Raw genomic sequence first — 55115 nt, 5'->3', positions numbered from 1 at the left:
TGGCACCAACGTCATCCAGGGCCTTGCCGTCTCGCTGGAGGCGACGGCGCTGCCGGCGCTGGTCATCATCGCCGGTATCCTGGTGAGCTATACGCTCGCCGGCCTGTTCGGCATCGCCATCGCCGTCACCACGATGCTGGCGCTCGCCGGCATGGTCGTGGCGCTCGACGCCTTCGGCCCGGTCACCGACAACGCCGGCGGCATCGCCGAGATGGCGGATCTGCCGGCAGAAGTGCGCCAGACGACGGATGCGCTCGACGCCGTCGGCAACACCACCAAGGCGGTGACCAAGGGCTACGCCATCGGCTCGGCCGGCCTCGGCGCGCTGGTGCTGTTCGCGGCCTATACGGAGGACCTGAAGTTCTTCGCCGCCAATGCGGAGCCGGGCTCCTTCTTCGAGGGCGTGACAGTCGATTTCGCGCTGTCCAACCCCTATGTGGTCGTCGGCCTCCTGTTCGGCGGGCTGTTGCCCTTCCTGTTCGGCGGCCTGTCGATGACCGCCGTCGGCCGCGCCGCCGGCTCCATCGTCGAGGAGGTGCGCCGCCAGTTCCGCGAGAAGCCGGGCATCATGCAGGGCAAGGAGAAGCCGGACTACAGCCGCGCGGTCGACCTTCTGACCAAGGCGGCGATCAAGGAGATGATCGTCCCCTCGCTCCTGCCGGTGCTCTCGCCGCTCGTCGTCTTCGCCGTGATCTACCTGATCGGCGGCAAGAACGAGGCGTTCGCCTCCGTCGGCGCCATGCTTCTGGGCGTCATCGCAACGGGCCTCTTCGTCGCCATCTCCATGACCGCCGGCGGCGGCGCCTGGGACAACGCCAAAAAGTCCTTCGAGGACGGCTTCGTCGACAAGGACGGCGTGAAGCACGAGAAGGGCTCGGAGGCGCACAAGGCCTCCGTCACCGGCGACACGGTGGGCGATCCCTACAAGGACACCGCCGGACCGGCGGTGAACCCGATGATCAAGATCACCAACATCATCGCGCTTCTGCTTCTGGCCGTGCTGGCGCACTGAAGTAGGGCGGAAAACGATAAGAGGCCGGCGGGGAGGGATCCTCGCCGGCCTTTTTCTTGTCTGAAAGGAGAACGCGGACGCGTGGCGTCACCGCTGAACATTTCCCCTCCACGCGCGCGTCATCCCGGAAAGCCGAAGGCTTGTCCGGACCCATTTCGGAATGTGGACGAGTCACGGAATGGATCCCGGCTCTGCGGGAGCGTGTGCTCCCTTGGCCGGGATGACGCGCGTGGAAGGAGATAGGCGTGGACGACAGAGGGGGGCGCGAAGGGGCGCCTCCCTTCTCCGAACCTCCTACTGCGCCCCCAGAGGGTTGGAGGGCGGGCCGCCGCGGGCGACGCCCGCGATCATCTGGGTGAGGAAGTTCTGGTCCTTGCCGCCGGTCGGCGTGGTGCGCGAGACGAAGTCGAACAGCTTGCCGTCCTGCATGCCGTAGTGCGCGACCTGCGTGACGCGCTGATCGTCGCCGAAATAGACGGCCAGCACCTGCTGGTCGACAAGTTTCGGCCTCATGAAGGCGGCGCCGCGCACGCGCTTCTGCGAGATGTAGTAAAAGACCTCGTTGTCGAAGGTCGCCGTCGTCGACGGTGTGCCGAGCGCCAAGAGCACCTGCTCGCGGCTGGAGCCCACCGGCACCAGCTCCAGCGCCTGCTCGTCGATGACGTAGCCCTGGGTGAACGTCTCGCGTGCATTCAGCGTCGAGGCGGCGTTGCATCCCGAAAGCACCAGCGCGCTGCCGCCGAGGGCGGCGGCGAGGACGTACCGACAGGCATGGTTGGTCTTGATTTTCCGCACCTGCAACGACATCTCCCTTGAACGATTGCACCGGATCGGCCCGGTCGTCACCTTGCACGCGACGGCAAAACCGGTAAACCAGCTTGCGCGCCGATGCAACCGGACCTCGCGGCGGGCCCGGTGCGATATGCGATCCGAACCAGCCTGAAGGAGGGCAACCCCATGTTCCAGTGGCTTTCCGGCGCGCGCCGGCGCAGCCGCCGCCTTGTCGTGGACGCTCTCTACGGGGAAATCGTGGCAGCGGCGCGGCGGCCGCAGCTTTATTCCGACTGGCAGGCACCGGACACGCCGCTCGGCCGCTTCGAGATGATGTCCTTGCATTTTTTCCTGCTTCTGCACCGCTTGCGCGGCAAGGAGGGGGCGTTGAAGGAGATCGCGCAGGAGTTGACGGACCATTTCTTCCTCGAAGTGGATCATTCGCTGCGCGAACTGGGCATCGGCGATCTCGGCGTGCCGAAGCGGATAAAGAAGCTTGCCCGCATGTTCTACGGGCGGTTGTCGGTCTATGGCGCCGCCGTGGACGCCGGCGACGAGACCGCCCTTGCCGCCGCCCTTAGGCGGAACATTGCGCCCGACCGCGCGGTATGGATTGAGGCGGACGCCCTTGCCGCCTATACGCTGGATGCCCATGAAGCGCTTCGGGCGCTTTCGGACGAGGATCTGCGCGCCGGCAGGCTGCGCTTCGCGCCCCTGCCGCAGGAAGGGACGAACAATGGCTGACCCGCTTCGCACACAAAGCCCGGTCTCCTACCAGCTTCAGGTCAACCGGCTCCCCCAGAAGGGAACGACGGTGACGATCGAGGCCGATGCGGCGCAGCGCGCCGCTCTTGCCCATGCCCACGATCTCCTCTCGGTCCAGCGCTTTTATGCCGAGCTTAGCGTGCGGCCCTTTAAAGGCGACGGCGTGCGTGTGACGGGCCGTGTCGAGGCCGACATCACGCAGGCTTGCGTGGTGACGCTGGAGCCGCTGATCGCGCGAATCGACGAGGAGATCGCGGCACTTTTCGTGCCCGAGGGCTCGCGGCTCGCCCGCGCCGACCAGGACAGCGGCGAAATCCTCGTCGAGGCGGAAGGCGAGGATCTGCCGGAAGCCTTCACCGGCGACAGGGTCGACCTCGGCGCGCTCGCGGAGGAGTTTTTCGCCCTCGGCATCGACCCTTACCCCAGGAAAAGCACCGCCGCGCTAGACCTTCCGGCCGAGGAGGAAGGAAAGGAGGAGGGATACGGCCCCCTCCATGAAGGGCTCAAGAAGCTGCGTGAAAAGGGTTGAGTTTGCACGGAAACCTGCGGAATCGAGGTTGTGCCGCCGTGCAAAAACGCTATTTTCGCCGCACTTCGCGGAGGGCCCATCCGCTCAACAACCGAGGCATATAGCGCGTGATACGCATTTCGATTGACGCCATGGGCGGAGACCACGGCCCCGAGGTCACACTTCCAAGCCTCCTCCGGGTCGCCGAGCGCCGGCCGGATGCGCGTTTTGTGATCTTCGGCCATGAGGACGCGGTCCGCCCGGTGCTCGACGGACTGCCGCGGCTCAGGGACATCAGCGAATTCGTGCATTGCGACGTGGCCGTGCGCATGGACGACAAGCCAAGCCAGGCCTTGCGCCAGGGGCGCTGGAAATCCTCCATGTGGAAGGCCATCGAGGCGGTCAAGGCGGGCGACGCCGACGCCTGTATCTCGGCCGGCAATACCGGCGCTCTGATGGCCATGTCGAAATTCTGCCTGCGCACCATGGCCGACATCGAGCGCCCGGCCATCGCCGCCATCTGGCCGACCATCCGTGGCGAGAGCATCGTGCTCGACGTCGGCGCCACCATCGGCGCCGATGCGCAGCAACTCGTCGATTTCGCCATCCTCGGCGCGGCGATGGCCAACGCGCTGTTCGATATCGAGCGGCCGACGGTGGGGCTGCTCAATGTCGGGGTGGAAGAGATCAAGGGCCAGGAAGAGGTGAGGGAAGCCGGGCGCATGCTGCGGGAGGCGGCGCTCGACACCATGCAATACCAGGGTTTTGTCGAGGGCGACGACATCGGCAAGGGCACGGTCGACGTGGTGGTCACCGAGGGCTTTTCCGGCAATATCGCGCTGAAATCGGCCGAGGGCACGGCACGACAGATCGCCGAATATCTGCGCGAGGCCATGAGTCGCACCCTTTTGGCGCGCATCGGCTATATATTGGCACGTGGCGCCTTCGAGCGCCTGCGTGAGAAGATGGACGTGCGCAAGATCAACGGCGGGGTGTTCCTCGGGCTGAAGGGCATCGTCGTCAAAAGCCACGGTGGTGCCGACGAGGAAGGCTTTGCCGCCGCCGTGGAACTCGGCTACGAGATGGTGAAGAGCGGTGTCTTCGACAGGACACGCACCACCCTCGACCTTTTCCATGCCCGCAAGCCCGCCGGAATGGCTGGCCAAATGGCTTCCAACGCGTAGGATAGAATGATGATCAGGTCCGCCGTGCGCGGCATAGGCTCAGCGTTGCCGCGCCGCATCATGACCAACAAGGAGTTCGAGGAGTTGGTGGACACCTCGGACGAGTGGATCGTCCAGAGGACGGGCATCCGCCAGCGCCACGTCGCCTCCGACGACGAGACCACCGCCTCGCTGGGCGAGGCGGCCGCCCGTCACGCGCTGGAAAACGCCGGGCTGGAGCCAGCCGATATCGACCTCATCATCCTGGCGACCTCTACTCCCAACAACACCTTCCCCGCCACCGCGGTCGATATCCAGGCCAGACTCGGCATCCATCACGGCTACGCGTTCGACATGCAGGCGGTGTGCAGCGGCTTCGTCTATGCCATCACCACCGCCGATCTCTATATCCGCGGCGGGCTTGCCAAGCGCGCGTTGGTCATCGGCTCGGAGACCTTCTCGCGCATCCTCGACTGGAGCGACCGCACCACGTGTGTCCTGTTCGGCGACGGCGCGGGCGCGGTGGTCCTGGAAGCAGTGGAGGGCGAGGGGACCATTGCCGACCGGGGCGTTCTCGCCTCTTCGCTGCGCTCCGACGGTGCGCAGAAGGACAAGCTCTATGTCGACGGCGGCCCGTCGACCACCGGCACGGTGGGCCATCTGCGCATGCAGGGCCGCGAGGTCTTCAAGCACGCGGTCGGCATGATCACCGACGTGATCGAGGATGTTTTCGCCAAGGCCGACGTGACGGCGGACGACCTCGACTGGTTCGTGCCGCACCAGGCCAACAAGCGCATCATCGACGCCTCGGCAAGAAAACTCCACATCGCCGAGGAGAAGGTCATCATCACGGTCGACCTGCACGGCAACACCTCGGCCGCCTCCGTTCCCCTGGCGCTCGCCCACGGCGTGGCGGAAGGCAAGATCAAGCGCGGCGACCTGGTGCTTCTGGAGGCGATGGGCGGCGGCTTCACCTGGGGTGCGGTGCTTTTGCGCTGGTGAGCGCTGTTGGGCATTTGCAGGTGGGTGGAATTATCCCGTGGGCTGAACCAAACGGATGGTACCCATCTGTCAGGATCGCACCGCTACTGTCGCACAAATGCTGCAAAAAGAAATAAACGGAGCGAATGTGGGCGCATCCCGCTCTTAGCCCTAAGACTAGCCTCTCCGGTTCTTGACCTTCGCAGGCCAATTTTTGTAACGTCCGTGGCGTCGCTTTGTATTTTCAATAGTTTCGAAGGGTTGGTTGGCCGATGGGGGGAAAGACAATCACACGCGCCGACCTTGCGGAAGCGGTCTACCGAAAGGTGGGGCTGTCGCGCACCGAATCGGCTCAGATCGTCGAGATGGTCCTGCAGGAGGTCTGCGACGCGGTGGTGCGTGGGGAGACGGTGAAGCTGTCGTCCTTTGCCACCTTCCAGGTGCGCCAGAAGAATGAGCGCATCGGCCGCAACCCCAAGACCGGCGAGGAAGTGCCGATCCTGCCGCGCCGGGTGATGACCTTCAAGGCCTCCAACGTGCTCAAGAACCGCATCCTGCGCGCACACCAGGAGCGCAAGGCGCGCAAGGCGGGCTAGGGCCCATTCGATGTTGCGTCGATAGGCTCTGCCTTATGGAACCCATTTCTCTCGGGGGACGTCATGGCAGTGCGCGGGATCGGGTTTGTGGGCATGCGAAGCGTCCGGCTCGATGAGACGGTGCGGCTGTTTCGCGATGTGATTGGAGTTCCTGTCACGCGGCAAACCGGTGATCTCGTGGGATTCAGGCTCGCCGACGGAACCGTGTTGGAGCTTTACGGCCCTGGTGACACGTTTCACGCCTTCTTCAAGACCGGACCGGTTGTCGGCTTCCGTGTGGATGATTTCGATGCGACACGCCAGGCGATGATCGCAGCAGGGGTTGGCTTCATCGGTGATGTTCAACATGCCGATGGCGAAAGCTGGCAACATTTCCACTGCCCGGACGGCACGATTGCGGAAATCATCGGCCCTGGAGCGCCGCCGGCATAGCGGTAGCCTTCTGCCGTGATATGCTTGCCGTTTCCTCGGGAGGCCTTGTCAGGAGGGGCGCCAGCCTGTTGAAATGGCGGGCGTTGAGTCGCAGGAGGTGAAGAACGGATGGACAAGAGCCCCGACGCTTTCCGCACCATCAGCGAGGTGGCGGAGGAACTCGACCTTCCCCAGCATGTGCTGCGCTTCTGGGAGACGCGCTTCTCGCAGATCAAGCCGATGAAGCGCGGCGGCGGGCGCCGCTATTACCGGCCGCAGGATGTCGAGCTCATCAAGGGCATCCGCCACATGCTCTACGACCAGGGCTACACCATCAAGGGGGTGCAGAAGCTCCTGCGCGAGAACGGCAACCAGTTCGTCGTCGCCATCGGCCGCGGCGACATGGCCGCCGTCGAGGCCATCACCCAGCAGAAGCTGGCCGAGGCGAAGGAGAAGGGCGCCGACGAAGAGATGCTCGTCGGCAAGCCGAAGGCCAAGCCGAGCCGCCGCTTCTTCGGCATGGGGATGGAGGAGGACGGGCCGGTTTCGGCCGACGACGGGCGGCTTTCGCGCGACAATCGCGCGCTCCTGCAGGAGACGCTGTTCGACCTCCTGGAGTGCAAGCGCCTGCTCGACCAGGTGCGTTGAGGAAGGCGTCAGCACCGGCCGATTTTCTCCTTGCGCCTCAAGGCGGGAGACTATAGGGATTTGGCCGGCTCGGAGCGTAGCGCAGCCCGGTAGCGCACTTGACTGGGGGTCAAGGGGTCGTGGGTTCGAATCCCGCCGCTCCGACCATTTTTTCAGCCGGGGCTTTTTTTCATTCACCGCTGCGGGCGGGCATCCTGCCAAGACCCGCCTGCCGCCGCTGCTCCAGCGCCATCATCCCCCACAGCATGCCGAGCATCAGGTAGAAATGCCGCCAGTGGTCCGTGTCGATCACGCTGCCCAGCGCGATGTGGCCGATGAAGACGATGTAGGTGCACAGGAGATAGGGCTGCCATTGCCGCGCCCGGAAGAGCATGCGGAACGCGGCGGCCACTGTCCACGCGATGAGGGTGAGGTAGGCGGCGAAGCCGAGCCAGGAATAGGCAAGCAGCGCCTTCAGCCAGATATTGTGGGTGTCCTCGCCGTATATCCTGCCGAACTCGAGCGGGCCGATGCCGAGCGGGCGCTCGGTTGCAAGGAGAAAGCCGATGGCATGACGGGCGAAACGGCCGAGACGGCCGGCATCGTATTCCTGGACCAGTTGGGCGCGTTGGGCGAAGAGATCCGCCACGGCCGGTATCTGCAGCGCCACCAGGAGCCCGACGACGGCCAGCACCGTGGCGGCGATACACATGGCGGTGATCCTCAGCCTTATGAGCCCACGCCGGTTGTGGATGAAGAGGGCAAGGGTGAGCATGACGGCCGAGAACAGGAACAGGCCCCACGCGCCGCGCGAGAAGGAGAGGAAGAGGCCGAGCGCGATGACGATGAAGGGCGGGAGCGAAAGGAACGCGGCGCCGGCACGACCGGTCATCATGCGGTGAAGCAGATAAATGGCCGGCAGGGTGAGAAACGGGCCGAAGACGTTCGGGTCCTCGAAGACGCCGGCCGCCCGCCCGTAGCGCGTGAACATCTCGGCCCCCGGAAAGGCCTGGAAGTAGCCGAGGATGCCGGCGAGGGCCGTCACCGCCGCCGCCGCCACCCAGGCGCCGAAGATGACATCGAGGAGGCCCGGCTGCGCCTCGACAATCGCGGCGAAGAAGACTGCGGTGAAGGCGAGGAACAGCGAGACGGCGAGATAAAGCGGAATGTCGCCGATATCGGCGAGCTGGCTCATGGAGATGAAGCCGCCGATGTTGAACAGGATAAGAAGCACCAGGAGCGGCACCGCGTGGCGCGAGATGCGCAGCCCGAAAACGGCCCACACCGCGATCAGCCCGGCCATGTAGAGCTCGTAAGGCGCCGGCTCGCGCAGCACGAAGCCTGACAGGAAAACGCCGAGCGCGACGGCGCCGGCGCGGATGAGCGCGATCAGCCGCGCATTTGCCGCCGCACGAAGGCTGTCGCCGCCGCTGTGGACGAGTGCGTTCAATAGGCGTTTTCCGTGTCGAGAAGGCGGATCGGCGTCAGGAACAGGATCCTGAGGTCGAACAGAAGCGACCAGTTCTCGATGTAGTGGAGATCGTACTCGGTGCGTTTCCTGATCTTTTCTTCCGTGTCGAGCTCGCCGCGCCAGCCGTTGATCTGCGCCCAGCCCGTCACGCCGGGCTTCACCCGGTGGCGGGCGAAATAGCCGTCGACCACCTCGTCGAACAAACGGTTGTGCGCCTCTGCCGCCACCGCATGGGGGCGCGGGCCGACGAGCGAGAGGCTGCCGAAGAGCGCGTTGAAGAACTGCGGCAGCTCGTCGATGGAGGTCCTGCGGATGAAGCGGCCGACGCGGGTCACACGCGGGTCGCCCTTCGTCACCGCTTTCCGTGCCGTCGGGTCGCACTGGTCGGCATACATGGAGCGGAACTTGTAGACCTCGATCTCCTCGTTGTTGAAGCCGTGCCGCCTCTGCTTGAAGAGGACGGGCCCCTTGCTGTCGAGCTTGATGGCGATGGCCGTCGCCAGCATCACCGGCGAGAAAACGGCGATGCCGATGAGGCTGAAGACGATATCGAAGGCGCGCTTGGCGACCGAGTCCCAGTCGTTGATGGGGCGGTCGAAGATGTCCAGCATCGGCACCGAGCCGATGTAGGAATAGGCGCGCGGGCGGAAGTGCAGGTGATTCGAGTGCGCCGACAGCCGGATGTCGATAGGCAGCACCCACAGCTGGCGCAGCAAGGCAAGGACACGCGCCTCCGCGGTGATCGGCAGCGATACGATCATCATGTCGATGCGGGCGATGCGGGCGAACTCGATCAATTCGGCCACCGTGCCGAGCTTCGGGTAGCCGGCGACGACGGGCGGCGAGCGCGTATCGTCACGATCGTCGAAGATGCCGCAGATGCGGATGTCGTTATAGGGCTGCTGCTCGATGGCGCGGATGAGGGTCTCGGCGTTCTTGCCGCCGCCGACGATGACGGCGCGGCGCTCGATCCGCCCGTTGCGCGCCCAGCGGCGGAAGAGGTGCGCAGCCGCCAGCCGCAGAACGATGATGATGACGAGCCCGCTGACATACCACGTGCCGAGCCAGAAGCGCGAGAACTCCGAGGATATCTTCAGGAAGAACAGCGCCACGGTCAGAAGCGCGAAGGTGCCCGACCAGATGACGAAGATGCGCCCGGCCTGGGAAACCGGGCTGCGCAACGCCGACAGCTGGTAGCAGTCGGACACTTCCAGGAGCACGACGGCCACAAGAGCCACGCCGACGATGATGATCGGATACTGCACGAACAGATGCGTCGTCAGCCCCACATGGCCGGCATAGAGCTGGAGACCGGCGAGGAGAAGCACGGCGAATTCGATCAGCCGCATCACGCCGCTTACCATGACCGGGGACAAGGTGTCCCGGCGGTATTGCTGCGCGACCTGCCTCGCCACGGGGCCGAGCTTCGGCTTCTGCCGCTGGCGCGGTTCTTCCGCCTGGCCGCGCGCGCCGTTCCTGTAGCGGTGGATGGGGTCTATGCTGTTCATGGGGCATAACAACCGGTTTACAGGCCGATAACATCAAGGGCCCTAAGATTCCCTTGATGCGCTTCGCTGTTGTTGAAGGATCGGAGGATTGGCTTTTGGGGCCGGGGACTTATCCCTCAGCGTTTAAGCGTCTCGCGGTAGATCGCCTCGACCCTGGCGGTCATGACGTCGACGCCGAAGCGGGCCTTCAGTTCCTCGCGCGACGGCATCCTGCACCGGTAGGCCGCCTCGTCGGCGAGCACTGCCGTCATCTTCGCGGCGAGCGCTGGGGCGGCGGGGGCACAAAGGGCGGGTGACCCTTTGCCCAAGATCTCCGGAATGCCGCCGACGGCGGTGGCGATGAGGGGTTTGCCCGCCGCCAGCGCCTCAAGGACGATATAGGGCATGGCCTCCGCGCGCGAGGGGACCACCATGGTGCGGCCGAGCGCAAAGGCCTGGCGCACCGGCATCGCCGGGTGGAAGGCGATCCTTTTTGAAAAGCCGAGCGCGTCTGCCTGGGCGGCATACCTGTCGCGCCCCTCGCCGTCCCCCACCATCACGGCCGAAAGCGTCCGCCCGGTCTGTTCTTCCGCTGTCTTGAGCGCATCGATGAAGAGGTCCGGCCCCTTCAGGTCGCGCATCATGCCGATATAGACGAAGTCCGCTGCCTGCGGCGCGTCGACGACTGGCGCGAACTCCCCGACGCGCAAGCCGTTGTAGACGAGGCTCGTCGGCGCCCGCGGGTGGCCGATCTTTTGCTTATAGGCGCGCCGCTCGTAATCCGAGACGAACAGGATATGGTCGGTCAGCCGCTCCATCAGCGCCTCGAGCGCGAAGAAGAAGCGGCCTACCGTCGTCTCGGCGTCGTAGTGCAGGCTACCGCCATGGGGCGAATAGAGGCGGGCGACCGGGCGGCGGCTGACGCGCATCGCGGTGCCGAAAAGCCGTGCATAGGCGCCACCCTTGGCGCCGTGCCCGTGAAGGATATCCGGCCGCAAGCGCCGGACGATCCTCAGTGACCGCAAGGCCGCGGTGAGATCGCCGGGTCCGATGTGGCGCTGTATCGGCGTACGGGTGACGCCGAGTGCCAGGATATCCCGGATCCCGGCGAAGAGTTGATCCTCGAAGGCGCCGCCGGTGGTGGAATCGCAGACGATGCCGACCTCGTGGCCGGCGGCGACCTGCGCCTCGCATAAATCCCGCACATGACGGAAGATGCCGCCGACCGGCGAGCGGAAGCAGTGGACGATGCGCAGGCCGCGGGTCACCGGACGCCAGACGCCGACACTGTCAGAACAGTCGTTCGCGCACGTAGACCGTGTCGCCGGGAAGCAGCGGATCGGACGTGACGACGCTGCCGGTGAGGATCTCGCCGTTGATCTGGCGGGTGACGTCCACCAGCGCCTGGTTGGCACGCGGGGTGAAGCCGCCGGCCGCCGCGACGGCCTTCTGGATGGTCATGCCGGGCACGTAGGAATACTGCCCTGGAGCGCCCACTTCGCCCATGATGAAGATCGGCCGGTAGCGGTCGACCTCCACCGTCACATCGGGATCGCGCAGGTAGCCCTGGCGCAGCTTCTGCGCGACCTGCTGCTCGATCTGGTTGGCGGTGAAGCCGCGCGCCGGCACGGAGCCGACCAGCGGAAAGGCGATGTAACCCGCCTGATCGACGCTGTAGGTGTTGGAGAGGTTCTGCTGGTCGAAGACGGTGATGCGCAGCCGGTCGCCCGCGTCCATCACATAGGGCTGGTAGAGCGCCTCGTGAAAGGCCGGCGGGGCAGGGCGGTAGCCCGAGCAGCCCGCAACGGCAACGCTCGCTGCAAGCCCGATGAGGAATGAAATCGGATGTTTCATGGCCGGATACACACTTCTCTGCCGGAGCCCCCGATGCGCCAGAGCTTCATGACCTGACGGGTTATTGGCTTATCAGGGTTAATGCAGGGTTAAGCGTCCGGTTATGGGCGGCTTGGGGTGGCACGGGGGACCATGCGCGATTAACCCCCTGGTTACCATGTGGGTTTACCTTCACGCGGGAAGACTCCGGAGTGCGGCGCAATGACTAGCGGTGGGAAGATGGCTAACGACGTGGACGTCGACCTCGGCCATTTGTTCGCGAGCCTCAGGCACAAATGGTGGCGCATCGCCTTCTTCGCGTTTGCCATTACGGCGATCGCCTTCATGCTCGCGGCGATGGCCACGCCGCACTACCGCGCCGAGACGAGAGTGCTCATCGAGGTTGGCGAATCGATCTACACCCGCCCGCAGGCGGCCGATACCGGCGAGCGGGCGTCATTGGACGCAGCGAGCGTGGCCAGCCAGGTCGAGGTCATAGCCTCCACCCAGATCCTGACGCAGGTGGCACGGGAGCTCGATCTTGCCAGCCGCGAAGAGTTTGAGGCGGGTGGGCAGTCGCTCCTCGACCGGGTGCTTGTCGTCATCGGCCTCAAAAGGGATGCCGGCGCCATCCCGCCGGAGGAGCGGGTTCTCGATACCTTCCGTGAGAAACTCGAGGTCTACCGCGTCGAGAATTCCCGCGTCATCGTCATCCGTTTTTCCTCGGAGGATCCGGAACTGGCCGCGCGTGTGCCCAATGCCATCGCGGACGCCTATGTGGCCAGCCAGCGCGCGGCGAAGGCGGAGTCCAACGAGAACGCCACGGAATGGCTGGAGCCGGAGATCGCCGACCTGCGCGACCGCGTGAAGGAGGCGGAGGCGCGGGTTGCCGAGTTCCGCGCCCGGTCGGACCTTTTGATCGGCCAGAACAACATGGTGCTCGCCACGCAGCAACTGTCCGAACTGTCGAGCGAACTGTCGCGGGTGCGCGCCAACCGCTCGGCGGCTGAAGCCAGGGGCCAGACGGTGCGCGCCGCCATCGAACAGGGCGCGGCGCTGGAGACCGTCCCGGAGGTGCTGGCCTCCAACCTCATACAGCGGCTGCGCGAGCGGCAGGTGGAACTCAGGGCGCAGATCGCCGACTTGTCGACGTCACTCCTCGACAACCACCCGCGCATCAAGGCGCTGCAGTCCCAGCTTGCCGACCTCGACGCGCAGATCCGCATCGAGGCGCGCAAGGTGCTGGAGGGGCTGGAGCAGGAGGCTGAAATGGCACGCCTGCGCGAGCGCGAACTGACCGCCGATCTCAACACGCTGAAGGCCGAATCGGCCCGCGCCGACGAGGAACAGGTGGAACTGCGCGCGCTGGAGCGCGAGGCCGCCGCCCAGCGCCAGCTTCTGGAATCCTACCTCACGCGCTACCGCGAGGCGGCCGCCCGCGGCGACCGCAACTATCTGCCGGTGGATGCGCGCATCTTCTCGCGCGCCATCACGCCCTCCGAGCCCTACTTCCCGAAAGTTCTGCCCATCACCCTTGCAGCCTTCGCCGGTTCTCTCCTCCTGATGGGCATCGTGGTCTTGCTGCAGGAGCTCTTCAGCGGCCGCGCCTTGCGCCCGGCCACCGGCGACATCGAGCCGGTGCCCCAGGTGCGGATGCCTGTCGCGGCGGAAGACGTGGCGCCCGCGCCACCCGCGCTGGCCATCGGCAGCCTCGGCGAGGTGAACGTCGAGGCCGCCGCCGAGGCGCTGATCTCGACCGGCGTGGCGCGCGCGATCTTCGTCTCGCCCGAGGGCGATGAGGCCGCCGCGACGGCTGTTCTCGTGGCGCGCGAGGTGGCCGACGCGGGGCTGCGCGTCCTCCTCCTGGACCTGACGGCCTCCGGTGCCGTCTCAAGGCCGACGCTGGAAAGCAAGGTCTATCCCGGCATCACCAATCTGCTGGCGGCCGAGGCCCAGTTCGCCGATGTCATCCACGCCGACCTTTATTCGGCCTGCCACGTCATCCCGATCGGCACGGCAGAGCCCGACCGCGCCATGCGCGGCATCGACCGCCTTCCCATCATCATGAACTCGCTGACCACCGCCTACGACCTGGTGGTGGCCGAGTGCGGCGCCGCCGATGCCCCGGCGATCGAGCGCCTCATGGACGACGACACCCGGGTGCTGGTGAGCGTTCTCGACCCGAAGGAAGAGAGCATCGTCGCCGCGGCGTCGGAATTGGAGGAAGAGGGCTTCGGCACGCCGCTTCTGGTGACGCCGGCAGGCTACGTTTCCCCGGCCGCCCCTCCCGGCCGCGACGTGGCCTGACCGCCCGCGATCCTGCGCAGCCGCCGGGCGAGTTTTGTCGCCGCGGGGTCGTTCTTGATTGTGCGTTTCAGCCGCACGAGTGCGCGGTAGCCCACCGCAAGCAGTTTTCCCTTGAGCGTGAGGCCGGCGAAGACGTCGGCGTGGCTGGTTTCCATGCCGCACCAAAGCCGCTTGTAGGGTTCGTCGCCGACGCTGAGGTCGTAGACCGCCAAGCCCTCCGCGCAGGCGGCCTGGATGTTCTCGTAGAAGAGGAACTCGCCGGGGCTGAAACTGACGAGCTCGTCCTGGGAGAAGGTGCTGAACTCGCAGATGATGCTGTCGCTGGTGCGGCTGGAGCCGGTAACGGCGCGCAGGATCCCGCCCACCTCCAGCCCGTGAAGCACGAAGGGTGGTGCCTCTTTGCCAAGGGCCGCCCGGAAAAGGGTCCGCCAGCGCGTCCGCACCTCGGGCGCGGCGAAGACGTCGGCTATGCCCAGTTCGGCAAAGCGCGTGTGCTTCAGGGTGAAGAACCTGTCGAGCAAGGCGTCGACCTCCTCCACGCTACGCGCCTCGAGGCGGCGGTAACCTCCCGCCGCCTCGAACTTGCGGGCGTGGGCGCGGTGCTTCTTGCTCTTGCGTTTGCCGTTGGTCTGGAGCATCGCGTCGAACCCGCCGGAAAGATCGGCGGCGAGCGCGATGTTGGGGCTCGTGGTGTGGGGAAGGGTGAGCGTGGGGTTCGGCAGGCCTTCGAAGGTTTTCCTTTGCCGTTCAAGCGACAGCAGGTCGATATCGGGCCGGGCTTTGCGGATTGCAGCCACGAGCGCCGCCATTGCCGTGTCCGCGGTATCGAAAGCGGGTCCCACCGCCGGGAAGTTGCCGTTGGCGTGCGTTCCGCCGGCAAAACGCGCGACGCGGAACGGACCGTTGCGCCCGACCTCAAGGGCGAGCGCCATTGCCGGCCGCCCGTTCCGTTCGAGAAGGGCGATCAGCCCGTCTTCACCGGTGCCTTCAAGCCACGCGGCCGCCCACAAGGGGCTCTGGGTAGGCGAATGGACGGTATCCGCGCAGAAGGCGGCGTAGGCTTCGAGCGCCGCCCCATCGGCAGGCAATATGCGCGCCGAGAAGGCCGAGCGCGCGGCCGCGGCCGCGCGCTCGGCATGCGGCGTTTCCTGCTGGGAAAAGGATGCGGCGTCCACCATGACGAAGCCTGATTTTGCGTGTTTTCCCGCACCTTACCGGCAAAAGGTGAATCAATGCTCGACGGGGGAGGAGCCTCATTCGGCCGGGCGCTGCGGCTTTCCTGCCATCCATTTGACGAGAACCATGGCCGGCAGAACCCACAGAAGCCCCGTCACCAGATAATAGATCAGGTGCACCAGCGCGCCCTTGTCGGCGAGCTGCGCCACGGCGACCGCCGTGGAGACGATGGCATAGACGACGACCAGCGCCACCAGCGCTACCATGCCGACGAATTTTCTCAGGCGTGCGGGCATCGCGAAATCCTCTCGGGCGCTGCATAGCGCATACAGCGGCCGCCCGACAGGCCAATAATGCCGCAGCCGGAGCACCGGCGCGACCGCATGTCGCCGCGGGCAGGCTTGCAAGCCGGGCGGCTTTGCGGCACCTACCTTTTGGATTTCCGATTGGACAACGAGATGGCAGCCACCACGGATCTGGGCGCTCCCGCCGCGAGCGTCGCCAGCGAACGCCGTAACCGGCTCTGGGTGCGCGTGTGGCTCTATGCCGTCGTCGTGACGCTGTTCGCGCTGGTGCTGGTCGGCGGGGCGACGCGGCTGACCGAGTCCGGCCTGTCGATCACCGAATGGAAACCCATCCACGGCGTCATCCCGCCGCTCGGCGAGGCCGAGTGGGCGGAAGAGTTTGAGAAATACAGGCAGATTCCCCAGTACGAAGAGATCAACCGGGGAATGAGCCTGCACGAATTCAAGGTGATCTTCTGGTGGGAGTGGGCGCACCGGTTCCTGGCGCGCGGCGTCGGCTTCGTCTTCGCCCTGCCGCTCGCCTTCTTCTGGCTGACAGGGCGGCTGGAGAGCCACTTGAAGCCGAAGCTTCTCGGCATCCTGGCGCTCGGCGGCCTGCAGGGCGCCATCGGCTGGTGGATGGTGGCGTCCGGCCTTGTCGAGCGGACCGAGGTCAGCCAATACCGGCTTGCCACGCACCTCGTCATCGCCTGCATCATCTTTGTCGCCACCATGGCCGTGGCGCGCGGGCTGGCGCCGCACAGCGCCGGGCCGGCTCACGATGGAACGCGACGCTTTGCCGGGTGGCTGGTGGTTGCCGTGCTGGCGCAGATCTATCTTGGCGGGCTGGTTGCCGGGCTCAACGCCGGCATGACCTACAACACCTGGCCGCTGATGGACGGCGCGCTGGTGCCGGGCGGGCTGTTCGTAGAGGAGCCGGCCTGGATCAACCTGTTCGAGAACCCGAAGACCGTGCAGTTCCTCCACCGCCTCGGCGCCTACGCGCTCGTGGCGCTTGTCCTCTGGCATGCCGTTGCCGCCTGGCGCGCCGACGCCGGTTCGACGCATGCGCGGCGGGCCGTCGTCCTCGCCTTCCTCGTCCTCGCCCAGGCGGCCATCGGCATCGCCACGCTGCTCATGGTCGCGCCGCTCGGCTGGGCGCTCGCCCACCAGGGCGCGGCACTCCTCGTGCTGGGGTTTGCGGCGGCACACTGGCGCGCCGCCAAGGGCGCCTATCCGCTGCCGAGAGCCGGATGAAATTTTGGCCAGGGTCAGCCAACGCGCGTCACCCCGGAAGCCGTAGCCCGCAGGGCGGAGGCTGTCCGGGACCCATTCTGGAGCGTCGAAAGAGCGGAATGGGTCCCGGCCCTCACTTCGTTCGGCCGGGATGACGCGCGTTGGATGCCGCGGCGTGATGCGTCAGGTGGTCCTCAGCATCAGATCGAGGTTCTGCACCGCCGCCCCCGAAGCGCCCTTGCCGAGATTGTCATAGATGGCGAGGAGCAGCGCCTGGGCGCGCGCGTCGTTGGCGAAGACGTGAAGCCGCATGGTGTTGGTGCCGTTGAAGCGCTCGGGCTCGATCTCGGCGGAGCGCTCGATTGTCGCCAGGGGGGCGACCTCGACGGCGCTCTCCTCGAGGCCCACATAGTGGTCGGCTATCGCGGCATGAAGCTCCTCGCCCTTCGGCACGCGGTCGAGGTGACCGAGTTGCAGGGGCACGGCGGCGACCATGCCTTGCGCGAAATTGCCGACCGCCGGCTGCATCAGCGGGTCGCGCGAGAGCTTTGCATAGGCGCGCAGCTCCGGCAGGTGCTTGTGGTTGAGGCCGAGCGCGTAGGGCAGAAACTCCGGCGCGTCCTCGCCCTTGGCCTCGTAGTCCTCGATCATCGACCGTCCGCCGCCCGAATAGCCGGAGATGCCGTTGACCGTGACGGGGAAATCGGCGGGCAGCAGGCCGGCGGTCACGAGCGGGCGCAGGAGGGCGATCGGCCCCTGCGGCCAGCAACCGGGGTTGGCGACGCGCCTGGCGTGCATGATTGCCTTCGCCTGGCCGCGGTCCATCTCGGGAAAGCCGTAGGCCCAGCCATCGGCAACGCGGTGGGCGGTTGAGGCGTCGATCACCCGCGTCGTGTCGTTCTCGATGAGGGAGACGCTCTCGCGCGCCGCTTCGTCCGGCAGGCAGAGGATGGCGATGTCGGCGGCGTTCAGATACTCCGCGCGCGCCGCCTTGTCCTTGCGCCGCTCCACGGGCACGGAGATCAGTTCGATGTCGCTGCGCTCGGCGAGCCGCGTGCGGATCTGCAGGCCCGTGGTGCCGTGTTCGCCGTCGATGAAGATTTTTGCCGTCATGGGTTCGCGTCCGAAAAAGAGTCCGGTTTCAAATGGTTGAAGCGCCGTCCGGAATCAATCCGAAAAGTGCCGAAAAGTGCCGAGGGTCCCGCATGAAGCGCTATCGTCGCTTCTTCTCTGCCAGAAGCCCCAGATAGTGCATGGCGACCGCCGCCCCGGCAATGGCCGTGATGTCGGCATGATCGTAGGCCGGGGCCACCTCGACGATGTCGGCGCCGACGATATTGAGTGGGGCGAGCTGGCGCAGGACCGAGAGCATCCTGGCGGAGGAGGGGCCGCCGGCCACCGGCGTGCCCGTGCCTGGCGCGAAGGCCGGGTCGAGGCAGTCGATGTCGAAGGTGATGTAGGCCGGCGCATTGCCGACACGCGCAGCGATCGCCTCGGCGATTTCGGCGGCCCGCATCTCCTCCAACTCATAGCCGTGGAGGATCTGGATGCCGCAGTCCTCCGGCGCGTGCGTGCGGATGCCGACTTGGATGGAGCGGGCGGGGTCGACGATGCCCTCGCGCACGGCGCGGCCGACGAAGGAGCCATGGTCGACGCGCTTTCCGTCGTCCGGCCAGGTGTCCTGATGCGCATCGAACTGGACGAGGGCCAGCGGCGCGCCGTGCCTTGCCGCGTGGGCTTTGAGAAGCGGCCAAGTGACGGAGTGGTCACCGCCGAGCGAGACGAGGAAAGCGCCGGAGCGCAGGATCTTTCCGGCCTCCCGTTCGATTGTAGCGGGCGCCTTCTGCGGATAGCCGTAATCGAACCGGCAGTCGCCATAGTCGACGACGGCGAGCGCCTCGAACAGGTCGAGGCCGAAGGGATATTGCGGGTCGTTGTCGAGGATCGCCGAGGCGCGGCGGATCGCCTGCGGCCCGAAGCGCGCGCCAGGCCGGTTGGAAACTGCCGCATCGAAGGGCAGGCCCCACACCACCGCATCCGCGCCCTTCACGGTCTTGGTGAAGCGGCGGCGCATGAAGGAGAGGGCGCCGGCATAGGTGGGATCGCCGGCGGCGCCGAGGTTTTGGCGCGCGGTGAAGGCATGGTCAATGGATTTGGACAGCATGCGATATATCCCCTTGACAGTCGGCCCGTGGCTACGGGTGCCATGACATTTGCACAACAAAAAAGCGGGCCCGAAGGCCCGCTTTTCCGATCCGAAAAGTCCCAAGCCTTTTAGCGCTTGGAGAACTGGAACGAACGGCGGGCCTTGGCGCGGCCGTACTTCTTGCGCTCCACCACGCGGCTGTCGCGGGTGAGGAAACCGCCCTTCTTGAGGACCGCACGCAGCTCCGGCTCGTAATAGGTGAGCGCCTTGGAGATGCCGTGGCGCACCGCGCCCGCCTGGCCCGACAGGCCGCCGCCGACGACCGTCGCGACGACGTCGTACTGGCCGTTGCGGTTGGCCGCCACGATCGGCTGCTGCAGGATCATCTGCAGGACAGGACGCGCGAAATAGGCGTTGAAGTCCTTGTCGTTGACCGTGATCTTGCCGGAGCCCGGCTTCACCCAAACGCGGGCGATCGCGTTCTTGCGCTTGCCGGTGGCGTAGGCGCGGCCCTGTGCGTCGAGCTTCTGCACGTGCACGGGAGCTTCGGCCTCGGGCGCGACCGCCTGCGTCGCCTCGCCCAGCTCCTGGAGGGAATTGATTTCAGCCATGTGCCTGGACCCTTACGTTCTTCTTGCTCATCGCCGCGACATCGAGCTTTTCCGGCTGCTGGGCGACGTGAGGATGGTCGGTTCCCGCGTAGACGCGCAGGTTCTTCATCTGGCGGCGTCCGAGCGGTCCGCGCGGGATCATGCGCTCGACGGCCTTCTCGACCACGCGCTCGGGGAAACGGCCCTCGAGGATGTCGCGCGCCGTGCGCTCCTTGATGCCGCCCGGGTGGCCGGTGTGCCAGTAGTATTTCTTGTTCTGGTATTTCCTGCCGGTGAAGACCACCTTGTCGGCATTGATGATGATGACGTTGTCGCCGTCATCGACATGCGGAGTGAAGGTGGGCTTGTGCTTGCCGCGCAGGCGGTTGGCTACGATGGTGGCGAGGCGGCCGACGACAAGCCCTTCGGCGTCGATCAGTACCCACTTCTTCTCCACCTCCGCAGGCTTCTGCGAGAAGGTTTTCATGGTCGTCCTGTCTTAATCTTGAACCCTGCCGGGGCAGGGCGTTTCTTGTTGCTTGAACCGATGGCCCGACACGGGCCCTCGATAAATCACGGCAAATGCCACGATCCGCGGGCTTATAGGAGGGGGGATGAAGCAAGTCAAGCGCAATTGGGGTGGGTGTGGCGATAAAAAGTCATATAAAACAATAGGATACGAAAAAGGTAATATATTACCCCATCTTTCGGCGCGTGGGAGGCAGGGAATAGGTGCCGGTGGCGTGGGCGACGAGGGCGCGGTCGGGCCCGGCGGTGATCGCCGCTTCGAACACCATCAGCGTCTTGCCGAGCTTGAGGATGCGGCATTCCCCGTCGATGTCACCCGCCTCGGCCTTGCGCATGAAATTGATGTTGAGGTTGGTGGTGACCGCCAGCGCTTCGCGGCCGATATGCGACAGCGCGCAGACATAGCCGCCGATATCGGCGAGCGTGAAGAGCGCCGGCCCCGAGACTGTGTTCCCGGGCCTCAGGTGCCGCTCGCCGGCTGCAAGCCGCACGGTGCAGCCGCCGGGGCTGACGGCGACGGCGCTGTACTCGGTATGGTCCTCGTTGAGCTGCGGATAGACCTCCGCCAGATAGGCGTTGACCTCTTCGACGCTCATCACCGGGGCGAGGCCCGCCGGGGCACTTGCGTCCATATCGGCTCCTCCATTGCGGGCTTGACCTTTGCGTCAACGGAAGGCGACGATGGCCTTTTCCCGGCTGATCTGCAAGCCGTGCTGTGCTAGGTGGGGACAAGGTCCATCCGAGAGGAGACGAGCCATGGCTGAGGCAGTTGCGCCCTTCCGAGGCGAGACGCGGAGCCTTGTCGGCAGCGTGCGCACCGGGGGCATCCTGACGCTGACGCTCGACAACCCGCCGGCGAACGCGTTGTCCATCGCCATGATGGAGGCGCTGAAGGCCGCGCTCGACGCGGCGCGGGACGAGGCGGCGGTGCGGGTGATCGTGCTGGCGCATGAGGGCAAGGTGTTTTCGGCCGGCCATGACCTGAAAGAGATGACGGCGCATCGTAAGGACCCCGACCGGGGGAGAAGCTTCTTCGCCGAGACCATGGCGCTCTGCGCCTCCCTCATGCAGACGATCGTGCGCCATCCCAAACCGGTGATCGCCGCTGTCGACGGCGTGGCGACGGCGGCCGGTTGCCAGCTCGTCGCTTCGTGCGACCTGGCGGTGGCGACAGGGAACGCCCGCTTCGCCACGCCCGGCGTCAATATCGGCCTGTTCTGCTCGACGCCCATGGTGGCGCTGTCGCGCAACGTCCCGCGCAAGCAGGCGATGGAGATGCTTCTGACGGGCGAGATGATCGACGCCGACACCGCGCTCTCCTACGGCCTCGTCAACCGCGTGGTGGCGCCGGACGCGTTGAATCGCGGTGTGATGAACCTGGCCGAAGCCGTTGCGTCCAAATCGCCTTTGACGCTGAAGATCGGCAAGGAGGCCTTTTACCGGCAGGCGGAAATGGGCCTGGCCGAGGCCTATGAATATACGGCGCGCGTCATGGTGGAGAACATGATGGCGCGCGACGCGGAGGAGGGCATCGGCGCCTTCATCGACAAGCGCAAGCCGCAGTGGAGGGGCGAGTGATGGAACCGCGCATCTCCATCATCACCCTCGGCGTCGACGATCTCGACCGCGCGGTCCGCTTCTACGAGGATATGGGCCTGGAACGTAACGAGAAGATCACCGAGGGCGTCGCCTTCTTCCAGATGGGCGGCGTGATCCTGGCGCTGTGGCCGCGCGACGAACTGGCCGAGGACGCCGGCATCAGGGAGAGAAAGCGGGGCTTCTCCGGCGTCGCGCTTGCCTACAACACGCGCTCGGAAGCCGAGGTGGGGCTCATGCTCGAGCGGGTGGAGAAGGCCGGCGGTCGCATCGTCAAGCCGGCGCGGCGCGCCTTCTTTGGCGGGATGCAGGGCTATTTCGAGGACACCGAGGGCAATCTGTGGGAAGTTGCGCATAACCCGGACTTTCCAATCGACGAGGAAGGCCGTATTACGCTCCCCGAATGAACCACGATACCTACGACAATGCCTATATCGCCGGCATCCTGAACTCCGTGAAGTCGATCGCCATCATCGGCGCTTCGGCCAACGACGTGCGGCCGAGCTTCTTCGTCACGAAGTATCTGATCGACAAGGGATACCGGGTATACCCGGTCAATCCCGGCCAGACCGGCAAGGAGATCGCCGGCGCCATGACCTACGCTTCGCTTGCCGATCTTCCCGGCCCGGTCGACATGGTGGACATCTTCCGTGCGTCCAATGCCGTGCCGGGCATCGTCGAGGAGATCCTGGCCATGGACCCGCTGCCCAAGGTGGTGTGGATGCAGCTCACCGTGCGCGACGACGCCTCAGCAGTGCGGTTGGAGGAAAAGGGCATCAAGGTCGTCATGAACCGCTGCCCGAAGATCGAATACGGCCGATTGTCGGGCGAGATCGGCTGGAACGGGGTCAACAGCCGCGTTATTTCCTCGAAAAAGCCGGTGATGCGGCAGGGTTTTCAGAGCTTCGGCATCCGCCAGCGGTAACCGCCGATTGCCGTGGTCGGCCGGATGCCGCGCGAACTTTCGTCCGTCCACCCGAAATTGGACAAATCTTCTTTGCCCTCGCTCCTCCGGCTTAGTAAGGATGGCGCCGACGAGAACGGAGGAAACCCCATGAACGAGCGCACGCCCGGTTTCAACACGCTTGCCATCCACGCCGGCGCCCAGCCCGACCCCGCGACCGGCGCGCGCGCCACGCCGATCTATCAGACGACGTCCTATGTCTTCGACGACGTCGACCATGCGGCCTCGCTGTTCGGGCTGAAGGCCTTCGGCAATATCTATACCCGCATCATGAACCCCACTCAGGCGGTTCTGGAGGAGCGGATCGCCGCGCTCGAAGGGGGAACGGCGGCGGTGGCGACCGCCTCGGGCCATGGGGCCCAGCTTCTCGTCTTCCATACGCTGATGCAGCCGGGCGCCAATTTCATCGCCGCCAGGAAGCTCTATGGCGGTTCGATCAACCAGTTCGGCCACGCCTTCAAGAACTTCAACTGGGAGGTGCGCTGGGCCGATCCGGACGACATCGCAGCCTTCGAGAACCAGATCGACGAGAATACCCGCGCCATCTTCGTGGAAAGTCTCGCCAATCCAGGTGGCACCTTCGTCGACCTTGAGAAGATCGCCGAGGTGGCGCGCCGGCACGGGCTGCCCTTCATCGTCGACAACACCATGGCCTCGCCCTATCTCCTGCGCCCCATCGAACACGGCGCCGATGTCGTCGTGCACTCGCTGACCAAGTTCATGGGCGGCCACGGCAATTCGGTCGGCGGCGCGCTGGTCGATTGCGGCACTTTCGATTGGTCGAAGTCCGGCAACTACCCGATGCTCTCGGAGCCGAGGCCCGAATATGGCGGCATGGTGCTGCACGAGACCTTCGGCAACTTCGCCTTCGCCATTGCGGCGCGGGTGCTCGGCTTGCGCGATTTCGGCCCCGCCATTTCTCCCTTCAACGCCTTCCTCATCCTTACCGGCATCGAGACGCTGCCGCTCAGGATGCAGCGCCATTCCGACAATGCGCTTAAGGTGGCGACATGGCTCGGGGAACAGCCGCAGGTGGCCTGGGTGTCCTATCCGGGCCTGCCTGGCGACGCCAACCACGACCTCATGCGCAAATATTCGCCCAAGGGCGCCGGCGCCGTCTTCACCTTTGGGCTGAAGGGCGGCTTCGACGCCGGCGTGAAGGTGGTGGAGGGCGTCGAGCTGTTCTCGCATCTGGCCAATATCGGCGACACGAAGTCCCTCATCATCCACCCGGCCTCAACAACGCACCGGCAGCTCACCGACGAGCAGAAGGTGGCGGCGGGGGCGGGGCCGGACGTTATCCGCCTCTCGATCGGCATCGAGGACGTGGACGATATCATCGCCGACCTGGAGCAAGCGCTCGCGAAGGTGTAAGGCCCGCCGCCATGCGCTTGCAGGCGATCTTGGCGGGCCGCAGGTGCCCGCCGGTGTAAAGAATCGTAGGTGCTTTCCCCGCAATCCTCGCTTTCCACAAGGGGTGCGCCATTGCGCCGCACCCCTGCGCGACGTAAGCTCGAACCAACTCAGGAGCCCAACAGTCCGCCCGGACAGCGGAACCAACTGAAGGGATTTTCTGAGGCCGTGCTGGCCCGGTCGGGCGACGGGTTTCGATCCGGAGTTTGGGTCCGGTGCCAGGGGTCCAGCGGAGCTGTCGCAAGCGGTTCCGGAACGCAAACGGCAGACCGATGCTGCCATGAAGGCCGGTTAGTCCTTCGATGGTGCGCCTCTTGGAGGCCTTTACAGGTGGAGAAGGGGCGACCCGGCAGGGCGGACGCGAGCGCGCAAGCGCGAGCAATGCACCACCGGGAACCGTCAATCAGGGTCTGGAACGCGCCAGTCTTTCGGACGGTCGGACCGGGCACCTGAATTGGACAGGGAGGCACTGGGAGGAATCCCAGTGCTTTCCTTGCGTTTGGGGGACCCGCGCTGGCGCGCTCACCATCGGCACACCAACCGCTCCAGCCCGTGGAAATGATAGGTGTCACGATACAGCGGTGTCTCGGCCAGCGTGATCTTCGGCAGCCGCTCGAGCAACACTTTCAGCGCCGCCTGCAATTCCAGCCGGGCCAGCGGTGCGCCGATGCAGAAGTGGATGCCGGCGCCGAAGGAGACGTTCTTCTGATCCGCACGGCCAGGAAGGAAGATGCGCGGGCGGTCGAAGGCCCGAGGATCGCAGTTGGCCGCGCCCAGCATCAGGCCGACCTTTTCGCCGGGCTCCAGGAACACGCCCTCGGCGATCTCCACCCGCTCGTAGGCATAACGGGTGAACATGTGCAGCGGCGGGTCGTAGCGCAGGCATTCCTCGACCGTGGCTGCCGTCTCCTCCGGCGTGTGGAAGAAGCGGCGTGGATCGCCGCCGTCCTTACCCAGGGCGGCGAGGACGGTCGCGAGGGCGTTGCCGAGCTGGTGCACCGTTGCCTCGTGGCCGGCGTTCAGAAGCAGGATGGTCGAGGAGACGAGCTCGTCCTCCGACAGCCTGTCGCCGCTTTCATGCGCCGAGATGAGGAGGGAGAGGAGGTCGTCGCCGGGCTCGCTCCGCCGCTTCGCCGCGTAGGAGCGGATGAAATCGCCGAATTCGCGCGCCGCCTCGTTGGCGCTCTCCTCCACGGCCTGGCTCCGGCCGTGCATGTACATGGCGACCATGCGGTGCGACCAGTCGAGGAGCTGGCTTCCCATCTCCACCGGCACGCCCAGCATCTCGGCGATGATGGTGATGGGCACCGGTGTGGCGAAGGCGGGGATCAGATCCGCCTCGCCGTCCGCCGAAAAGCCGTCGATGAGGCCGTGGCACAGCGCCTCGACGCGCGGGCGCAGCCGCTCCACCTGGCGCGAGACGAAGGCGCGGTTGACGAGCGTTCTGAGCCGCGTGTGCGCCGGCGGCTTCAGCTCCAGCATGGAATGCGCCTCGACCGCCGCGAACGCCTTCAGATGCGGCTCGCCGTAGAGCGTCGTGCCCGCCGGCACCTGCCGGCCGAGCCGGCGGTTGCGCAGCGCGCCGTTCACCTCCTCGTAGCCCGCCAGGCACCACATGCCGTAATCTTCCCAGAAGAAGACGCGGGCGTTTTCGTGCAGGTGGGCGTAGGCCGCGTAGGGGTTCTGCACGAAGGCGGGCGTGTGCGGGTCGAGCCGCAGGCGACGGCTTTGCCGGTCGAGGGAGAGGGGAGGGGATTCGGCGATGCTCATGGGCTCTGTCTTAGCCCTCTTTCGCGGCGGCGCAACCGGTGCGCGGGGCTTATGGAGCACGGCAATTCAATCGTGGCCTTGCGCAGGCGGGAGCGGGCATCCTATATCGGCGTAAAGAGAACGAATCTGCCTCGCGCCCGGCGGGCCGGCGCTTCCAAGGAATAAGGTATCCCTCCATGCCCAATCCCATCGAGACCGCGATGAACCTTGTGCCGATGGTCGTCGAGCAGACGAACCGCGGCGAGCGCGCCTATGACATTTTCTCGCGCCTCCTGAAGGAACGTATCATCTTCATCACGGGGCCGATCGAGGACAGCGTGGCCGCGCTGGTGTGCGCGCAGCTCCTCTTCCTCGAGGCGGAGAACGCGAAGAAGGAGATCGCGCTCTACATCAATTCGCCAGGCGGCGTGGTGACGAGCGGCATGGCCATCTACGACACGATGCAATTCATCCAGCCGCCGGTCTCTACCTTGTGCTTCGGCCAGGCGGCCTCCATGGGCTCCCTCCTCTTGTGCGCCGGCGCCAAGGACATGCGCTTTGCAACGCCGAACGCCCGCATCATGGTGCACCAGCCGTCCGGCGGCTTCCAGGGACAGGCTTCCGATATCGAGCGCCACGCCCAGGATATCATCAAATTGAAGCGGCGGCTCAACGAGGTCTATGTCACGCACACGGGCCAGGACTACGAGACGATCGAAAAGACGCTCGACCGCGACCACTTCATGAACTCGGACGAGGCCAAGGAGTTCGGTCTCATCGACAGGGTGATCACGAATCGCGAACTGATCGAGGCCCCAAAGGTCTCGTAAGTGGGCGGGGCGGGGAACGGATGGCGAAAATTGCTGGGTGCTGCGTCATTTCCGTCACAATTTCCTGTTCCCTCGGCGCTGGCAACCGCCTACGTTAAGCCTATGTTGAAGTTCGATACCCTAGTCTTTGCTGGGGATTGTTGCCGCGCTTTCCGATTTGTGGTTCGTTCGGAAAACGACAATGGGGCGAAGTTGCGGGGGTCAGACCCTTTCTTCGCCCTCCGGCAGACGACCTCGTGAAGGGGCGCCGGTGGTACTGAAAGGACGTGAGAGATGAGCAAGATCAGCAACAGCGGCGGTGATTCCAAGAACACGCTGTACTGCTCGTTCTGCGGCAAGAGCCAGCACGAGGTGCGCAAGCTGATCGCCGGGCCGACCGTCTTCATCTGCGATGAATGCGTCGAGCTGTGCATGGACATCATCCGCGAGGAGAACAAATCCTCGATGGTGAAGTCGCGTGAGGGCGTGCCGACCCCGCAGGAGATCCTGAAGGTTCTCGACGACTACGTGATCGGCCAGAACTATGCCAAGCGCGTGCTCTCGGTGGCCGTGCACAACCATTACAAGCGGCTTGCCCATGCCGGCAAGAATCCCGACGTGGAGCTGGCGAAGTCCAACATCCTTCTGATCGGCCCCACCGGCTGCGGCAAGACGCTGCTGGCGCAGACGCTGGCGCGCATCATCGATGTGCCCTTCACCATGGCCGACGCGACGACGCTGACCGAGGCGGGCTACGTGGGCGAGGATGTGGAGAACATTATCCTCAAGCTCCTGCAGTCGGCCGACTACAACGTCGAGCGCGCCCAGCGCGGCATCGTCTATATCGACGAGATCGACAAGATTTCCCGCAAGTCCGACAACCCGTCCATCACACGCGACGTATCGGGCGAGGGCGTGCAGCAAGCGCTCTTGAAGATCATGGAAGGCACTGTCGCCTCCGTGCCGCCCCAGGGCGGGCGCAAGCACCCGCAGCAGGAGTTCCTGCAGGTCGACACATCGTCGATCCTGTTCATCTGCGGCGGCGCCTTCGCCGGGCTCGAAAAGATCATCTCCGATCGCGGCCGCAAGACCTCCATCGGCTTTGCCGCCAACGTCTCTTCGCCCGAGGATCGCCGTGCCGGCGAGCTCCTGCGCCAGGTGGAGCCGGAGGACCTGTTGAAGTTCGGCCTCATTCCGGAGTTCGTGGGCCGCGTGCCGGTGCTGGCGACGCTGGAGGACCTCGACGAGGAAGCTCTGGTGCAGATCCTCAGCGAGCCGAAGAACGCACTGGTGAAGCAGTATCAGCGGCTGTTCGAGATGGAGAACGTGGAACTCACCTTCCACGAGAACGCGCTTCTGGCGATCGCCAAACGCGCCATCGAGCGCAAGACCGGCGCGCGCGGCTTGCGCTCCATCATGGAATCGATCCTGCTCGACACAATGTTCGAGTTGCCGGCGCTGGAGGGCGTCCAGGAGGTCGTGATCTCCGACGAGGTGGTCAACGGCAATGCACGTCCCCTCTACATCTACGCCGAGCGCGAGAAGGAAAAAGGCAGCGTCAGCGCGTGAGAAAAGCGGGCCGTCGGGACGGGGTAGCAGGGCGCGGCCGGAGGGCCGATATCCCCCTTTCGCCGTCCGGGCTCGAAGGCCGGCGCAGCGCCCTTGATCTTAGTGGCGCGCGCCTCCACTTAATGGACATGTGGCGGGTTTCGTCCTCCGGGTCGGCGTTGCGTATGGCAAGCCCCACGGGCGGACGGTATCCTTCGAAAGCAAGGCCCGTGGCTGGCTCTTGAGAGCGGCCGCGGCTGACAAAGGCTGAAAGATGACAAACTCCCCCAAGACTCCCGGCACCCCCAAGACTTCCGGTGAAACGCTCTTCCCGGTGCTGCCCCTGCGCGACATCGTTGTGTTCCCGCACATGATCGTGCCGCTCTTCGTGGGGCGCGAGAAGTCGATCAAGGCGCTGGAAGAGGTGATGGGCGCCGAGAAGCAGGTTCTGCTGGCGACCCAGATGAATGCCGCCGACGACGATCCCGACCCGAGCGGCATCTATGACATCGGCACCCTTGCCAATGTCCTGCAACTCCTGAAGCTGCCCGACGGCACAGTCAAGGTGCTGGTCGAGGGCGCTGCGCGCGCGCGCATTTCCGGCTTCACGGAGCGCGAGGATTTCCACGAGGCGCGTGCGGAGTTCCTGCCAACGCCGGAGGAAGACGAGGTCGAGATCGAGGCGCTGGCCCGCTCCGTCGTCGCCGACTTCGAGAACTATGTGAAGCTCAACAAGAAGATCTCGCCCGAGGTCGTGGGCGCGGCGAGCCAGATCGAGGACTATGCCAAGCTGGCCGACACGGTCGCTTCGCACCTGGCTATCAAGATCCCCGAGAAGCAGGAGATGCTGGCCACGCTCTCCGTGCGCGAGCGGCTTGAGAAGGCCATGGGCTTCATGGAGGCCGAGATCTCGGTCCTGCAGGTGGAGAAGCGCATCCGCAGCCGTGTGAAGCGGCAGATGGAGAAGACCCAGCGCGAGTACTACCTCAACGAGCAGATGAAGGCGATCCAGAAGGAGCTCGGCGAGGGCGAGGACGGCCGCAACGAGGTGGCCGAGCTCGAGGAGCGCATCAAGAAGACGAAGCTTTCCAAGGAAGCGCGCGAGAAGGCCGATGCCGAGCTGAAGAAGCTGCAGACCATGTCGCCCATGTCTGCCGAGGCGACGGTCGTGCGCAATTATCTCGACTGGCTGCTCTCCATTCCGTGGAAGAAGAACACCAAGGTCCGCAACGACCTGAACTTCGCCGAAGAGGTGCTCGACGCCGACCATTTCGGCCTCGAGAAGGTCAAGGAGCGCATTGTCGAATATCTCGCCGTGCAGAGCCGTCAGCGGAAGCTGAAGGGCCCGATCCTGTGCCTCGTCGGTCCTCCCGGGGTCGGCAAGACCTCGCTCGGCAAGTCGATCGCGCGGGCCACGGGCCGTGAGTTCGTGCGCATGGCGCTGGGCGGCGTGCGCGACGAGGCCGAGATCCGCGGCCACCGCCGCACCTATATCGGCTCGATGCCCGGCAAGGTCATCCAGTCGATGAAGAAGGCGAAGAAGTCGAACCCGCTCTTCCTGCTCGATGAGATCGACAAGATGGGCATGGACTTCCGCGGCGATCCGTCCTCGGCCTTGCTCGAGGTGCTCGATCCCGAGCAGAACTCGACCTTCATGGATCACTACCTCGAGGTCGAGTACGACCTGTCGAGCGTCATGTTCGTGACGACGGCGAATACGCTGAACATCCCGCCGGCCCTGATGGACCGGATGGAGATCATCCGTATCGCCGGCTACACGGAGGACGAGAAGGTCGAGATCGCCAAGCGGCATCTGCTGCCCAAGGCCGTGCGCGAGCATGCGCTGAAGGAGAAGGAGTTCTCCGTCACCGACAGCGCGCTGCAGGAGATCATCCGCACCTACACGCGGGAAGCCGGTGTGCGTAACCTGGAGCGCGAGCTGATGAAGCTGGCGCGCAAGGCGGTGACCGAGATCCTGAAGTCCGGCAAAGAGACGGTCAAGGTGACGGAGAAGAACCTTGCCGACTATCTCGGCGTGCCGCGCTTCCGCTTCGGCCAGGCCGAGGGCGAGGACCAGACGGGCGTCGTCACCGGTCTCGCCTGGACCGAGGTCGGCGGCGAGCTCCTGACGATCGAAGGTGTCATGATGCCCGGCAAGGGCAAGATGACGGTGACCGGCAACCTGCGCGACGTGATGAAGGAATCGATCTCGGCAGCGGCATCCTATGTTCGCTCGAGGGCCATCGATTTCGGCATCGAGCCGCCGCTCTTCGACAAGAAGGACATCCACGTGCACGTGCCGGAAGGCGCGACGCCGAAGGACGGTCCCTCGGCCGGTGTCGCCATGGTGACGGCGATCGTCTCCGTCATGACGGGCATCCCCGTGCGCAAGGACATCGCCATGACCGGCGAGATCACCCTGCGTGGCCGGGTGCTGCCCATCGGCGGCCTGAAGGAGAAGCTGCTCGCGGCGCTTCGCGGCGGCCTGAAGAAGGTGCTGATCCCGGAAGAGAACGCCAAGGACCTGGCGGAGATCCCGGAGAACGTGAAGAGCGGCCTGGAGATCGTGCCGGTCAGCCGTGTCGGCGAAGTGCTGGAACACGCGCTGGTGCGCAAACCCGAGCCGATCGAATGGGTGGAGCCGGTCGCCGCCCAGAGCGTGGAAGTGGCCGACAAGACGGGGAACCAGACGGTCGCCCACTGAGTCGCGTAAAACGCGCGACAAGCCCCTCAAGACACGAAGGCCGGCCCGAGAGGGCCGGCTTTATGCTGAAAAGCGCGGAAAACCGGGGATTTTCCGCTTCTCCGGCTCATTTCCCGCTTGGTCGGCTCTTCACTTCTTCATAAACTGCCGACCTTGCCGGTTGAGTCGCTCTCCGGCCATTATGAAGAAGGGGTTTGTTGTTTATGAACAAGAACGAACTGGTTTCCGCCGTTGCCGATCAGGCCGGTATCTCCAAAGGTGATGCCCAGTCGGCAGTCGATGCGGTTTTCTCCGTCATCACGAGCGAGCTGAAGAAGGGCGGCGACGTTCGGCTTGTGGGTTTTGGCAATTTCGGCGTTTCGCGGCGCGAGGCCTCCACGGGCCGCAACCCGCAGACCGGCGCCCCCGTCCAGATTCCGGCCCGCAACGTGCCGAAATTCTCCGCAGGCAAGGGCCTGAAGGACGCGATCAACTGATCGCCGACGACAAGGCTGTCTCTTGTCACATGACAAAGGCCGGGCTCGCCCGGCCTTTTCTGTTTTGAGGCGGCGGCATCCCAGCGCCTCATCCGCCGCACCTCCCAAATGGGAGTTGTGGGTTCCCCTCCCTCGCTGATCAATACCCCGAGTAGGTGGTTTCCGTTCTGGAAGCCGCTGCGTGAAAAAGGGGTAGGCAACATGCAATCCAAGAAGATACTTCTGGCGGGGGTCACGAGCATCGCGGCAATGGGTTTGGCTGGCTGCGGGGGCAGCGGTTCGACGAGCGCGATCGTCGATGCGCTTTATGCGCAGGATGTCGGCACGGTGGCGAAGGCGCTGAACGACGGTGAGACGCTGACGGCGTATGATAACAAGATGTCCTCGACGCTTCAGCACGAGGATGTCCGTTCGCAGGGTACGGCTGAGGTGTCCATCAAGAAGAATGCGGACGGCGGTATTGACGTCACCATAAACGGTGAGACCGAAAGCTACTCTTCGGCAAACGTCTCGGCAGACGGCTTCGGCTTCGAGAGCGATGACGGCGACCGCAACATCTACACTTGGAGCGCAGATAGCGCGCAGGGTGCCGTGGATGGCACAGATGGCTATGCCTATCATCAAAGGTGGGGGCATTTTTGGAGGTCGCCATCCAGTGGCGACTCCATGTTTGGCTTCGCGGTCCTCGGCAGCGAAACGGCGCCGCAGGATGTGGCAGCCAGGGACGACACCGCCACCTATTCGGGCGACGCCTACATCTATGCCTACGGCACGGATGGGGACGACTTTGATCGCACTGCGATAAGAGGAGACCTCACCTTGACCGCCGATTTCGGCCAAGGCGAAATCTCTGGGGCGGTCAGCGACATGGAAGGGCGAGAGCGCGTGAACGGCGTGGACGGGTCATGGACGCCAGTGCCCGGCGCCGAGATAGACCTGCAGAGCGCAGATATCGCCGGCAACGGCTATGAGGGGACGACCGCGGTCAACGATACGTTCAAGACGGCCTTGGATGTCACGGAATTCGACGGCACGTATCGGGGCAAGTTCTTCGGACCTGACGCGGAGGAGACGGCTGGCGTCATCGTCGCCTCTGGTGTCGCGGATGGCGAGGATTTCGTCGCAAGCGGTTCGTTCGGCGCGGATAAGGATTAATTCGCGGGCCTGAGCTGACCATGCGCGGGCGGGGCAGAAACCTCGCCCGCCATTCCGCACCCTGGTTTTGGAACGGCTATGTTTCTTTCACTGCGTGGCGTGCTGGCGCTGCTGGTAGGCGCTGTTTTGCTGTGCGCTTCCGCACATGCGAAGCAGGAAGCCGGCGAACCGGAGGGGGCGGTTCTGGCGCGCCTCGTCACGGAGGGACAATATGACGTGGCGCGACGCGAATTGCGCCGGCAGGTCGCCGGCCGCCCCGATGCCGCGCTCCACATCACGCACCTGGAAGGCATCGTAAAGGCGCGGGAAGGGGATCTTGCCGGCGCCATAGCGATATTCCGCGCCATACTGGCGGCCGAGCCGAACTTCCTGCCCTCTCGCGTCGAGCTTGCGCGGACCCTCCTCCAGGCGGGAGATACCGACGCCTCCACTTACCATTTCGAGGCCATCGCGCGTGGCAGCGACGACCCGGCCCTGCAGCGCTTCGCCGCGCGCTATCTGGAAAACATCGACAGAGCACGCACGCACGGCTTCTCCTCCTATTTTTCCCTCCTGCCTTCCACCAACGTCAACAAGGGCACCGGCAACCGCACGTTCGAGGCCGGCGGGCTCGTCTTCACCATCGACGAGGATTCGCGCGAGGCGAGCGGCGTGGGCGCGGCCGCCGGCGGCGGCGCCTTCAAGACGGTCCGGCTCGGCGGCGCGATGGCACTCACTGCAAGCGGCGCCGTCGACGTCAAGAAGTACAAGGACACCACCAGCTATGACGAACTGAGCCTTACCGCCAACCTCGCACTTTCGCGCAGGATGGGCCGGGTCACCGCGGCCATCGGCCCGACATTCGAATACCGTTGGGCCGGCTGGGATCCCTATCTGGTGCGCTACGGCGCAACCGTTGGAGCGAAGGCCCCGGTCGGCCGGCGTAATACGGTCGGGCTTTCCTTCACCGCGCTCGCCCAGAACTATATCGACCGCGACTACCGCGACGGCAGCAGGTTTGCCGCAAGCCTGAGCTGGCGCCGGCTCCTTTCGCCGTCTGTCAGCGTCAGCGTCAAAGTTGGGCTCGACGCCGAACGGACACAAAGACGCCATCTGGACCACAACGACCTCGTCCTGCGTCTGCAAATGGACAAGGAATGGCGGGGCGGCCTGATGACATCGCTCTTCGGCTCATACGAAAACCACCACTATCTCGAGCCGTTTCCCGGAACCGATTATCGCCGGCAGGACGAAAAGTTCTCCATCGGCACCAGTTTTTCCCACCGCGGTTTCTCTATCGCCGGCTTTGCGCCCCAGGTCACCTATCAGTATTCTAAGCAGCGATCGAACGTCAGTTTCTACGACTATGAGAGCCACGACCTCGTGCTGAACCTGACCAGGAATTTCTGAACTGAAGCAGAGCTTTGTGCTTCGGAAGGCGCTTCGTCGGCCGGCCTTCGCGCGGGGTGCGAAGAAATATTGCTCATCTTGATCGCCTCGCGCATAATAATTTCGGGGAAGGGGCCGGCCTTGGGCCGGTTTGGGGGATGACGATAGACGAAGACAGGATCGTGGCCGCGATCGACGCCTGCTATGACGCGGTTGTCGAGCCCGACAAATGGCCCGAAGCACTTCAATGGCTGGCGGAAGCCGCGGGCGCCGATTGCGCTATGTTCTATCCCAAGGACGTGAACCAGGATGCCGCCCGCGTGCCGGCCTCGCTCGCCTACGGTGAACTTCTCGAGGATTACGTCGAGGGGCGATGGTACGAAAACCACTATAGAGCAGAGCGCGGCTGGCCCCTTATGCGTACCCGGCCCTACCTTTTGGAGCAGGACCTTTCCACTGAGGAGGAGCGAAAGAGACTGCCTCACTACAACGAGCTTTATCTTCGCTGGGGCTATCCGGGGTTCATCGCGATTCCGTTCGTTCTCGATGGGCGCGCCTGGTGCCTGCCAATGCTCCGGGGAAGGAGGAACGGATTCTTCACCCACGAGGAGGGCGCACTGCTGGCGCGGTTCGCGCCGCATTTTCGCAGGATGATGTTTTTATCCGAGCAGTTCTCCCAGAAGCATGGGCATGGAGGGCTGGAGACGCTCGACCGGATTGACCGGGCTGCCGTGCTGATCGACTGGCAGGGGCGTGTGAAGGGGCTCAATTCGAAAGCGCAGATGCTTCTGGCCAGGGTAGGGAATGCCCTGTTCCTCAATGGCGGCGGACACCTTCATGCAACGCACCCGGAGAGCGAAAACCGCCTCCAGGCGCTACACACGACGCTCCGGACCCGCAGCATTCGCGACCGGCGGCGTGACGAGACGGCCACCGTCCGTATAGAACGGCCCGATCACCGCCCGCTGCTGGTCGAGGCGGTGTCGCTCGATGGCCTTGTTTCCCCCGCATCCACACCCGCACACTCGATCCTGCTCATCACCGATCTCGAAGAACGGGAAACGCCCGCAACCGAGCATCTTCAGGCTGTCTTGAAGCTGACCCCTGCCGAAGCTGACCTGTGCGTTCTCATGTGCTCGGGAATGACGCTCGCCGAGGCGAGCGACCGCCTGCGGATCACCTCGGGAACAGCGCGCCAGCGCCTGAAGAGCATATTCCAGAAAACGGAGACGAACCGGCAGTCCGAGCTGATCTCGCTGTTGTCGCGGCTGCCGGGGGAGCGGGGGAATTGAAGGCCCAATCCTCCTACGCCAAGGCTTCGGCCTTCGCCGGCCGAAAGTCGATCTTGGCCAGATGGTGGAGGATTGGCTTCAGCCGACTGAAGGTCGCAGGATACTCCTTCGTCCAACGAGCTCCGGTGGCCTGCCACCCGAAACCCGCAGGGCAAAGGGTGGTGGGCGATGAGAGACTCGAACTCCCGACATCTTCGGTGTAAACGAAGCGCTCTACCAGCTGAGCTAATCGCCCGTGCGTGAGGCGCCGGCGGCTGGCGGGCCGAGCCTCAAGCCCGTCCGTTTAGGCGGTTCGCCGCCCGATCGCAAGAAGAAATCGCCCGCTGAGCGGTGTTTGCCCCGGCCATGCGAATTCAGCCAGCAAAGGTCCTTGAGCCTGCTTGACAGGCACCCGCGAAGCGCCTAAGTGACCGCCCAGACGCCGCGCAACGGCGACGTCGCAAGCGCGGGTGTAGCTCAGCTGGTTAGAGTGCCGGCCTGTCACGCCGGAGGTCGCGGGTTCGAGCCCCGTCACTCGCGCCATTTCTTTCAAGGGCTTGGGCTCTTTAGCATTTCTTGGTTTCAACTTTTCCCTCCAACGAGTTTCAACTTTTTGAACTCGTTCTGTTCCGACGATAACTTTTTGCGCCCTATGCGGCGCGCTTCTTCCGCCGCTCGCACCGCGGCCGGATTCACCGGCATATAGGTCTTTTGTAGTGTCTTGTTCTGGTCGATTGAGTTTCCCATTTTCGCTGCAATAGCTTCCACCGGAGCGCCACCTGCATTGGCTTCCACAGCGCCTGTGCGCCGCATGTCCATTAAGCGCCGCTTCTCGGTGGTGCCAAATACAAGCGCCCTGATTTCGCGGAAATCGGCGGAAAGGCTGTTCTTCTGATAGGGCGCCCCGATACGCGGTCTGCCGCCCTTCTCAGTCGGCACATAACCCTTGGTGCGGAAGATCGGGGCAGTGTCGAGCAGTTCGAAGTCGAGGTCGGCGACGTATGCTTCTACCAGCCTGCGCGTTCGCTTCGACAGAATGCCGAATGCGGCCTCATTGGTCTTGCCGCGCTGGATGACGAAAGCCCAATCATTGCCGAGCGACATCGCGTTGTTTGGCGTCAGCGAACGGGCATCAACCGGCGAGAAACTGGTGTCCCACGCAACGGCGATGATGCATGCCAAGCCTTTGTAGCCCTTCCGCCATGCCGCCTTGACGAGGCGCACTGCCTCGCCGTCCGTCCACGTCTCTGTGCGGCCAGCCACCGCGGTCTTGCGGATGGCCAATGATGGATCCTGCTTCGCCTGGCAAAGCCCCATCGCGGCCATCACGGTGTAGAGCGCACGCCAGGTCTTCATGGCGCGGCCAGCCTCGCCAATGCCTTTCAGCTTGACCAGGTGGGCGTACCAGCGATCGAGTTTTTCCAGCGTGACTGCCTTCGCCTGCATGTCGCCGAAAACGGGCTCAATGTATTTCCAGCCGCGGCCCCAATCTTCGCGTGTGCGGGGCGGCTTCTTGGCCCATTCGTTGGTTAGGCGGAACCGCTCGAATGCATCGCCAACCGTGTTCTTCGGGTAGACCTTCCGCAGCTGCGCGTCCAAGCCCTTCCTGGCTCGCTGCCAGCGCTCCTCCCACTCCTGCGCTATCGACCACGCCTCAGGCCCGTCAGGGCCACAGCGCACGTTCTCGAAGCCGTGCGCCCGCATTCTTGGCGTCACGAGCCAGTAGCCCCGCCCCTTCCTGACGACATAGTGCTTGAGCTTAATGCTACCCAAGAGCCGCGAGCCTCCGGTCAAACTCGTCTTCTGGCACAGGCGTTATTGTAGGAGCGTCCGCGATGCCGGCGTGTTTGTCTAGCCAAGCGTCGATTGCCTTCAGGTCAAAGTGGCCAATGACGGGGCAGGGCAGGGGAAACCCGCAGCGGTGCAGATCTTGGCGCCGCGCCTCAAACTCACTTACCGTCAAATGAAGGCGCCGCGCAGCCTTTGCTGCGGGTACCAGACGCGGCTCGACGAAAAAGCGGATTGATGCGCCGATGGGTCTGTTGTCATTGGCTGCCTGCATTTCGGTTCCCCCAAACGAAAAATCGCCCGCGGACGAATCCGCAGGCGACGTACCCATTAGGACTTTTCGCCATAAAATGTCAAGCGATATCTCATTTTTCGCTTGACTTTTCGACAAAGCTTGATCTCACGACGCGATGTCGGGGTATCTCTTCTCCCAACCCGGCGCCAACACAACCTCGTAGACCCTGAGCTCCTTACTGGGGTTCTCGCGCGCCAGTATCTCCGCTGCGGCCTGCGCCTCTTCTATATCGTCCTGCAGTGGCCCCATTTTGGTCGGAATGCCTAGTTCGCGGTCTCCCATCATCGCTACGCCAAATCCCATCGACTTCATGCGTGCGGCAGTTTCCGTGTGCGTTGCGTTAAGCATGGCTGCTCTCCCGTGTTGCGCCCTGGTAGCGAAAACGCTACTGTGAACACATTATTCCTTATATTCGCTACGTCAAGGCGAAATCGCTACGGAGTATCGTTTTGTTCCCAGCCCAATGCAGAATGGCCCGTGCGGCGCTTCAGATTGGCGTGCGCGACCTTGCGAAAGCCGCCATGGTGTCGACCAATACGATTACGCGATTTGAGCGAGGCGAGCCGCTGCGTGAGCGCACCGTCAATGATATCCGCGCCGCCTTAGAATCTGCCGGCGTCATCTTCCTGGCCGATGGCGAGACGACCACGGGAGGCCCCGGTGTGCGCCTGCGCGAATGACCGGCCACCGACCGCGAGATTGACCGCGCGCCCGGCTTGCGCCACTTTGCACTTGGGCTATGGGAAAAGGGGGCACAAATGACGCTCACCACCAATGACGCAAGAGCTGTTGCGCGAACGGGGTGAGATCGCCAAGCGTATGGGCAATGCAGTGCCCGAGGCACTTGGGCATCCAAACCTAACTCTCGAACAAGCTTCGCGCATCTACCGCTTGGTGGAGAAGAGCGCACAGGATGCGGGCCGCTTTGTGGATCTGATGGAGGAGTCAGACGTCCATGAATCGCTGATCAAAGCAGCTGAGGCCCTTCAAGATATCTGGTCAACTTTGTCGGTTGCCGCAGCCAACAAGGTCCGCATCAGGCAGGGCTTGGAGCCTATCGATTTTCCAAAAGACGATGAATGAGAAATCCGGTACCTTTCAATGCCCGCTAGCCCTTTTGGTTCAATTTGACGAAATAGGCGAAAACGCATATTTTACAAACTGTTGCGCCTAAACATTAATTGTGGGATCCTCGATTCCATGACCAACGACAACAACCAACCCCGCCTCCTATCCCGCCAAGCGGCAGCCGCTTATCTCGGCGTGAGTGTGTCGACATTTCACGGCTGGGTGAAATGCGGACGCATGCCTGCACCGGTATTTGGATCCAAGCGGTGGGACCGCGAAGCGATAGACGCCGCTCTCGACCGTGAGTCTGGAATTGCGTCCTCGGTCAAGCCGGAGACGGAATACCAGCGGCGGAAGCGGGAGCGTGCGCTGGAGGAAACTCCTCTTCAGAAGTGGCGCCGAGAGACCGGCTATGGCGCGTGAGGAGCCTCCCGCCCCACTCGACACAATCTACACCGCCGACGAGGCTGCCGAACGGCTGCGCATTACTACGCGTGCGATCATCAAGCTTGGCCGCGATATCGGGGCGTGCTCACGGTACGGACGCACCTATCTTTTCAGCGAAGCGGACATTCTCGACATCTGGCAGGCTATGCGTGCCCCGCCGATTAGCTATCACGGGCGTGCCGTTCACATTCCGGCAGATGAATCGCCGGTGAATGTCGCCAGGCGCCTAGTGGAATTGACGGCCAAGAAGGCCGCCTCTGCCTCACCGAAAGCGCGCAAGCTAATGCTTCAGCGATCGAGCCGGCCATCCGCAAAGAGGCGGCTGAAGGATGAATTCGGCGAAGATTGACGCCAGTCAACCTGGCGCGCATGGTATCTGTGGGCAAATTGGGAGGGGCAAGCATGAAATCCAAAATGATCCTGGCCGCGGCCACTATGGCCGCGCTCGTAGCAGGCTGCGCGGCAGTTCAGACTGCCATGGAGTACAACCCCACTGTGCATCAGGTTGCCATGCCTGACGACACCTATCGCGTCTTCGAGCACCCCAAGGGAGACCGCATCATGACCACGGCAAGCCTCGGGAGGGCGACGGGGCAAAGCCTAACCCGCGGCATCACGTTGGGAATTGTGGCGCCGGAGACGCCGGAACAACTTCATGAGGCAGCGGCGCGCAAGTACCTCGACGATACCGGCAGAGAGGATTGCCGCATTATTAGGGGCTACCTGCTTGGACAGCCACAGTACGAGTTTTTCTTCGAGTGCCATTAAGTGCGCGCTGCCACAGGTCCGGCTTATCAGCCCGCGCCTGTCGCGTTTTAGAGGAACCCAAGATCGGATTTCCGGTAATCCGGCTCCAGGCCGGCTATCACCGTCAGCATGCGGTCAATGGCTTCTTTCAGCTCGTACAGGGGATTGAGCCTAGCGCGGCGCGTCTAGACTTCTATTCGCTTCACGATAGTGGCGCCTAGCGCACGGAATCCTCTTAAAGGATTCAGGGACTGGCCGAACTGGATAAGCCAGGAAGATTGAGGGTCTTCCTCAATATCGCCTATCGGCCTAACAACGTTAACGTGGCCGCCGCCGCCATGGCGATTCCTGGCGTAGTCAATTGCCACCTCCAATCTGTCTGTGAAATGGACGTGCTCTAGACGCTTTCCCGGAGGCAGTCCCGAAAGACGCCCGTCTCGGTACTGTTCTGCAGATGTCAGAAGGCGCTGGCCAGGCTTGAGCCCCGGCGCGCCGCCATGAAACCACTCGACTCCCTAGAACGCTAGCCAGTCTGTCGCAACGACATGATTGCTGCCGGTGGTGGCGCGGCGGTATCTATCGACACCGATGCCCCCCGTCATGTTAACCTCAAAGGTGTGCCCGATCACATACTTGCCTGTCGTTGGAACGGCTGAGCCTCCGCGACGGCAGATATTCTTGACCTTGCCGAAGTCAGCGCTGGTCGGTAGGCAGTCGACAATCATGTGACGGAAGCCAGGGCCTGCAGCATACGGTACGCCGACGCCGAGGTTCCCTGCGTCATAAGCATGCGACACGGGATCGCACAGCACCAGGTTGCTGTCATAGTCGGCTCGCGACTGCGTGGCGTCACCGTAGATCGGTTCGTAGAGGTTCATGAACTTGCACCCACGTACCCGCATACCGTAAAGGTTGAGCATCCTGATGCCTGCATTCTTCTCTGGATCCGTAGCGCCGCTGTTCCATGTGCCCGCTGTTGCAGACGTTCTGGCAGGGCTGACCTGATAGGGATCAAGGTCGAACTCGACACCGTCAACGGTCACGTCGACGAAGTATTCCGCCACCGTGCCGGCGACGAGGCTATGTGAGATGCCATGACGGCAATCCCTTACGACACCCCCGGCGATCCTGCCGTTTCTGAATGCCCACGATCTTTGATAGGTGTCGGCGGAGAGGAAGTGCAGGAAGACACCTTGCCCAAGCCGGAAACCAGTGACATCGGGCACGACGCGGAAGTTCTCTATGTCCGAGCGCAGAGTGATGCCGTTGGTGACAAAATTCGTATCCGCTACAGCCGGGTCAATCCATCCCGTGCTGTGGAACATCAGGCCGAACCCCCAATCCGAGAATTTAGCCACGCTTGGCAGCGTGCGACGGGTCGGATTACCGAACACCTCCATACCGCCGCCCTGCGGGACAGAGGCCGTGTCGAGGTCGGAATTGTAGTAGACCATCCCCGGAGCCGTCAGCGGGTCACGGATGAGTCCGCTTCCGCTGTTGTAAGCGCCCGCGATCCACGATGCCTGCACGCTGCCGACATTGATCGCTCCACTTTCCGATGAAGCAGCAGACAAGGTCGATCCGTCGTTAGACCGCGTGAGAGGGTCAAAGATTGGATTGCTAACACAGACTATATTGAGCGCCGCGTTATCGCCTTCATCCCCCACACGGCCACCGAGATAGATGCACGTTCCATGGGTGAGCTTGAGCGTGTTGCCGGAAACGACGCCGTTGCGCATTCCCAGGCAAATGAGGCCCTCGATGTCGTAGAGGTCATTGCCGATGATCTGGATGCGCTCGCAGATCGATAGTTCATCTCCGCTATCGGTCGCGTGAATGTTGATCGCATCATCGTCCGCGTGCCAGACCTCGCAGCCCATGATGGTGGCGTCGACGGTATCCGTCCAGCGCAAGCTGTCAGATGCGATGCGCTCACAGTGCAAGAGGTGGTTGGACACGCTTTCGTTTGTACGGCTACGCGAGATTTTGCCGGCGATGTCCCACATGCCGAAGCCGGTCAGCGTGATTCGCTTGAAACCGGACAGCCTGAATATATGACCGCGCCCTGTCGACGACCCACCTGCCGGCTTATGCGACCAAGTTCCTCGGAAGTTCCCTTTGCCAGCAATGCAGAAAAGGTCGCGCTCCGAACGATCCTCATTGGTGTCGTAAGTGTCAGTCTGGAAGAAATTGTAGTTCGCACCCGCGTCCAGCCCATCATCGATGAGGATATCGCCTTGGATCTCAAGATCGTAGCTGCGGCCGGCGAGCGTGATGAAGGCGCTATCTACCACCTCGGAAGGATTGATGCAGCGGAACTTTCCGTTCGGCACAAGCATTGGAATGCCTGTCGCCTCATGCAGGGCGAACATCGCCTGAAGTGCGGCTGTGTTGTCGGTTCCGGTGAACGCGCCGACAGCCCAATTGCCGCTCGCTAAATCAGTCGCGAAAGTCCCCGAGGTGTGGTCCACCAGACAGATGTAACCAAGCCGGGAGCCGGAGCTAGCCTCCCAGACGAGGTCGCCGGCGACATAAGCGGTTGCCGTAACCCAGTCGCCCTTGACCGTCTCGCCGTCCTCAAGGCTGTCGGCTCCATCCGCAGGCGCCCCGAACCAGCGAAGGTCCATCTTGTCAAAGCCGGTTCGAAGCCAGGCGAAATTTGCATCGAACGTTGACTGAACGATTATCGCCTGCCGAGTGTCTGCCGTGATCCAGCCGGAATACTCAACCGTATTGACGCGCTTGAAGGCCCCCTCGCGGCCCTCTTCGAGCAGATAGGCAACTGTCTTCTGCGTGGTATCGAGCGCGCCGAGCGCGGTTCGCGTTGCCGGGTAAGCATCTATTGCATTAGCTGCTGCCTTAGCAGCCCAATGCAGCGCAGAGAACGTTGTAGAGCCGTCGCCACCCGCCGCTACAGGGACGGGATCATCCTCGGGGCGTATGGCCCAATCTTCGGCGTAGCCCTGCGCTGCCTCTGCCCCCGCCTGAATGGCGGCGCTAGCCTGGTCAGAAAGCAACCGAAACGTCGTGCCGGACTTGTAGCCCGCGACGATCATGCCGGTGGTCAGACCGCCAATGGCAATATCGTTGCCGCTGACCGTCTTAATGGTCAGAGCAGCCGCACCGTTGAAAGCCACCGTTACCGGCGAAGCTGTATTGTTGGCAACGATCGGCAGCGCGATGAGCGCCCCACCGTCAGCATCAGGAAGCGGGATAGACGTCGTCGCAACTATGGCGTTGGCCGTACCGGCACCCGCGTTGGCGGCAGGAATAAAGCCGTAGGGCAGATCTCCAAGCCGTGTCCACGAGCCGGAGCCACTTGCGCCCTGCTTCTGATAGACGCCGTTATTGGCCGCCGTAGCGTCACCAAGCACCCACGCCATAACGTCCGCGGCGTAGGCAAGATCGGCGTCCATAGCCGCCTTGCTAGCGAAGATGACCGCGCCAGCGGCAGCACCGGCAACGCCGTTTTCAAGGTAGGTAAGAAGTTCGCGAATATCTGGTTTGTAAGGCTTCCACGTGCCCGAAGCAGGAATGTTGTCAGTGACGAAATCGCGGAATACAGTGTTGGCGGTCTGAACCATGATGAATTTCCATAAAAAAAGCCCGCTCCAAGGCGGGCGCTAAAAACAGGATTGGTGGTTAGTGTTCGGCTATTCGTAGCCGCTGCCGTCGTCGAATGTGCTGCCGTCGTCGTGAGTGACGAGCGACGGTCTAATCGTTGCTCCCACCACATCCTCGGGCCACTCGTGAAGCCGTGTGGTGGTGCAGCCATCCGCCGTAACCGTAGTTAGGTCGACATGGCCGCCAATGCCGTAGACGAGATGGCCACCGGCACTTAAATGCCGCATCTTGTGGCGACGCATGATTTCGAAAAGATCCACCCCGCAGGCGGACAGCGGCTCTGCCGCCAGGCGGCCAGGAAACCCGCAAGCAGCCAGAGCGTCCGCAGGAGGCTCCGAGCCGGCACCGTGGATCGGCATTGTTTCGTATAATACAAACGGCTCAGCGCCAGGCACCGTGTCGGAGGTGGTAAAGTAGAAAATCAGCGGCCCGGCCGTTTCAGAAATGGCACAGACAACGCCGTCGATTTCTGCGCCGCGCAGCCGTGGAAGTCGGTCGGCCAGTTCGTCGGTAAATGCCTCTAGGGTCTCATTAACGCTGGCACAATCGGACAGCTTCAAGAGGATCGCCCCGATGTGCATGAGCGCACCGACGTTGCCACGGCCGGCGAAAGCGAGGGGCACGGTAGGCGAGCGCCAACCCTTTGTTTCCAGAATCGCAATCGTACCGTCGTCCCGTACGGTTGCGCCGTCCGTAAGAAGCTCGATACGGTCTTCGTATGCAGCCGCTATGAACGCTGTCATGCCGCCCTCCGTAGTTCCAGAATGGTGCCGCCGAACGGCGTATTAAGCGCAACCTCAAGAAGTTTGTCGGCAACCTTTTGTAGCGCGTTGGCTAGGGCTTCACTAGCCGACTTGCCTGCCTGCAAGTCCTGGATAAACCCTGACATTGCGCTCTTGCCAAGGTCGCGCATGCCTTCTGCGGATTCTCGCGCCTTGTCCTGGCTTTTGGCCAGTTGCTCGGCCTGTGAAGAAGCATCTGCGTAGGCTGTTGCAAGAGTATTAATCTGCGTTGCAAGCTCTGGCGTAATCTCAAGGCCGGCCTTCTTGGCAGCGTTCTCAAGCTCAACAACTGCAGATGCCCTCTCGACGGCGAAGCCGTAATCATCAATCAGTGGATTAATGCCAGCCTGCGCAGCCGTCATGGCTGCAAGCGCTGTGGTTCGCTCACGCATCAACTCGATGGCGCGCTGCAGTTCATCGAGGCGTCCACCGCCCCCGCCGCCACCTCTGCTGCTGCCTTTGCGGCCACCGCCTTTGCGGCCACCGCCACTGCCATCATTCGACGCCGGGATAACGGTTCGCTTTGGTGGCGATTTGCCTGGCGTTGCCTGCGCAATCGCGTTCGGATCGCCAGGAGTGCCGACGACGTAACTGCGCTGCGCCTCGGCGTTTAGGTTTGCAAGCTCTCCGCGCAGTGACGCAAGCCGCGCCTGTACAGCATTGAGTGCTGCATCCACTTCGGCAGTCGAGATTCCCAATTCAACATTGCGCTCAATTGCGTCTTGCAGCGTCTTTACCCGGCGCTCCAGCACGTCAATTTCGTTAGTCACAGCAGCGACGTCCGCGACGGCCTCCTCGCCGCCCGTTATCATCTCGTGCAGTCGAACGACGGGTAGATTTTGAAGAATGTTCCGTGCTGCATCATCGAGCGTTTCTAAAATCGGAACGACGTTCAATATGGCTTTTTTCGCGTTGATCTCGAAGTTGCGAAACGCAATTTCAAACTTGTCGTCAAGCTCCTCGGCCTTACGAATTAACTCCTCATCGATCGTGCCGCCGGCCTCAGCTGCCCGCAGCGCCATCTCATCAAAGCCGGCCGCGCCATCCTTTAGGGCGTTAACAAACGAAGCACCGCCACGTCCGAATGCCTCGGTCGCCAACAGCATTCGTTCCTGTTCGCTGGCAGCGTTCTTGACGAGATCCGCATACTGGCGCAGCAGAATATCCGACGACTTGATTTCGCCGTTGGCATCGCGGATAGCTAGGCCGTTCGCCTCCAGAATATCGGCCAGCGTGCCGCCCTTGGCCTCTGCCTCGGCAATGCGCTTTGTGAACTGCTCCATTCCAACGTTGAACTCGTTGGTAGCGACACCAGCCAGACCAAACCCGAATTGAAGTTCCTGAAAAACCTTCGCGGATAAGCCAACGCGGTCCATCTGCTTCCCCATTTCGGAAAGCTCGGAAGCTACGCCGCGCACAGTGCGGACAAGGCCGGCCGCGCCACCTGCAAAAATCCCTCCTGCAAAGGCGCCGACAAACGAACGACCGATTCCCGTAAGCTGCGCGCTGACTTTGTTATTCATAATCTGGAAGCGCGACTCGATCGCCCGAGCACGCCTGTTTGCGGTGCCATTTGCCTTGGCTAGCGCTTTGTCGAACTGGTTGACTCTGGCCTCCAACGAGACCACGAGTCTCTGCATATCGTCAGCCATGGTCGGCGGCCTCCCGCAGGAGCGACCAGGCCTGCAGCATGCTGCGCGCCGTGTGGGGAGTGCCGTGGTGCGCTGAGAATAGCGCCGCAGCCGTGGCGGCGAACGCGTCTGCCACGATGCCCGCGTCCTTGCCTTCCGATATAAGACGGCGCGCAAGCCTATAGGCGCGGCGCTCGGCCGCGGTGAAATCGTTCATTGGGGTTTCCTGTGGTTTTGGTGTGGTGACGGGGAGCGCGGCGCGCTCTGCATCGCTGATTTTTTGGCGGCCTCGCCTATCGGCGGGCTGGTGAAGCCCGTTGCGCGCTCAAGCAGAAGGCGCGCAGACTACGAATCAGGAAAAAGAAATAGAGTTTATCTGGGGGATTTGGCGTGACTGAAGACTGGGAAGTGTCCCCGATGGGGTTCTCATTCTACCACAGCTTGGTCGACGACGACCCGAAAATCGCCGCACCCGCGCTCGAAGCGCTAGGGCGCGTCGCCGCCGGTTGGTCGCGATTAGAACACCACCTTGATGCACTCATCATCCAAGTTAACAAGCCGCAATACTCTGAGCGCCTTTTTGAGCAGCATCCGGTTTCGTTCTCGAAGAAGTTGGCACTGCTCAAAAAATGGTTCAACAACTACCCGCCTTTAGAGAAGTGGCAGGAGGACATTCGATACCTGGCATCCCGGCTCAAAATCTTATCAAAGGAAGACGCGCAAAAATTTCTAAGCCGCAATGTCCTTCTGCATGCCATCCCCGCTTCTTACAACGCAGAAACGGAAACCCTTACGCTGCACCACCTCAAATTTGTTGGCGACCAGATCCACACACGCCACATAGATGTATCTCTGAAACAGCTGTCCACGTTCTTTGACTTGGTGCAGATGGCTAACCACCTGCTCGGGCTTATCACCCAAGAGCTATTTACCGAGGAAGGCCACGCACAACTCGAAGGGCGTCAATAGCGGCGCCTGACGCGTGGCAGGTCAGAGCAAGCCTCGGACCGCAGCACAGCCGCACAGCCGCAACCTTGGCCTCGCCATGGCTCGTTGCCCTCAACATTTCAATCGAAAAAGTGCGTGAAGTTGTTTCCCGCCGCTCCGCGTTGGGCGCGCAGGCAGGTAGTTGACCGCCCCCCTAGGGGGGGTGCGTCCCATCGGGCACGGTGCGGCCAATCACCAGAAGTCTTGCGCGGTGTATGCGCGGGTCTTTGGTGGCTGGCTCAACCTATCCAGTGTGGCGCTAAATCGTTTGCTTGCCGTCTTGAGATCGTTGCACCGACCAATGAAGCGCAATGTGCTGCCTGAGGCTTCATCCTCAAGAGATAGTGCTGACTCAAGGTCAACCACGCGCGCGTGTGACAGCGCGACAAGGCCGTCAGTGCACAACGAAATTTCTTCTAGATCGGCAGAAGTAATCAGCCTTACATCGTGCCCGCGAATGTTGCGTGTGGTCGACTTCAGGTTACGCGTACCTACCGACACGTCTGTCCTGCTACCGCTAGCCACGAGGCTACTAATAATCGCGCCCGCCTGGTTTCTTGGCACTTCGTACTCAAACACAAGGCCCTCCTCGGTGTCGAAGAAGCGAAGGCCGGAATCTGCCAAGACAATCGCCTCGTCATGTTCCAATTGCAACTTGACGCTTTGTCCTCTAGCCAGGCTATCTTTGAAGCAGCCTGCCACGAATGTCGTAAGTTTGCCCTCGTGCGTAAACACTTCGTGATATCTACAGGCGATACCGCGAATGGCCGGCCGTTCAAATTGGCTTTCTTGGCGGTTCGCAAACATCATGCCGGAAATGCCTGGCCGCATGGAGGCTGCCATCTGAGCATTTACCTCGGAGCGCCTGGCAAGGCGCTTGTATTCTGGCGATGCAACTATCTGTTCAATGGTCATTTGGTGAGTTCCTCAGGAATATCGCGCTCACCGATAAGCCCTGCCTGTTTGATCTCGTGGATAAATGTTCCTATCGTTCCATGCCGGCCGCGGTCCATCCACGATGCGTGGTGATGTTGCATCCAATTGGCAGATAGACCTGCGTCTCCGATTTTTCGGTTGAGACCGTGTATTGCAACCTGCGCAGCGTGAGCCGACGCAAGCGCACTGCAAAGCTCGCCGACGAGCCGCTTGTATTCGGGATATAGGCGATCATGCGCCAATGCAGACGCGCGATTACGCTCTGTATCTATTTCTCGAGATAGGTGCTCCGTGGCTTCGTCTAGGTCGCGCAGACGCTCCGCGATCTCCTGTCGCCTGGAGCGCGTCGGCACAACCCTTTGAGGCGCCACGTTGCCTAGGATTTCGGCAACACGCATGGCGCGCGTCGCCTCAACGTCAGTCGGACCTTCGCTCTCTGCTAGTGCGCGATCCTCCTCCCGCAGTTTTGCTTTCTCTTCGCTAAGCGAATTCCGCTTTTCCATTAGGCCGGCAATGGTGGGGTTAAGTTCTTCCGCCTGCGGTACGGTGAAATTTTCTGTAGTTTTGGTCTTATTGAACATTGAGTATTTCCCTTGCGATCGCGCAGACCGCATCGATTGGATGGTGGGTTACGGCATAAGCGCCAATGGGCGGGCGCTCGCCGTAAACTGCGAGGCCGCGTGTGCCGTCTTGCTGTAGTGTGTGAATTTCTAACAGCGGCGTGGTTTGCCCGATGACGACTTCGCCGGCTGTCAGGTCCAGGCCGCGGCTACTGATGCCGGCAGCCGCTTCGATAATGTCGACAATGGCATCCTCAGCGCTGCCGCCTGGCCCGCGTAATCGGCCGATCGTGCGTCCGTGCTCTACTGCCGCTGTCGGCTTCATTGCCGAAAGCGCGATCAAGATTCGCGCGACGTCGCGCTGATTGGGTGGCGGAGCGTGATGATAGCCCTTAGTAATTCTGCCAGCCTCACGAAGCTTGCGAACTGTCAACACGATCGTTGAGCGCGGCAGGCGTAGGTGGCGCACAAAGGCGTCAGGCAAAATTTGCGAATAGGTGCGCACTGTGTGCCCCTTTCTGCGCTTTGCGCAAAGAACTGAAATGATGGCAAAAGGAAACTCTACCACCGCGCAAGCCCGGACGCTGGAAGGGGGTCCGCGCGGTGGGAGATCGGCGCCAGTAGGCGCGATCTGTGGTAATCGAAGAAAAAAGGCCGCCCGAAAGCGGCCCTAGTTTACCGCAGTGTTTTCAAGACACGCCACCGCGGTGTTGGTGAATTGGGTGCCGGTGCCGGAGGGGCGGCGACCGGCTCGTCAACGCCATTGGGGTAACGCTGACGAAATTGTCGGTGGGTACCGCCCTTGGGTAGCGCCCAGCGTCAGGCAGAAGCCCTGAATAAAAAAGGCCGCCCCAAAAGGAACGGCCTGTATCTCTCCCCCTTACCCGTTGGGATTTGGAAATGGGGGTACCCCTATGCGGCTATGCGCCGGCGTTGCCAGAACTCGTCCAGTGCCTGGAATCCGAGAAACACTAATGCTCGGCCCGCCCCATTTGCGCCCTTCGGGTTTCTCGCTCCATGTCCGCGGCCGATCGTTTCCAATTTCTCGCCGCCGACCACTGCCGCCTCGAGCGCCTCCCGAAGCCAGCCAAGCGCAGCCTGAGCGAGAGCTAGTTCCCGGTTGGCGTCGATGCGGTGCAGAAGCGGCCAGTCACCGCTCCACTTCTTCGGAATGGGCTTCGCGCTCTGCTTCCCATGCATGTCTAGCCGCGCCTTCTTGCCTGCCACCTTCTTCGCGCCCTTGTCGAGAAGCTTACCGGTGCTTTCATCTAGGTCGGTGCGGTGCATCAGATAGATATTGTCGGCCATGTCTTTGCCGATGAGGTCGACGGACGAGTTTGCCGCGTCAAAGAGATCTCGATATCTCTCGGCCAGGGCGAGACAATGATCATGGCCCTCCGCCTTCAAGAGCTTGGCGAGTGGCCAGTCTTGGTTATCGTTTGCATGCTGTCCGCTGAAGCGTTGCGAAGAGCACCACGCCGCTTGTGCACGAATGCGATGCTCGTCGTCCGGCCCGTCTGCCGCCGTGAACACCTGCTTACCGCGCAGCTTTACGGTCGTTCGTGTTGGAGACCACTCTAGATCTTTGCGGCTCTCCACGAGGCGGATTGGAAGCCTGCAGGCGTCGAAGACTGCGGGGTCCTTTTCGTTAATCGTCGGTTCGTTATCGTTAGCCGCGCACGGCACAGCCGCACGCGTGGAAATATTCTGCATGAAGATGTTTCCCCAATGTGGTGTTGTGTTGGCCGCGTTCCCTCACGGCCGGGGCTTACGCCGCTGCTCTATCCCTCGCGCGGCGTTATGCTCTCAATCAATATATTGTATGCGATTTCGCCTATAATGTCAAGATGTAGTGCTATCTTGGCAGGGCTTGTCTGATGGTTCTTATGAAGAGTGAGCAGATATCTCAAGACGCGCACCCCACTCTTGTTGCTTTGTCTCCCTGCGTGGTAAGGGCGTCGGCATGAAAATGCGCAAGGCAGACATTCCCGCGTTTGTACATGCCGTTATCGATACAGGCTGCGAAATTTGCGCTGTCGGCCACCGCTGGTATGTGTTCGGTGATGGCGATCTGCCGCCAGCCCAGCGGGATGCGATCGCACCAAGGTTGCGCGAGATCGAGGAGACGTTTGGCGAGCGTGACCACTTGAAGATGGAAATTGTCGCCTATCTTCGGTCGATAGGGCGCTATATCGAGATTGAACGATAAAGTACCCTCCGCCCACGCGCGCGTTGCGCGCGCACGCGTGAGAAAAACTGTATTAGCAATAACGCTGCAGGACGCCGCTGGTCCGCATGGCGACTGCCTGCGACCTGTTGGTACCCCCGGCCATGCCGCCTCCAAGATGCGCAGGGGCCACGGTGCGGAAGCCCCGGATTCGATTCGATGTAGGCGAGTCTGATTGGATCTGTGAATGTCAAGAAATTTGTTTCTCGTGATGCACTTTCAGTCTCCGTGCGGGCTGGGGATGTGAAAAACTGGCGGGCAGGCCGATCGGGGGCTTGCCACACCGTCAAGAATATGCCGACATCTAGAAATCGGCAGAAAAAAGCCGTCTCCAAAAGAGTTTAAATGGAGACGTACGCCTAATGCCGAAGAAATCCCGCAAGCAGAAGAAGGCCAACCGCCGAGGTCGGCTGCGCCACTTGACGGCGCGGACCGTGGATATTGCTGTCTGCATCATCATCAAGGACGTCATTCGGCTGGCCTATGATGCAATTGCCGGTTTCATCTAGGGTTACCTATCAAGAACCTCACGAAATTTTGCTATCGGTTACGTTTGGTGTTACGATGTATCACTTGCGCGCAATCAGGCGCGCCTGTCCTACTGATTGGACACATCATGAACATCCCTGAATGGACTAAGCCCGCCATCTATGGCGCGGCAGGCGGCGCCATAGCGCTTGCAATCGTTGGTTTTACGTGGGGCGGCTGGGTGACCGGCAGCACCGCTTCGACCATGGCTGCACAGGCTTCGCAGGATGCACGAGAGCAGCTGGTCGCCTCAATCTGCGTGGAAAGCTTCATTTCCAACCCGAATGCAGCCAGGAACCTGATCGATCTGAAGGAAGCCAGTAGCTATCAACAAGACGACTTCATTGAGGACGGCGGCTGGATAACGCTCGCCGGTCTGAAGGAGGAAGAACAGGTATCGGGAGCGGCAGATGTCTGCGCCGACCGGCTTGTCGCCATGGAAGGCCTACCGGAGCGCGCGATGCCTAAAGCATCCGCCGTCGACACAGAAGCCGTCGACGCCAAACCGACCGCCACGGGAGGCTGAGTAAACACGACCCGTCCCCCGGTTTCATTGCCGGGGAGACGCCTGACGTGCCGTCTCTGCAAGCGTATGGCTGTTGTCATTGGCGGGCCGCAGGTCCGGCCGCAGCGCATAGAATTCTTCCCACGTAATCCGCCTGCCGCGGTAGGGACGCGCGCTCTCGGTGGTGTCAGTGGTGCTCGTGGTGCGGTCGGTGGTTGTGGTCATACTGCTTCCCCCTGCTTTTGATTGTCGTTCGCAGCCAGCCACCGAAGCTCGGCGACCAGCTCGGATTTGTCTTCGTGAAATCGGAATGGATCCCGGTGCGATGGCGCCAACCGCGCTAGGCGGTCGGCTATGTCGTGGAGGCGGTCGGCGACGCTCATGCTGCCTCCGATTCGTCATCGTCGTGTGCGCCGAAATACATGCCCGCGCGTGCTTCCGCTTCCTCATCGTCATCATCATCATCGCGCTGCCAACCGCTGGCGGAAACGGGATGACGCGCCATAACCTCGAAAAAGTTCGGCCGGGGCGGACGCGGCTTGGTGGGTGGGTAGTCACCGGCACGGGCGGCATCATCATGTGACCGATCACATGATGCGTTATCGTTCGCGGCCATAGTGTCGGATTCCGACAGTGACTCATTCTCGGGCGCAGGCTCATATTCGTACTCACCAAACTTGGTGCGCAGCACGCGGACGAAGCGGAGGCCAATGAGTTGACCGCTATCTTCGAGGTCGGTGATGCCCAGCGCAGCGGTCAGGCGGTTGAGCCTGCGCTGTCCCTTGCACTGTGCGTCCTCATTGGGCGACTCCAGGCAGATGAACGCTTCGTCCTCCTCGCCTTCTTCATCGTCACGAAGATACAGGTTTAGCCAGGTGGAGCCGTCTTCCTTCTCGACTTCAGCACTGGTGATGGTCAGCAACTGGCGTATTTCGCGGAAGGGCTCTGCGGATGGCTGCGGCTTGCCCGCCTTCGCGGCGTGCTTCTTCGGCTTGTCTTTGGCCTTGAACGCGGTTGGCGGCTCGCACTCATATTCCTCCTGCTCAATCCAGCGCCGCAGGTGCATGCGCTCGACGCCGTCGCCCGCCGCTTCCCGCCAAGCCTTTGCAGCGGCAACCATGGTGGCGTGCTGGTCTGCATCCGGCACGAGCTTGTCGTAGGCAGCGCGCGCGTCGGCCTTCTTCCTCCTTACGCCATAGGTTCGCCAAAGCTCTTCAAAACCCTCTTCCGCCGTTTCCGCCGCGGTGGCCGCTAGGCCGACCGTGGGCGGCGCCGAAGGCGCGGCGGGATCATTCCTACTTTCTTGTAAACCCGGCTTGTCAGCCGGTTTAAGTAAGTAGGATTTGTTGCACATGGGTGCAGCGCTATCGTCGCTAGCGTTGCACATGGGTGAAACACTTGCGTTGCACATGGGTGCAACACTAGGTTCATCTGCCTTAGCGTTGCACATGGGTGAAACGCTAGACCAATTAGGAATGTATTCCGTTGGGCGGGTGCCGATGCCAACTCGTTGGCTGACGTAGCCCCACTCCACAAGTTCCCGGCAAGCTTTAATGATGATGCGGCCCGACATTCCGGTGGCGCGCTCAATATAGCGAACGCTGGCGCGGCCGTTGCCCTTGGCCTGCATGTAGCGGTCGATGATTACCCAGGCCACCTTACTATGGCGCCCCGCGGTACGCCGGTCCAGTGCGATGGCACCAAGGGTCCACCATTGCGACAGTAGTGTGCCTGGCTTGGCCGTGTGCGGCTCTTTATCGTCCTTCATGGGCTGTAGCCTCCAAGGCGGCTACAGCCGCCGCCGTAATGCGCGAGGCAAGCGCCGGATGGAAGCTCGCGACATGCCGACCGCAACTGTTGGGCGCATACGTGCGCCGCAGCCCGTCGCGGGAGCGCTTGAGGAGAAGGCCAAAAAGGCGCAGATGCTCGTTTATCTCGATGTCAAAACGCGCTTCCGCGCCCGACCCCCGCAAGGGTCGGATGGATAGAATTCGCATTGTGTTTTCCTTTGTGAGTCTTGTGGTGCGGAGGCCGCAACAAGGGGCGGACTGTTGGTTTCAACTTCTTGCTTTCTTGCTGCCCATTACGGCAGGAAAAAAGTTGAAACCTTCATTGAAGGACAACGGCACTTGTCCGGCCTGTCACGCCGGAGGTCGCGGGTTCGAGCCCCGTCACTCGCGCCATTTTTCAAACATCGCCATGTATTTTGAGCAATTCCGGGAGAGTGGAAACCGGTTTCCCGTCCGCAACTGCGACAAGGCAACCGGTTGAACCAGCTCGCCGATTCCATGAAACGACGAACCGACCTAGCGGCCGATCGAGGCGCCGAAGTTTAGCTTCGCCGTTTTGGCCGCGGTCAGCCGCACCGCGCGAGGATTCTCCGTCGTCAGGCGGTAGCCCGTGGGCAGCGTGCGCGCGTCGAGCTTCATGATGAAGGCAGAGCCGATGCGCCCTGCCTCTTCGTTTGCGCAGACGACGTGGAAGCGGCCGTGAGCATCCGTCGTGACGAGCCAGCCCCTGACGGTGGCAAGCCGCACGCCCGGCAGTCCTTGCTCCCCCGCATCCTGGTAGCCGTTGCCGTTTCGGTCGTCGAAGACGGTTCCTATGACGTCGCTGCAGCCGAAGGGCTGCGCCGCTGCGCCCGAGGTTGTGAGAAGGAGGATGGGTAGCGCCAATGAGAGCATCGATCGTTACTCCTTACTGACCGACAATCGTGCCCCACAATAGGTCGAAGCGTCTAGCCTAGGCGATATTGGTGATCAATTGGTTTCCACGTTCTGCCGCGCCGGTTGCGGGGCGGTGGGGCACCTTTATAATGGCAGGCTTCACTGGTTGGGGGGTACCATGCTTAAGCTGTTCGTTCTCGTCGCGGCGGGTCTGCTTTTCTCCGTGAGTACCTTACCTGCGTCCGCGCAACAGGCCGATCTTCCCGGCGCGTCCGACCATGCGCTTGTCGGTCGTTATGACGGCTCCGTCATCGATTTCTTTGAGACCAAGGCCTATGAGGAGCTGCGTTTGCCCTTCAAGGCGCTGGAGAGCGGCGAATGGCAGAGGGAGCTTGCCGGAAAGCTCACCTCGATTCGCTACAAGGGGCCCGGCGATCGCTCCATCCTGGAGGTCATGCGCAACTATGAGACGGCCCTGAAGGCGAACGGCTTTGAGATTGTCTTTTTCTGCCGCGGCCGGGACGAGTGTTCGCCCAAGCAGTCCGTCTCGACATTCTGGGATGCCGCGCGTGGCGGCATCGGCATGCCGACGACATGGGATACCACCATCTACCTCCTGGCCGAGCGCAACGACGCGGATGGCCTGGCGACGGTCGGCATGCTCGGCGTCGAGACGCAGGCGCGCGGCGACATTCCCTTGACGCCGCACGTCGCCGTCACGGTGGTGGAAAGCCAGCCGATGGAGACAGACCGGATCACGCTGGTCGAGGCAAGTGCCATGGAAGAGGCGCTCGCCAAGGACGGGAAGATCGCCATCTACGGCATCTACTTCGATTTCGACAAGGCGGACATCAAGCCGGAATCCCAGCCGCAGATCGACCAGTTGGGGGAACTCTTGAAGACGAACCAGGATTTGCAGGCGATCATTGTCGGGCACACCGACGGGCAGGGGGCGTTCGACTACAACCTGTCCCTGTCGCAGCGGCGGGCGCAGGCCGTGGTGGACGCGCTCGTGGCCTCTTACGGGATCGCGCCGGGGCGCCTGATACCGGCCGGCGCCGGCATGCTCTCGCCGGTCGCCTCGAACAGGACCGAGGAAGGCCGCGCCAAGAACCGGCGCGTGGAGATCGTCGAGCGCTACACGGGCGGGTAGTGGTGCGATCCTGACAGATGGTACCCATCTGTCAGGGCAAATCGCCCCACCAGACCACTAGGGGCGTTCGCCCTATGCGGGCTGCTTCTGCGCATCCGCAAGTGCCGGCGCGAGGTCGCCGGCCTGGCATATCTCGACCTCGCCCAGTTCCAGCCACGAGGCCATTTCCTCAAGCGCCTGCCATAGTTCGCGGGCCGTCTCCGGCGGCGCGTTCGGTTCCCCGTGG

At 62.9% G+C, this 55115-nt stretch carries 58 protein-coding genes and 3 tRNA genes (2 of these 61 cut by a window edge); 33 read left to right on the top strand and 28 right to left on the bottom strand.

Annotation, left to right across the window (positions count from 1 at the left end; translation table 11 throughout):
* A protein-coding gene (locus GPJ75_RS17735) for a sodium-translocating pyrophosphatase (RefSeq protein WP_163269743.1) crosses the window boundary here: on the top strand, window positions 1–1012 show its final stretch. Its footprint begins 1118 nt before the window's first position; 1012 of the gene's 2130 nt are visible here — the last part of the coding sequence; the start codon falls outside the window, past its left edge; the stop codon is at window positions 1010–1012.
* A 294-nt stretch (window positions 1013–1306) separates the two neighbouring features.
* Here GPJ75_RS17735 and GPJ75_RS17730 read toward each other — a convergent pair whose 3' ends face one another.
* On the bottom strand, window positions 1307–1819 hold the full coding sequence (locus GPJ75_RS17730) for an outer membrane protein assembly factor BamE (RefSeq protein WP_163269741.1): 513 nt from the start codon (window positions 1817–1819) through the stop codon (window positions 1307–1309).
* Window positions 1820–1969: 150 nt separating this feature from the next.
* Between GPJ75_RS17730 and GPJ75_RS17725 the strand changes: the two genes are divergently transcribed.
* The 8 genes from GPJ75_RS17725 to GPJ75_RS17690 all read left to right on the top strand — a co-directional run bounded on the left by GPJ75_RS17725 (window position 1970) and on the right by GPJ75_RS17690 (window position 7002).
* Window positions 1970–2527 (top strand): ubiquinol-cytochrome C chaperone family protein, encoded by a 558-nt coding sequence (locus GPJ75_RS17725; protein WP_163269739.1) that lies wholly within the window; start codon window positions 1970–1972, stop codon window positions 2525–2527.
* Entirely contained in the window at window positions 2520–3077 is a 558-nt protein-coding gene (locus GPJ75_RS17720; RefSeq protein ID WP_163269737.1) for a YceD family protein, read from the top strand. Before GPJ75_RS17725 ends, GPJ75_RS17720 begins: the two co-directional genes overlap by 8 nt.
* A 107-nt stretch (window positions 3078–3184) precedes the next feature.
* On the top strand, window positions 3185–4240 hold the full coding sequence (gene plsX / locus GPJ75_RS17715; protein ID WP_163269735.1) for a phosphate acyltransferase PlsX: 1056 nt from the start codon (window positions 3185–3187) through the stop codon (window positions 4238–4240).
* Between the two features lie 9 nt (window positions 4241–4249).
* Window positions 4250–5221 carry a beta-ketoacyl-ACP synthase III gene (locus GPJ75_RS17710; protein WP_163269733.1) on the top strand — a complete coding sequence of 324 codons (972 nt, stop codon included), beginning with the start codon at window positions 4250–4252 and terminating at the stop codon, window positions 5219–5221.
* 251 nt (window positions 5222–5472) lie between these two features.
* On the top strand, window positions 5473–5796 hold the full coding sequence (locus GPJ75_RS17705; RefSeq protein WP_159586299.1) for an integration host factor subunit alpha: 324 nt from the start codon (window positions 5473–5475) through the stop codon (window positions 5794–5796).
* A 63-nt stretch (window positions 5797–5859) separates the two neighbouring features.
* Window positions 5860–6228, top strand: a complete 369-nt coding sequence (locus GPJ75_RS17700; RefSeq protein ID WP_163269731.1) for a VOC family protein — start codon at window positions 5860–5862, stop codon at window positions 6226–6228.
* Window positions 6229–6336: 108 nt separating this feature from the next.
* Complete coding sequence (locus tag GPJ75_RS17695; protein ID WP_163269729.1) at window positions 6337–6855, top strand: MerR family transcriptional regulator; 519 nt, start codon at window positions 6337–6339, stop codon at window positions 6853–6855.
* Between the two features lie 70 nt (window positions 6856–6925).
* Window positions 6926–7002: transfer RNA gene (locus GPJ75_RS17690), tRNA-Pro, on the top strand.
* 22 nt (window positions 7003–7024) lie between these two features.
* Here the strand turns inward: GPJ75_RS17690 and GPJ75_RS17685 are convergent.
* The 4 genes from GPJ75_RS17685 to GPJ75_RS17670 form a co-directional block, all read right to left on the bottom strand.
* The gene (locus tag GPJ75_RS17685) at window positions 7025–8284 is read right to left on the bottom strand and encodes an O-antigen ligase family protein (protein WP_163269727.1); all 1260 of its coding nucleotides are present in this window, start codon (window positions 8282–8284) and stop codon (window positions 7025–7027) included.
* On the bottom strand, window positions 8281–9813 hold the full coding sequence (locus GPJ75_RS17680; protein WP_163269725.1) for an undecaprenyl-phosphate glucose phosphotransferase: 1533 nt from the start codon (window positions 9811–9813) through the stop codon (window positions 8281–8283). The genes GPJ75_RS17685 and GPJ75_RS17680 overlap by 4 nt, the downstream gene beginning before the upstream one ends.
* 116 nt (window positions 9814–9929) lie before the next feature.
* The gene (locus GPJ75_RS17675; RefSeq protein WP_163269723.1) at window positions 9930–11060 is read right to left on the bottom strand and encodes a glycosyltransferase family 4 protein; all 1131 of its coding nucleotides are present in this window, start codon (window positions 11058–11060) and stop codon (window positions 9930–9932) included.
* A 22-nt stretch (window positions 11061–11082) separates the two neighbouring features.
* Complete coding sequence (locus tag GPJ75_RS17670; protein ID WP_163269721.1) at window positions 11083–11646, bottom strand: polysaccharide biosynthesis/export family protein; 564 nt, start codon at window positions 11644–11646, stop codon at window positions 11083–11085.
* 201 nt (window positions 11647–11847) lie between these two features.
* Between GPJ75_RS17670 and GPJ75_RS17665 the strand changes: the two genes are divergently transcribed.
* The gene (locus tag GPJ75_RS17665) at window positions 11848–13932 is read left to right on the top strand and encodes a GumC family protein (RefSeq protein WP_163269719.1); all 2085 of its coding nucleotides are present in this window, start codon (window positions 11848–11850) and stop codon (window positions 13930–13932) included.
* Here the strand turns inward: GPJ75_RS17665 and GPJ75_RS17660 are convergent.
* Window positions 13890–15110 (bottom strand): GNAT family N-acetyltransferase, encoded by a 1221-nt coding sequence (locus tag GPJ75_RS17660; protein WP_163269717.1) that lies wholly within the window; start codon window positions 15108–15110, stop codon window positions 13890–13892. The genes GPJ75_RS17665 and GPJ75_RS17660 overlap by 43 nt on opposite strands.
* A 75-nt stretch (window positions 15111–15185) precedes the next feature.
* Window positions 15186–15404 carry a DUF2842 domain-containing protein gene (locus GPJ75_RS17655; protein ID WP_163269715.1) on the bottom strand — a complete coding sequence of 73 codons (219 nt, stop codon included), beginning with the start codon at window positions 15402–15404 and terminating at the stop codon, window positions 15186–15188.
* A 162-nt stretch (window positions 15405–15566) separates the two neighbouring features.
* Between GPJ75_RS17655 and GPJ75_RS17650 the strand changes: the two genes are divergently transcribed.
* Window positions 15567–16649: a COX15/CtaA family protein gene (locus GPJ75_RS17650; protein WP_163269713.1), complete on the top strand. Its 1083-nt coding sequence runs from the start codon at window positions 15567–15569 to the stop codon at window positions 16647–16649.
* Window positions 16650–16811: 162 nt separating this feature from the next.
* Here GPJ75_RS17650 and argC read toward each other — a convergent pair whose 3' ends face one another.
* From argC to GPJ75_RS17625, 5 genes are all read right to left on the bottom strand, one after another.
* The gene (argC, locus tag GPJ75_RS17645) at window positions 16812–17741 is read right to left on the bottom strand and encodes an N-acetyl-gamma-glutamyl-phosphate reductase (protein ID WP_163269711.1); all 930 of its coding nucleotides are present in this window, start codon (window positions 17739–17741) and stop codon (window positions 16812–16814) included.
* A 100-nt stretch (window positions 17742–17841) separates the two neighbouring features.
* Window positions 17842–18792 (bottom strand): agmatinase, encoded by a 951-nt coding sequence (gene speB, locus GPJ75_RS17640; RefSeq protein WP_163269709.1) that lies wholly within the window; start codon window positions 18790–18792, stop codon window positions 17842–17844.
* 110 nt (window positions 18793–18902) lie between these two features.
* The gene (gene rpsI / locus GPJ75_RS17635) at window positions 18903–19385 is read right to left on the bottom strand and encodes a 30S ribosomal protein S9 (protein ID WP_163269707.1); all 483 of its coding nucleotides are present in this window, start codon (window positions 19383–19385) and stop codon (window positions 18903–18905) included.
* Window positions 19378–19851 carry a 50S ribosomal protein L13 gene (rplM, locus tag GPJ75_RS17630; protein WP_159586316.1) on the bottom strand — a complete coding sequence of 158 codons (474 nt, stop codon included), beginning with the start codon at window positions 19849–19851 and terminating at the stop codon, window positions 19378–19380. Before rplM ends, rpsI begins: the two co-directional genes overlap by 8 nt.
* A gap of 208 nt (window positions 19852–20059) precedes the next feature.
* On the bottom strand, window positions 20060–20524 hold the full coding sequence (locus tag GPJ75_RS17625; RefSeq protein WP_246249110.1) for a PaaI family thioesterase: 465 nt from the start codon (window positions 20522–20524) through the stop codon (window positions 20060–20062).
* Window positions 20525–20648: 124 nt separating this feature from the next.
* Between GPJ75_RS17625 and GPJ75_RS17620 the strand changes: the two genes are divergently transcribed.
* The 4 genes from GPJ75_RS17620 (at window position 20649) to GPJ75_RS17605 (ending at window position 23826) form a co-directional block, all read left to right on the top strand.
* On the top strand, window positions 20649–21470 hold the full coding sequence (locus GPJ75_RS17620; RefSeq protein WP_163269705.1) for an enoyl-CoA hydratase: 822 nt from the start codon (window positions 20649–20651) through the stop codon (window positions 21468–21470).
* Window positions 21470–21895, top strand: coding sequence for a VOC family protein (locus GPJ75_RS17615; RefSeq protein ID WP_163269703.1), 426 nt, complete (start codon window positions 21470–21472; stop codon window positions 21893–21895). Before GPJ75_RS17620 ends, GPJ75_RS17615 begins: the two co-directional genes overlap by 1 nt.
* The gene (locus GPJ75_RS17610) at window positions 21892–22413 is read left to right on the top strand and encodes a CoA-binding protein (RefSeq protein WP_163269701.1); all 522 of its coding nucleotides are present in this window, start codon (window positions 21892–21894) and stop codon (window positions 22411–22413) included. Before GPJ75_RS17615 ends, GPJ75_RS17610 begins: the two co-directional genes overlap by 4 nt.
* 129 nt (window positions 22414–22542) lie before the next feature.
* Window positions 22543–23826, top strand: a complete 1284-nt coding sequence (locus GPJ75_RS17605; protein WP_163269699.1) for an O-acetylhomoserine aminocarboxypropyltransferase — start codon at window positions 22543–22545, stop codon at window positions 23824–23826.
* Between the two features lie 561 nt (window positions 23827–24387).
* On the opposite strand, the gene GPJ75_RS17600 is transcribed toward GPJ75_RS17605, so the two are convergent.
* Complete coding sequence (locus tag GPJ75_RS17600) at window positions 24388–25635, bottom strand: cytochrome P450 (RefSeq protein WP_163269697.1); 1248 nt, start codon at window positions 25633–25635, stop codon at window positions 24388–24390.
* A gap of 176 nt (window positions 25636–25811) precedes the next feature.
* Here GPJ75_RS17600 and GPJ75_RS17595 point away from each other — a divergent pair, with 176 nt between their 5' ends.
* The 7 genes from GPJ75_RS17595 to GPJ75_RS17565 all read left to right on the top strand — a co-directional run bounded on the left by GPJ75_RS17595 (window position 25812) and on the right by GPJ75_RS17565 (window position 34966).
* Window positions 25812–26444, top strand: a complete 633-nt coding sequence (locus tag GPJ75_RS17595) for an ATP-dependent Clp protease proteolytic subunit (protein WP_163269695.1) — start codon at window positions 25812–25814, stop codon at window positions 26442–26444.
* Between the two features lie 273 nt (window positions 26445–26717).
* On the top strand, window positions 26718–27992 hold the full coding sequence (clpX, locus tag GPJ75_RS17590; protein WP_163269693.1) for an ATP-dependent Clp protease ATP-binding subunit ClpX: 1275 nt from the start codon (window positions 26718–26720) through the stop codon (window positions 27990–27992).
* A 253-nt stretch (window positions 27993–28245) separates the two neighbouring features.
* Window positions 28246–30675, top strand: a complete 2430-nt coding sequence (gene lon / locus GPJ75_RS17585; protein WP_163269691.1) for an endopeptidase La — start codon at window positions 28246–28248, stop codon at window positions 30673–30675.
* 203 nt (window positions 30676–30878) lie between these two features.
* Complete coding sequence (hupB, locus tag GPJ75_RS17580; RefSeq protein WP_159586325.1) at window positions 30879–31151, top strand: DNA-binding protein HupB; 273 nt, start codon at window positions 30879–30881, stop codon at window positions 31149–31151.
* Window positions 31152–31352: 201 nt separating this feature from the next.
* A complete protein-coding gene (locus GPJ75_RS17575) occupies window positions 31353–32306 on the top strand; it encodes a transferrin-binding protein-like solute binding protein (protein WP_163269689.1) in 954 nt (317 codons plus the stop codon).
* Window positions 32307–32384: 78 nt separating this feature from the next.
* Window positions 32385–33695 (top strand): surface lipoprotein assembly modifier, encoded by a 1311-nt coding sequence (locus GPJ75_RS17570; protein ID WP_163269687.1) that lies wholly within the window; start codon window positions 32385–32387, stop codon window positions 33693–33695.
* A 137-nt stretch (window positions 33696–33832) separates the two neighbouring features.
* The gene (locus GPJ75_RS17565; RefSeq protein ID WP_163269685.1) at window positions 33833–34966 is read left to right on the top strand and encodes a helix-turn-helix transcriptional regulator; all 1134 of its coding nucleotides are present in this window, start codon (window positions 33833–33835) and stop codon (window positions 34964–34966) included.
* Between the two features lie 159 nt (window positions 34967–35125).
* On the opposite strand, the gene GPJ75_RS17560 is transcribed toward GPJ75_RS17565, so the two are convergent.
* Window positions 35126–35201: transfer RNA gene (locus GPJ75_RS17560), tRNA-Val, on the bottom strand.
* Window positions 35202–35411: 210 nt separating this feature from the next.
* Here GPJ75_RS17560 and GPJ75_RS17555 point away from each other — a divergent pair.
* A tRNA-Asp gene (locus GPJ75_RS17555) sits at window positions 35412–35488 on the top strand.
* A 39-nt stretch (window positions 35489–35527) separates the two neighbouring features.
* Here GPJ75_RS17555 and GPJ75_RS17550 read toward each other — a convergent pair.
* Window positions 35528–36544, bottom strand: a complete 1017-nt coding sequence (locus tag GPJ75_RS17550) for a hypothetical protein (protein ID WP_163269683.1) — start codon at window positions 36542–36544, stop codon at window positions 35528–35530.
* A gap of 589 nt (window positions 36545–37133) precedes the next feature.
* Window positions 37134–37376: a hypothetical protein gene (locus GPJ75_RS17545; RefSeq protein ID WP_163269681.1), complete on the bottom strand. Its 243-nt coding sequence runs from the start codon at window positions 37374–37376 to the stop codon at window positions 37134–37136.
* 122 nt (window positions 37377–37498) lie between these two features.
* Here GPJ75_RS17545 and GPJ75_RS17540 point away from each other — a divergent pair, with 122 nt between their 5' ends.
* The 5 genes from GPJ75_RS17540 to GPJ75_RS17520 all read left to right on the top strand — a co-directional run bounded on the left by GPJ75_RS17540 (window position 37499) and on the right by GPJ75_RS17520 (window position 39311).
* Complete coding sequence (locus GPJ75_RS17540) at window positions 37499–37708, top strand: transcriptional regulator (RefSeq protein ID WP_246249109.1); 210 nt, start codon at window positions 37499–37501, stop codon at window positions 37706–37708.
* 94 nt (window positions 37709–37802) lie between these two features.
* Window positions 37803–38111, top strand: coding sequence for a hypothetical protein (locus tag GPJ75_RS17535; RefSeq protein ID WP_163269677.1), 309 nt, complete (start codon window positions 37803–37805; stop codon window positions 38109–38111).
* Window positions 38112–38228: 117 nt separating this feature from the next.
* Window positions 38229–38519, top strand: a complete 291-nt coding sequence (locus GPJ75_RS17530; RefSeq protein WP_163269675.1) for a helix-turn-helix transcriptional regulator — start codon at window positions 38229–38231, stop codon at window positions 38517–38519.
* The gene (locus tag GPJ75_RS17525; RefSeq protein ID WP_163269673.1) at window positions 38509–38892 is read left to right on the top strand and encodes a MerR family transcriptional regulator; all 384 of its coding nucleotides are present in this window, start codon (window positions 38509–38511) and stop codon (window positions 38890–38892) included. Before GPJ75_RS17530 ends, GPJ75_RS17525 begins: the two co-directional genes overlap by 11 nt.
* Window positions 38893–38945: 53 nt before the next feature.
* The gene (locus tag GPJ75_RS17520; RefSeq protein ID WP_163269671.1) at window positions 38946–39311 is read left to right on the top strand and encodes a hypothetical protein; all 366 of its coding nucleotides are present in this window, start codon (window positions 38946–38948) and stop codon (window positions 39309–39311) included.
* Between the two features lie 494 nt (window positions 39312–39805).
* Here GPJ75_RS17520 and GPJ75_RS17515 read toward each other — a convergent pair whose 3' ends face one another.
* The 4 genes from GPJ75_RS17515 to GPJ75_RS17500 form a co-directional block, all read right to left on the bottom strand.
* Window positions 39806–42874, bottom strand: coding sequence for a hypothetical protein (locus GPJ75_RS17515; protein ID WP_163269669.1), 3069 nt, complete (start codon window positions 42872–42874; stop codon window positions 39806–39808).
* A 69-nt stretch (window positions 42875–42943) separates the two neighbouring features.
* Window positions 42944–43657: a hypothetical protein gene (locus GPJ75_RS17510; RefSeq protein ID WP_163269667.1), complete on the bottom strand. Its 714-nt coding sequence runs from the start codon at window positions 43655–43657 to the stop codon at window positions 42944–42946.
* Entirely contained in the window at window positions 43654–45348 is a 1695-nt protein-coding gene (locus GPJ75_RS17505; protein WP_163269665.1) for a hypothetical protein, read from the bottom strand. Before GPJ75_RS17505 ends, GPJ75_RS17510 begins: the two co-directional genes overlap by 4 nt.
* Complete coding sequence (locus GPJ75_RS17500) at window positions 45341–45544, bottom strand: hypothetical protein (protein WP_163269663.1); 204 nt, start codon at window positions 45542–45544, stop codon at window positions 45341–45343. Before GPJ75_RS17500 ends, GPJ75_RS17505 begins: the two co-directional genes overlap by 8 nt.
* Before the next feature lie 173 nt (window positions 45545–45717).
* On the opposite strand from GPJ75_RS17500, the gene GPJ75_RS17495 reads away from it, so the two are divergent.
* Window positions 45718–46296 carry a hypothetical protein gene (locus GPJ75_RS17495; RefSeq protein WP_163269661.1) on the top strand — a complete coding sequence of 193 codons (579 nt, stop codon included), beginning with the start codon at window positions 45718–45720 and terminating at the stop codon, window positions 46294–46296.
* A gap of 210 nt (window positions 46297–46506) precedes the next feature.
* Here GPJ75_RS17495 and GPJ75_RS17490 read toward each other — a convergent pair whose 3' ends face one another.
* The 4 genes from GPJ75_RS17490 to GPJ75_RS17475 form a co-directional block, all read right to left on the bottom strand.
* Window positions 46507–47229 carry an HK97 family phage prohead protease gene (locus GPJ75_RS17490; RefSeq protein ID WP_163269659.1) on the bottom strand — a complete coding sequence of 241 codons (723 nt, stop codon included), beginning with the start codon at window positions 47227–47229 and terminating at the stop codon, window positions 46507–46509.
* Window positions 47226–47831 (bottom strand): hypothetical protein, encoded by a 606-nt coding sequence (locus tag GPJ75_RS17485; RefSeq protein ID WP_163269657.1) that lies wholly within the window; start codon window positions 47829–47831, stop codon window positions 47226–47228. Before GPJ75_RS17485 ends, GPJ75_RS17490 begins: the two co-directional genes overlap by 4 nt.
* Entirely contained in the window at window positions 47821–48315 is a 495-nt protein-coding gene (locus tag GPJ75_RS17480) for a hypothetical protein (RefSeq protein ID WP_163269655.1), read from the bottom strand. Before GPJ75_RS17480 ends, GPJ75_RS17485 begins: the two co-directional genes overlap by 11 nt.
* Window positions 48316–48722: 407 nt before the next feature.
* Window positions 48723–49523, bottom strand: a complete 801-nt coding sequence (locus GPJ75_RS17475; protein ID WP_163269653.1) for a hypothetical protein — start codon at window positions 49521–49523, stop codon at window positions 48723–48725.
* Window positions 49524–49779: 256 nt separating this feature from the next.
* On the opposite strand from GPJ75_RS17475, the gene GPJ75_RS17470 reads away from it, so the two are divergent.
* The 3 genes from GPJ75_RS17470 (at window position 49780) to GPJ75_RS17460 (ending at window position 51091) form a co-directional block, all read left to right on the top strand.
* Window positions 49780–50019 carry a hypothetical protein gene (locus GPJ75_RS17470; protein ID WP_163269864.1) on the top strand — a complete coding sequence of 80 codons (240 nt, stop codon included), beginning with the start codon at window positions 49780–49782 and terminating at the stop codon, window positions 50017–50019.
* 380 nt (window positions 50020–50399) lie between these two features.
* Window positions 50400–50546, top strand: a complete 147-nt coding sequence (locus GPJ75_RS17465; RefSeq protein ID WP_163269651.1) for a hypothetical protein — start codon at window positions 50400–50402, stop codon at window positions 50544–50546.
* Between the two features lie 107 nt (window positions 50547–50653).
* Entirely contained in the window at window positions 50654–51091 is a 438-nt protein-coding gene (locus GPJ75_RS17460) for a hypothetical protein (protein ID WP_205602569.1), read from the top strand.
* Window positions 51092–51115: 24 nt separating this feature from the next.
* Here the strand turns inward: GPJ75_RS17460 and GPJ75_RS17455 are convergent, their stop codons facing one another.
* From GPJ75_RS17455 to GPJ75_RS17445, 3 genes are all read right to left on the bottom strand, one after another.
* Window positions 51116–51295 (bottom strand): hypothetical protein, encoded by a 180-nt coding sequence (locus GPJ75_RS17455; protein WP_163269649.1) that lies wholly within the window; start codon window positions 51293–51295, stop codon window positions 51116–51118.
* Between the two features lie 154 nt (window positions 51296–51449).
* Entirely contained in the window at window positions 51450–52838 is a 1389-nt protein-coding gene (locus GPJ75_RS17450) for a hypothetical protein (RefSeq protein ID WP_163269646.1), read from the bottom strand.
* A gap of 538 nt (window positions 52839–53376) precedes the next feature.
* Window positions 53377–53754, bottom strand: coding sequence for a hypothetical protein (locus GPJ75_RS17445; RefSeq protein ID WP_163269644.1), 378 nt, complete (start codon window positions 53752–53754; stop codon window positions 53377–53379).
* Between the two features lie 160 nt (window positions 53755–53914).
* On the opposite strand from GPJ75_RS17445, the gene GPJ75_RS17440 reads away from it, so the two are divergent.
* On the top strand, window positions 53915–54889 hold the full coding sequence (locus GPJ75_RS17440; RefSeq protein ID WP_163269643.1) for an OmpA family protein: 975 nt from the start codon (window positions 53915–53917) through the stop codon (window positions 54887–54889).
* A gap of 72 nt (window positions 54890–54961) precedes the next feature.
* Here GPJ75_RS17440 and GPJ75_RS17435 read toward each other — a convergent pair whose 3' ends face one another.
* A protein-coding gene (locus GPJ75_RS17435) for a winged helix-turn-helix domain-containing protein (RefSeq protein ID WP_163269641.1) crosses the window boundary here: on the bottom strand, window positions 54962–55115 show its end. It continues 1061 nt past the right edge of the window; the window shows 154 of its 1215 coding nt (coding positions 1062–1215); the start codon falls outside the window, past its right edge; the stop codon is at window positions 54962–54964.

This window comes from Chelativorans alearensis (genome assembly GCF_010993735.1).
In the GTDB taxonomy this organism is placed as follows: Bacteria; Pseudomonadota; Alphaproteobacteria; order Rhizobiales; family Rhizobiaceae; genus Chelativorans; species Chelativorans alearense.
This window is presented reverse-complemented; position numbering and strand designations above follow the sequence as displayed.

Coding starts and splice junctions, on each gene's coding strand:
- GPJ75_RS17595 (WP_163269695.1), top strand. CDS start 25,812: ATGCCCAATCCCATCGAGACCGCGATGAACCTTGTGCCGATGGTCGTC.
- GPJ75_RS17520 (WP_163269671.1), top strand. CDS start 38,946: ATGAAATCCAAAATGATCCTGGCCGCGGCCACTATGGCCGCGCTCGTA.
- GPJ75_RS17515 (WP_163269669.1), bottom strand. CDS start 42,874: ATGGTTCAGACCGCCAACACTGTATTCCGCGATTTCGTCACTGACAAC.
- GPJ75_RS17490 (WP_163269659.1), bottom strand. CDS start 47,229: ATGACCATTGAACAGATAGTTGCATCGCCAGAATACAAGCGCCTTGCC.
- GPJ75_RS17510 (WP_163269667.1), bottom strand. CDS start 43,657: ATGACAGCGTTCATAGCGGCTGCATACGAAGACCGTATCGAGCTTCTT.
- GPJ75_RS17565 (WP_163269685.1), top strand. CDS start 33,833: ATGACGATAGACGAAGACAGGATCGTGGCCGCGATCGACGCCTGCTAT.
- GPJ75_RS17620 (WP_163269705.1), top strand. CDS start 20,649: ATGGCTGAGGCAGTTGCGCCCTTCCGAGGCGAGACGCGGAGCCTTGTC.
- GPJ75_RS17470 (WP_163269864.1), top strand. CDS start 49,780: ATGCGCAAGGCAGACATTCCCGCGTTTGTACATGCCGTTATCGATACA.
- GPJ75_RS17615 (WP_163269703.1), top strand. CDS start 21,470: ATGGAACCGCGCATCTCCATCATCACCCTCGGCGTCGACGATCTCGAC.
- speB (WP_163269709.1), bottom strand. CDS start 18,792: ATGCTGTCCAAATCCATTGACCATGCCTTCACCGCGCGCCAAAACCTC.
- rplM (WP_159586316.1), bottom strand. CDS start 19,851: ATGAAAACCTTCTCGCAGAAGCCTGCGGAGGTGGAGAAGAAGTGGGTA.
- rpsI (WP_163269707.1), bottom strand. CDS start 19,385: ATGGCTGAAATCAATTCCCTCCAGGAGCTGGGCGAGGCGACGCAGGCG.
- GPJ75_RS17725 (WP_163269739.1), top strand. CDS start 1,970: ATGTTCCAGTGGCTTTCCGGCGCGCGCCGGCGCAGCCGCCGCCTTGTC.
- GPJ75_RS17485 (WP_163269657.1), bottom strand. CDS start 47,831: ATGTTCAATAAGACCAAAACTACAGAAAATTTCACCGTACCGCAGGCG.
- GPJ75_RS17710 (WP_163269733.1), top strand. CDS start 4,250: ATGATCAGGTCCGCCGTGCGCGGCATAGGCTCAGCGTTGCCGCGCCGC.
- GPJ75_RS17680 (WP_163269725.1), bottom strand. CDS start 9,813: ATGAACAGCATAGACCCCATCCACCGCTACAGGAACGGCGCGCGCGGC.
- GPJ75_RS17445 (WP_163269644.1), bottom strand. CDS start 53,754: ATGCTCTCATTGGCGCTACCCATCCTCCTTCTCACAACCTCGGGCGCA.
- GPJ75_RS17505 (WP_163269665.1), bottom strand. CDS start 45,348: ATGGCTGACGATATGCAGAGACTCGTGGTCTCGTTGGAGGCCAGAGTC.
- hupB (WP_159586325.1), top strand. CDS start 30,879: ATGAACAAGAACGAACTGGTTTCCGCCGTTGCCGATCAGGCCGGTATC.
- GPJ75_RS17600 (WP_163269697.1), bottom strand. CDS start 25,635: ATGAGCATCGCCGAATCCCCTCCCCTCTCCCTCGACCGGCAAAGCCGT.
- GPJ75_RS17695 (WP_163269729.1), top strand. CDS start 6,337: ATGGACAAGAGCCCCGACGCTTTCCGCACCATCAGCGAGGTGGCGGAG.
- GPJ75_RS17475 (WP_163269653.1), bottom strand. CDS start 49,523: ATGCAGAATATTTCCACGCGTGCGGCTGTGCCGTGCGCGGCTAACGAT.
- GPJ75_RS17625 (WP_246249110.1), bottom strand. CDS start 20,524: ATGGACGCAAGTGCCCCGGCGGGCCTCGCCCCGGTGATGAGCGTCGAA.
- GPJ75_RS17700 (WP_163269731.1), top strand. CDS start 5,860: ATGGCAGTGCGCGGGATCGGGTTTGTGGGCATGCGAAGCGTCCGGCTC.
- GPJ75_RS17450 (WP_163269646.1), bottom strand. CDS start 52,838: ATGAAGGACGATAAAGAGCCGCACACGGCCAAGCCAGGCACACTACTG.
- GPJ75_RS17525 (WP_163269673.1), top strand. CDS start 38,509: ATGGCGCGTGAGGAGCCTCCCGCCCCACTCGACACAATCTACACCGCC.
- GPJ75_RS17460 (WP_205602569.1), top strand. CDS start 50,654: ATGAACATCCCTGAATGGACTAAGCCCGCCATCTATGGCGCGGCAGGC.
- GPJ75_RS17545 (WP_163269681.1), bottom strand. CDS start 37,376: ATGCTTAACGCAACGCACACGGAAACTGCCGCACGCATGAAGTCGATG.
- lon (WP_163269691.1), top strand. CDS start 28,246: ATGACAAACTCCCCCAAGACTCCCGGCACCCCCAAGACTTCCGGTGAA.
- GPJ75_RS17570 (WP_163269687.1), top strand. CDS start 32,385: ATGTTTCTTTCACTGCGTGGCGTGCTGGCGCTGCTGGTAGGCGCTGTT.
- GPJ75_RS17530 (WP_163269675.1), top strand. CDS start 38,229: ATGACCAACGACAACAACCAACCCCGCCTCCTATCCCGCCAAGCGGCA.
- GPJ75_RS17575 (WP_163269689.1), top strand. CDS start 31,353: ATGCAATCCAAGAAGATACTTCTGGCGGGGGTCACGAGCATCGCGGCA.
- GPJ75_RS17610 (WP_163269701.1), top strand. CDS start 21,892: ATGAACCACGATACCTACGACAATGCCTATATCGCCGGCATCCTGAAC.
- GPJ75_RS17605 (WP_163269699.1), top strand. CDS start 22,543: ATGAACGAGCGCACGCCCGGTTTCAACACGCTTGCCATCCACGCCGGC.
- GPJ75_RS17705 (WP_159586299.1), top strand. CDS start 5,473: ATGGGGGGAAAGACAATCACACGCGCCGACCTTGCGGAAGCGGTCTAC.
- GPJ75_RS17665 (WP_163269719.1), top strand. CDS start 11,848: ATGACTAGCGGTGGGAAGATGGCTAACGACGTGGACGTCGACCTCGGC.
- GPJ75_RS17660 (WP_163269717.1), bottom strand. CDS start 15,110: ATGGTGGACGCCGCATCCTTTTCCCAGCAGGAAACGCCGCATGCCGAG.
- GPJ75_RS17720 (WP_163269737.1), top strand. CDS start 2,520: ATGGCTGACCCGCTTCGCACACAAAGCCCGGTCTCCTACCAGCTTCAG.
- GPJ75_RS17655 (WP_163269715.1), bottom strand. CDS start 15,404: ATGCCCGCACGCCTGAGAAAATTCGTCGGCATGGTAGCGCTGGTGGCG.
- GPJ75_RS17535 (WP_163269677.1), top strand. CDS start 37,803: ATGACGCAAGAGCTGTTGCGCGAACGGGGTGAGATCGCCAAGCGTATG.
- GPJ75_RS17455 (WP_163269649.1), bottom strand. CDS start 51,295: ATGACCACAACCACCGACCGCACCACGAGCACCACTGACACCACCGAG.
- GPJ75_RS17670 (WP_163269721.1), bottom strand. CDS start 11,646: ATGAAACATCCGATTTCATTCCTCATCGGGCTTGCAGCGAGCGTTGCC.
- GPJ75_RS17440 (WP_163269643.1), top strand. CDS start 53,915: ATGCTTAAGCTGTTCGTTCTCGTCGCGGCGGGTCTGCTTTTCTCCGTG.
- GPJ75_RS17540 (WP_246249109.1), top strand. CDS start 37,499: ATGGCCCGTGCGGCGCTTCAGATTGGCGTGCGCGACCTTGCGAAAGCC.
- GPJ75_RS17730 (WP_163269741.1), bottom strand. CDS start 1,819: ATGTCGTTGCAGGTGCGGAAAATCAAGACCAACCATGCCTGTCGGTAC.
- argC (WP_163269711.1), bottom strand. CDS start 17,741: ATGACGGCAAAAATCTTCATCGACGGCGAACACGGCACCACGGGCCTG.
- clpX (WP_163269693.1), top strand. CDS start 26,718: ATGAGCAAGATCAGCAACAGCGGCGGTGATTCCAAGAACACGCTGTAC.
- GPJ75_RS17500 (WP_163269663.1), bottom strand. CDS start 45,544: ATGAACGATTTCACCGCGGCCGAGCGCCGCGCCTATAGGCTTGCGCGC.
- GPJ75_RS17465 (WP_163269651.1), top strand. CDS start 50,400: ATGCCGAAGAAATCCCGCAAGCAGAAGAAGGCCAACCGCCGAGGTCGG.
- GPJ75_RS17650 (WP_163269713.1), top strand. CDS start 15,567: ATGGCAGCCACCACGGATCTGGGCGCTCCCGCCGCGAGCGTCGCCAGC.